The sequence below is a fragment of the Pseudomonas sp. S1(2024) genome, assembly GCF_046557535.1.
Genome location: NZ_JBKGFP010000073.1, coordinates 1 through 54,847, shown reverse-complemented (window position 1 = coordinate 54,847; position 54,847 = coordinate 1). Strand labels below are relative to the sequence as shown.

The window sequence follows — 54,847 nt, the reverse complement described above, 5'->3', positions numbered from 1 at the left end:
GCAATCCCCAGAGAATCCAACATAATTCGGAAGCCGTGGGTGGCACCGGGGGGAGCGGGCTTGCCGGCGATAGGGCCGCATGGCGGCCCCCTGTCAGCATCAGCGCCCGACCTCCTGCTTGAAGCGCAAGCGCCAGCCATGCAGTAACGGTTCGGTATAGCCACTGGGCTGCTGCCGCCCCTTGAACACCAGCTCCCGCGCAGCGCGGAAGGCATGCGATGCCTCGAAACCGGCGGCCATCGGCCGGTACGCCGGGTCCCCGGCATTCTGCTGGTCGACCACGCCGGCCATGCGTTGCAAGGTCGCCTCGACCTGCTCGGCATCGACCACCCCGTGGTGCAGCCAGTTGGCAATGTGCTGCGCGGAAATCCGCAGGGTCGCGCGGTCTTCCATCAGGCCCACATCATGGATATCCGGCACCTTGGAACAGCCGACCCCTTGCTCGACCCAGCGCACCACGTAACCGAGGATACCCTGGCAGTTGTTGTCCAGCTCGGCCTGGATTTCGGCTGCGCTCCAGGGCCGCTCGGGGCTGACCGGGACACTGAGCAGGTCATGCAGCAACTCGGCGCGCTGGGCATTCAGGTCAACCTGTTCCAGCGTTTGCTGCACGGCCGCCACATCCACCTGGTGGTAGTGCAGCGCATGCAGTGTCGCGGCTGTGGGCGAGGGCACCCAGGCCGTGTTGGCGCCGGCCCTGGGCTGGGCGACTTTCTGTTCCAGCATGGCCGCCATCAGGTCGGGCATGGCCCACATGCCCTTGCCGATCTGCGCCTTGCCGCGCAGGCCACAGGCCAGCCCCACCAGTACGTTGCTGCGCTCGTAGGCCTGGATCCAGGCACTGCCTTTCATGTCGCCCTTGCGCAGCATGGCGCCGGCTTCCATGGCCGTGTGCATCTCGTCACCGGTGCGGTCGAGGAAGCCGGTATTGATGAACACCACCCGTGACGCGGCGCTGGCGATGCAGGCTTTGAGGTTGACGCTGGTACGCCGCTCCTCGTCCATGATGCCCATCTTCAGCGTGTGTGCGGGCAGGCCCAACAGGGCTTCGACGCGGCCGAACAGCTGGTCGGCAAAGGCCACCTCGGCCGGCCCGTGCATCTTCGGCTTGACGATGTACAGGCTGCCCTCGCGGGAATTGCCACGGCGCTTGAGGTCATGCAGGCCGATCAGGCTGGTGACCACGGCATCGAGGATGCCTTCCGGGATTTCCCGGCCATCGCGGTCGTGGATGGCCGGGTTGGTCATCAGGTGGCCGACGTTGCGGATGAACAGCAGCGAGCGGCCTGGCAGGGTCAGTGGCTGGTCGTCTGCGCCGTGGTAGTGGCGGTCTTCGGCCAGGGTGCGTTCGAAGGTCTTGCCGCCCTTGCTGACCTGTTCGCTGAGGTCGCCCTTCATCAGGCCGAGCCAGTTGCGGTAGACGTTGACCTTGTCGTCGGCATCCACGGCGGCTACCGAGTCTTCGCAGTCGATGATGGTGGTGAGCGCGGCCTCCAGCAGGATGTCCTTGACCCCGGCCGGGTCCTGCTGGCCGATGGCGTTGGCCGGGTCGACCTGGATTTCGAAATGCAGCTGGTGATGCTGCAACAGGATCGCTGTTGGCGCGTTCGGCTCACCTTGGTAGCCACGCAGTTGCGCGGGGTGCCTGAGGCCGACCTGGCGGCCATCGGCCAGGGTTACCTGCAGCGTGCCCTGGCTGATCGCGTAGGCCTTGGCGTCGTTGTGCGACGCACCGTCGAGAGGGGCCGCGGTGTCGAGAAACTGCCGGCCATAGGCGATCACCTTGGCGCCGCGTTGCGGGTTGTAACCCTGGCCACGTTCGGCGTCCTCGGTTTCGGCGATGGCATCGGTGCCATACAGGGCATCGTACAGCGAGCCCCAGCGGGCGTTGGCGGCGTTGAGGGCGTAGCGGGCGTTGCTCAGTGGCACCACCAGTTGCGGGCCGGCCTGCACGGCGATCTCGCGGTCGACGTTGCGGGTGCTGACCTGCACGCTTGCCGGGGGCTCTACAAGGTAGCCGATGCCTTGCAGGAAATGCTGGTAGGCGGCCATGTCACGGATCGGGCCGGGGTGCTGGCGGTGCCAGTTGTCGAGTTCTGTCTGCAGGCGCTCGCGTTCGGCGAGCAGGGCGCGGTTTTGTGGTGCGAGGTCGTGGACCAGGGTGCTGAAGCCTTGCCAGAAGGTGCGGGCTTCGATGCCGGTGCCGGGGAGGGCTTCATCTTCGATGAAGCGCTGCAGGGTGGGGGCGATCTGGAGTGGATGGTTTGGCATTGTCTGTTCGCTCGATGTTCAGGCTTCTGGAAAGTTTTTGCTTGTGCCGGCCTCTTCGCGGGCTTGCCCGCTCCCACAGGTACTGCACAGGTCCCAGGTCTTGTGAAGGCCCTGTGGGAGCGGGCAAGCCCGCGAAGAGGCCGGCACAGGATTCAGAGGGCAGCCGCCCCGGCCTTGGCCACCTGGGCATCCTGCTCGGCCTTGACCCCGGACACGCCGATCGCCCCCACCACCTGGCCATCCACCCGCAGCGGTACGCCACCTTCCAGGCTGGTCAGCAGCGGCGCGGTAACGAAAGCAGTACGGCCACCATTGACCATTTCCTCGTAATCTCGCGTCTCCTTGCGCCCCAGTGCGGCAGTGCGGGCCTTTTCCATCGCGATGTAGGCGCTGGCCGGCGCGCAGCCGTCCAGGCGCTCCAGGGCCAGCGGGTGGCCGCCGTCGTCGACCACGGCAATGGTCACGTTCCATTGTTGTGCCTGGGCTTCCTGGCGGGCGGCGGTCAGCACTTTGGCGACTTCGGCCTGGCCGATAACGGACTTGCTATGCATGGTGGTTCTCCGGGTTCAAGGCTGCTTCGACGATTTCGATCCAGTGCCGCACCGGTGTGCGCCCGGCCCCGTCGAGGTGGGCCTGGCAGCCGATGTTGGCGGTGGCGATGACTTGCGGTTTGCCGCTTTCCAGGGCGTTGAGGCGGTTGTCGCGCAGTTGTAGCGACAGCTCGGGTTGGGTCAGCGAATAGGTGCCGGCCGAGCCGCAGCACAGGTGGCCGTCCGGTACCGGGGTCAAGGTGAAGCCAAGGCGTGTCAGCAATGTCTCCACCGCACCCCCCAGCTTCAGCGCGTGCTGCAGGGTGCATGGGCAATGGAAGGCCAGGCGCTGTTCGACGCACACGCCCAGTTGCTCGACCGGCTCGTCGCGCAGCACCTCCACCAGGTCGCGGGACAGGGCGCTGACCCGTGCGGCCTTGGCGGCGTAGCGCGGGTCCTTTTCCAGCAGGTGGCCGTAATCGCGCACGAACGCGCCGCAGCCGCTGGCGGTTTGCACGATGGCCTCGGCGCCGGCTTCGATGGCAGGCCACCAGGCATCGATATTGCGCCGCGCCCGTTGCAGGCCTTGTTCCTGGGCATTGAGGTGGTAGTCCACCGCGCCACAGCAGCCGGCCTGCCGGATTGGCACCACGCTGATGCCCAGGCGGTCCAGCAGGCGTGCGGCGGCGGCATTGGTGTTGGGCGACAGGGCCGGTTGCACGCAGCCTTCCAGCATCAGCACCCGCCGCGCATGGCGCGGTGCGGGGCGTTGGCCGGGGGCGGTGACCCGCGCCGGCAGCTTGCGCTTGAGCGTGGCCGGTAGCAGTGGGCGCAGGGCCTGGCCACTGCGGGTCAGGGCCTTGAACAGCGCCGGGCGTGGCACCACTGCACGCAGGCCCTGGCGCAGCAGGCGCTGGCCGAGCGGGCGTGGCACCTGCTGTTCGACCACGGCGCGGCCAATGTCCAGCAGGTCGTGGTACTTCACCCCGGAAGGGCAGGTGGTTTCACAGTTGCGGCAGGTCAGGCAGCGATCCAGGTGCAACTGGGTGCTGGCGGTGATCGGCGCGCCTTCGAGCATCTGCTTGATCAGGTAGATGCGCCCGCGTGGGCCGTCCAGTTCATCGCCCAGCAGCTGGTAGGTGGGGCACGTGGCGGTACAGAAGCCACAGTGCACGCAGGAGCGCAGGATGCTTTCGGCCTCGTCGGCGCGGGCCAGGCGTCGGGCGGTTTCGCTCAGGTTGGTTTGCATGGTCTGGCCTCACAGGTCCGGGTACAGGCGGCCAGGGTTGAACACACCCTGGGGGTCGAGTTGCTGCTTGAGCGCTCGGTGGTAGCGCATCAGCGCGGCGGGCAGCGGTGGGCTGCTGGCAGCGCCAGGGACATGGCAGGTGGCGTGGCCACCGACCTTGGCGACCTGCTCGCGGATGTGCTGCGCCGGTGCCGTGGACTTGAGCCAGCGCTGCGCGCCACCCCAGTCGATCAGCTGCTGGCCGGGCAGGTCCAGCTCGCCGGTGGTATTGGGCACGGACAAGCGCCACAGCGGCGCGGGGCCGGCAAAGAAAGCCAGGCGCTGCTCGCGCAGGTCGCTCCAGAAGCTGCTGTCCAGTGCCTCGCCGCCCAGGCGCTGGCGTGCCGACTGCACCGAGCCTTCGCCGCCTTCCAGGCGCAGGTACAGCGCGTCACCGTCATGGCAGGCCGCACTGATCGGCAGCGGCTGCTGGCCCCATTCGGCCAGCTCCGCCAGCGCCTGGTGGCGGCCCATCGGCAGGCGCAGGCTGAGGCACTGGCGCGGGCGTGGCAGCACTTTCAGCGACACCTCGGTCAGCAGCCCGAGGCAGCCGAAGCTGCCCGCCATCAGCCGCGACACGTCGTAGCCGGCAACGTTCTTCATCACTTCGCCACCAAAGCGCAACAGCTTGCCGTGGCCGGTGATCACCCGCGTGCCCAGCACATAGTCGCGCACCGACCCGGCCCACGGCCGCCTTGGGCCGGACAGCCCGGCCGCGACCATGCCACCCAGGGTGGCGTCGGGGCCCAGGTGCGGTGGTTCGCAGGGCAGCATCTGGCCAGCCTCGTGCAGCGCTGCCTCGATCTCGCGCAGCGGCGTGCCGGCGCGGGCAGTGAGCACCAGCTCGGTCGGGTCGTAGCTGACGATGCCGCGGTGGCTGCGGGTGTCGAGTACCTCGCCGGCCACCGGGCAGCCGAGCATGGCCTTGCTGTTGCCACCCTGGATACGCAGCGGCGTGGCCTGGTTCAGCGCCTGGTTGACCTGCTCCAGCAGGGCCTGGCTGATGTCGCGGTCCATGCTCATCAGAAACGCTCCAGTTCGGGAAAGGGCAGTTGCCCATGGTGCACGTGCATGGCGCCGAATTCGGCGCAGCGGTGCAGGGTGGGGATGTTCTTGCCGGGGTTGAGCAGGCCTTGCGGGTCGAAGGCAGCCTTGATCGCATGGAACAGGGTGATTTCGTCGCTGTTGAACTGTGCGCACATCTGGTTGATCTTCTCGCGCCCCACGCCGTGCTCGCCGGTGATGCTGCCGCCCACGGCCACGCACAGCTCGAGGATTTTGCCGCCGATGGCTTCGGCACGTTCCAGCTCGCCTGGCAGGTTGGCATCGAACAGGATCAGCGGGTGCATGTTGCCGTCGCCGGCATGGAACACGTTGGCCACGCGCAGGCCGTATTCGGTGGACAGGTCGCTGATGCCCTTGAGCACCCGTGGCAGTTCGCGGCGCGGGATGGTGCCGTCCATGCAGTAGTAGTCCGGGGAGATGCGCCCCACCGCCGGGAAGGCGTTCTTGCGCCCGGCCCAGAAGCGCACGCGCTCGGCCTCGTCGCAGGCCAGCCGCACATCACGTGCACCGGCCTGGGCCAGCACGGCGGCGACCCGTTCGCAGTCATCGTGCACATCGGCTTCGACGCCATCCAGTTCGCACAGCAGGATGGCCGCAGCGTCAACCGGGTAGCCGGCGTGGATGAAGTCCTCCGCAGCGCGGATCGCCAGGTTGTCCATCATCTCCAGGCCGCCGGGGATGATCCCGGCAGCGATGATCTCGGCCACTGCCCGGCCGGCGTCCTCGACGCTGTCGAAGCTGGCCAGCAGCACTCGCGCCACCTGGGGCTTGGGCAGCAGCTTGACGGTGACTTCGGTGACGATGCCGAGCATGCCTTCAGAGCCGGTGAACAGTGCAAGCAGGTCGAAACCGGGGCTGTCCAGGGCATCGCTGCCGAGGGTCAGGCGTTCGCCCTCGACCGTGAGGATTTCCACCTTGAGCAGGTTGTGCACGGTCAGGCCGTACTTCAGGCAGTGCACGCCACCGGCATTCTCCGCGACATTGCCGCCGATGGAGCAGGCTATCTGCGAGGACGGGTCCGGCGCATAGTACAGGCCGTGGGGCGCGGCCGCCTGGGAGATGGCCAGGTTGCGCACGCCGGGATGCACACGGGCGAAGCGGCCCTGCGGGTTGACTTCGAGAATGCGGTTGAACCGCGCCATCACGAGCAGGATGCCTTTGGCCAGCGGCAGTGCGCCACCCGACAGGCCGGTACCGGCGCCGCGTGCCACCACCGGCACGCCACGCTGGTGGCAAAGCCTGAGCAGCGCCTGCACCTGCTCCAGGCGCTCGGGCAGCACCACCAGCAGCGGCACCGTGCGGTAGGCTGAGAGGCCGTCGCATTCATAGGGCTTGAGGTCTTCCTCGCGGTGCAGGATCTCGAGGTCCGGCAGGGCAGCGCGCAGCGCTTGCAGCAGCGCCCCCCGGTCCACGTCAGGCAGCGCGCCATCGACGCGTTCGTCGTAAAGGATATTCATCGGCTCACTCGGCAACGGTTTTTGTTGTTGTTGGCAATGCGCTCACCCTTGCAGCCTGCGCGTGGCAGCCGCCGCGGTCGAGCACGGGGTGAACTGGTCCTACCAGTTTTTGCGACGGGTACTGGTTATTGACGGCTTTGCCCGGCTAGATTGAAGCAGGTGGTCGAAGTGGTCCTACCAGCAGGAGGGTACGCAGTGGGTACTGAAGGCAAGGCCAAGGTCGCCGACCAGGTGGCCGAACGGGTCGAGCGGCTGATCGTCGAAGGCGTGCTCAAGGTGGGCCAGGCCCTGCCGTCGGAGCGGCGCCTGGTGGACAAGCTGGGCTGCTCGCGCTCGGCGCTGCGGGAAGGCCTGCGCATCCTGCGCGGGCGCGGCATCATCGACACCGAGCAGGGGCGCGGCTCGTTCGTCGCCGACCTCACGGGCCATGCGGGTGCCACGCCGTTGATGCACCTGTTCGGCTCGCAGCCGCGCACGCTGTTCGACCTGCTGGAAGTGCGGGCGTTGCTGGAAGCCGAATCGGCGCGCCTGGCGGCACTGCGCGCCACCGAGGTCGACCGTTTGCTGATCCGCCGGCGCTATGAAGAGATGCTGGCTGCGCACGAAGCCCCCGAAGCGATGGATGCCCGTGAACATGCCCGCCGCGACCATGCCTTTCACCGGGCGATCAGCGAGGCTTCGCACAACCCGGTGCTGGTGCATACCTTGCAATCGCTCAGTGACCTGACCTTGAGCACGGTGTTCGCCTCGGTCAACAACCTGTATTGCCGGCCGGCGCAGAAGCGCCAGATCGACCGCCAGCATGCGCGGTTGTATCACGCGGTGATGGAGCAGTTGCCCGAGCAGGCGCAGCGCGCGGCGCGCGAGCATATCAACGGGATCCGCGACAGTTTGCGGGAGATCGAGCAGGAAGAGCAGCGGCTGGTAAGGGCTACCATGCGCATGGATGGCTGGGGTTGAGGTGTTGCCTGTGCCGGCCCTTTCGCGAGTAAACCCGCTCCTACAGGAGGCTGCGCTGGGTTTGAAGTCGGTGCGGTGCCTGTGGGAGCGGGTTTACCCGCGAAGAGGCCGGTGAAGGATTAGCTCAATCAATGATCGGCTATGCGGTCATCCTGCGAGAGGAGGGCCCGGGCCAGCTCTTCATCATTGGCCTGCAGGCCTGGGTTGTCCTTGCGGGCCTGTTCCAGCGCCGACTCCACATAGGCGCCACGGATTGCACCACCGCTGGCGACGTAGGCCGAAAGCTCGTCACGCGCCGGGATGATCCGTTTGTCGTCCTTGAAGGTCGAGTAAAGCGAAGCGGAAACACCGGCCGAGGTTGCGACGTCGCCTGCGTCGACGTCAGCCAGGGCAGCACCGGCAGGCAGCAGGAGCAGCAGCGCAGGGGCGAGGAGTAGGTGGCGCATGGTGTGTTCTCCAGTAGCGTGAAGCCCAAGTAATTGAACCACTCAGTGATTAAGAAAGCGCAGGTGGGGTGGTAGTTCCCTTCGTATCGGAAACAGGCATTGACCCTGTCGAGCCAGGCGTGATCTGCTCGGGCTGCCGGCCCAATCATTTCAATGGATGAAGGTTCTCCCCATGCCCGACTACAAGCTGCATTGCTTCGCCGAATCCGGTAACGCCTACAAGGCCGCCCTGATGCTTGAACTCACAGGCCAGGACTGGCAGCCGGTGTTCGTCGATTTCTTCAATGGCCAGACTCGCGAACAAGCCTGGCGCGACGACGTGAACGAACAGGGCGAGGTGCCGGTGCTGGAACACGCCGGCAAATCCTTTACCCAGTCTGCGCTGATCCTCGACTACCTCGCGGAGAAAACCGGGCAGTTCGGCCCCCGCGACGAAGACGAAAAGCGCGAGATCTGGCGCTGGATGCTGTTCGATAACCATAAGTTCACCAGCTACTACGCGGCGCTGCGTTTTCTTTTCTGCCTGAAGAAAACCGGTGAAACGGATGTGACCCGGTTCCTGCGTGAACGTGCCATGGCGGCCTACCGTATCGTCGACGCGCACCTGGCGAAGACACCGTTCATGGTCGGTGGCCGGCTGACGATCGCTGACCTGTCGCTGGCCGGGTATGTGTTCATGCCGGAGGACACTGGCATTGCGTTGGCGCAGTTCACCCACATCGAGGCATGGAAAGCGCGAATCCAGGCGTTGCCAGGGTGGAAGCACCCGTATGAACTGATGCCCCGCGCGGCATCCTGAGCAATCCGGCTCGCCAGGCCATGGTGCAGTGGGCCTTTGGCGAGCCAGCCATTCTGATGGCCGGTCGGTGACAAGCGCAGCGGCGTGGCTACGCTCAGAAATCAAGAAACATCCCGAAATATTTGGCCGGCAGGCCCTGAAGGATCTCGTTCAACCGCTGCAGATGGAAGGCCGCGCTGGTTAGCAAGTCGCCCCATGGGGGGCCGGAAATAACAGGGTGCGTCGTGCAACCCGGTGCTACTCCAAGCGGAGACATCATGATGCTCAGGAAATGCTTGTTGGCTTTGGCTATCGGTACAGTGTTGTCGGCTTCGGCCGTGTTGGTGCCAGACTCCATTGACGGTACCTCCAGCGCGTATGCGAAGGATGGTGGCGGTGGCGGTGGCGGTGGCCATGGTGGCGGAGGTGGTGGTAGTGGTGGTGGCGGTGGCCATGGTGGCGGCGGTGGTAGTGGCGGCGGCGGTGGCCATGGCGGTGGAGGTGGCGGTAGCGGCGGTGGTGGCTCGGGTGGTGGCCACGGCGGCAGTGGCAGCGGGCACAGTGGCGATGGTGGTGGGCATGATGGCCGCGGGCGCAATGGTGCTGATGATGGTGCCGACCACGAGGCCAACCACGAAGCCAATCATGAGGCGAATCACGATGTGGGCGAGCCGCACGGTGTAGGGCATGGCGCCGACGATGGGGCTGACCATGACGTTGGGGATGATCGCGGAGGCGATCGGAGCTAGCAATTTGGGTGTCTGTGTCGGCCTCTTCGCGGGCACGCTGCGAGGCGCTACCCCACCTGCATACTGCGGCTTCAGATGTCCCTGCTCATCCAGCAGATAGGCATCCATCACCTCCCGCACAACCGGCCCTGCCACCCGCCCGCCGGCTTCGCCGTTCTCGATCATAACCGCCACCACCACACTCGGGTGATCAGCCGGGGCAAAGCCTACGAACAGGGCGTTGTCGCGGTGCCGCTCCAGGGTTTTGTTGCGGTTGTAGCGTTCGCCCTGCTTGATCGCCACCACCTGCGCGGTGCCGCTCTTGCCGGCAATCCGGTATTGCGCACCGGCCGCGGCAGCGCGGGCGATGCCGCGCGGGTCGTGCATGACCATCTGCATGCCCTGGCTGACCTGGTCCCAGGCGTGCCTGTCGTGCAGCACGATATTGGGCATCGGGTTGGGGTCTACCGGCGCATCGCCACCCACGGTCATGGCCAGGTGCGGGCGGTGCCACACGCCCTTGCTCGCCAGCAGGCTGGTGGCCTGGGCCAGCTGCAGCGGGGTGACCTGCATGTAGCCCTGGCCGATGCCCAGGATCAGCGTCTCGCCCGGGAACCAGGCCTGGCGCCGGGTGGCGCGCTTCCACTCGGCCGATGGCATCAGCCCGGACGCTTCCTCGAACATGTCCAGCGACACCTTCTGGCCCAGGCCGAACTCGGCCATGTAGTCGTGCAGGCGGTCGATGCCCAGCTTGTGCGCCAGGTCGTAGAAGTAGGTGTCGTTGGACCGCATGATGGCGGTGTACATATCCACCCAGCCATCGCCGCTGCGGTTCCAATTGCGGTACTTGTGGTCGTAGTTTGGCAGCTCGTAGTAGCCCGGGTCGAACACCCGGCTGCCCGGGGTGATCACGCCGCTGTCGAGGCCGGCGATGGCCACCTCCGGCTTCACCGTCGAACCGGGGGCATACAGGCCGCGCAGCACGCGGTTGAACAGCGGGCGGTCGATGGAATCGCGCAGGGCGGCGTACTGTTTGAAGCTGATGCCTTTGACGAACAGGTTGGGGTCGAAGCTGGGGTTGCTGACCATCGCCAGCACGTCGCCATTGGCCGGGTCGAGCACCACCACCGAGCCACGGCGGTCACCCAGGGCCTTTTCCGCGGCCAGTTGCAGGTGGGCATCCAGGGTCAGGACGATGTCCTGGCCCGGGGTCGGGGCCTTGTGGTTGAGCACACGCATCACCCGGCCCTGGGCGTTGGTCTCGACCTCCTCGTAGCCCACGTGGCCATGCAGCTGGCTTTCGTAGAAGTGCTCGATGCCGGTCTTGCCGACCGACTGGGTGCCCCGGTACTCGGTGCTGTCGAGGGTCTTGGCCTCTTTCTCGTTGATGCGCCCCACATAGCCCACCGAGTGGGCGAAATGCTCGGCCAGCGGGTACTCGCGGATGAACTGTGGTTCCACTTCCAGGCCTGGCAGGCGGAACTGGTTCACCGCCACCAGGGCGATCTGCTCCTCGCTCAGGCCGACCATCAGGGTCACCGGCTCGAACGGCTTGCGGCCACGGCGCAGGTCCTTGTCGAACTGCTTGCGGTCGTCCTCGGTCAGGCTCAGCACCTGGGCCAGGGTATCGAGCACCTTGGCCGTGTCGCCGCCGGCCCGCTCGCGGGTCATGGTCAGGTCGAAGCTGGGCTTGTTGTCGGCCAGCACCACGCCGTTGCGGTCGTAGATCAGCCCGCGCTCGGGGGCGATGGGCAGCACGTGCACGCGGTTGTTTTCCGATACGGCGGTCTGCTGGTCGTGTTGTAGCACCTGCAGCACATAGAGCCGGCCCACCAGGACGGCGACCAGGCTGAAGACCAGGGCGGCGCAGGCCAGAAGCCGGCGGTTGACCAGGTGCTTTTCCTTTTCGTGGTCCTTGAGGGGTATGGGTTGTGGCATCGGTGACTCTGTCCTGACGGGTAGCAGTGCCTGTAGGAGCAGCCTTGTGCTGCGAAGAGGACGGTAGCACCGTAGTAGTTCAGCAGGCCACGACGGCCCATTCGCAGCACAAGGCTGCTCCTACAGGTGGCGCGGTGGTTGTACGCGCGCGATCGGGCCGCGGATGCTACGCAACCTGTACCGCACCCTCAAGGCAAGTGCCGGCTGGCGGTAGGCTGGTATTGGCTGTGTGCCCCGTGATCAGGGCGCTTGCCAGCAAAATGAAGATTTGTTCATGGCGGCGGAGTGGTGATGGAACTTGTTGATGGAACGATGCAAGTTGAGTCCATGAGCACGCCCATGTCGCCATGAACCTGCTATTCCTAAGAAGACACTTGAACCCACCAAGGCCCGTCGATGCTGGTCATCGAAAACCTCCACAAATCATTCCCCACTCCCCAAGGCCCGCTTCCGGTGCTGCAGGGTGTCGACCTGCGCCTGGCGCGCGGCAGCAGCCTGGCGCTGATGGGCGAGTCGGGTAGCGGAAAGAGTACGTTGCTGCACCTGGTGGCCGGCCTTGACCGTGCCGACAGTGGCCGCATCCTGATCGACGACACCCCGCTCGACAGCCGTTCCGAGGCGTCGCTGGCGTTGTGGCGGCGGGAGGGCATCGGCCTGGTGTTCCAGCAATACAACCTGATCAGCAGCCTGGACGTGGGGGCCAATCTTTCGTTCCAGGCCCGGCTGGCCGGTCGGCATGATCCCGATTGGCTGGCCTACCTGGCGCAGCGCCTGGGTTTGGCGGATTTGCTGGCGCGTTACCCGGAGCAATTGTCTGGCGGCCAGCAACAGCGGGTCGCCATCGGCCGCGCCCTGGCCGGGCGCCCGGCCTGGTTGCTGGCCGACGAACCCACCGGCAGCCTCGATGAAACCAGCAGCGATGAGGTGTTGAGCCTGCTGTTGCAATTGGTCGCCGAGGCTGGCAGTGGGGTGCTGATGGTGACGCACAGCCCGCGGCTGGCGGCGCGCTTGCAGCAGCGTTGTTACCTGCAGGCCGGCCGCGTGCGGCCCGAGCAGGGCGGATGAGGCTGCTATCGCTGGCCCTGCTCGCGCTGCTCAGCCACTGGCGGCGCCATCGCGTGCAGTTTTTCAGCATCTTCACCGGCCTGTGGCTGGCCACGGCGCTGTGGACCGGCGTGCAGGCGCTGAACAGCCAGGCACGCAGCGACTATGCCCGCGCCAGCGCGGTGCTGGCCGGGCCGTTGCAGGCGCAACTGGTGCCGCGCCGTGGCGAGCGCTTCGACCAGGCACTGTACGTGCAGTTGCGCAGGCTGGGCTGGGTGGTGACGCCGGTACTGGAGGGGCGCTTGCGCTTTGCTGGTGAGCCGGCGCGCAGCGTACGGTTGATCGGCATCGAGCCGTTGAGCCTGCCGCCGGCCAGCAGCATCGCCGGTGTGCAGCCCGGAACGTTCGATCTGCAGGCCTTTGTCGGCATGCCCGGGCAAGCCTGGGTCGGGCCAGACACCTTGCGCCAGCTGCATGCTGGCCCCGGGGCCTCAGCACGCGACAGCGAAGGGCAGCTGCTGCCGCCGTTGGTTCTGCAGCCAGCGCTGGCCCCGGGGGTGATCGTGGTGGATATCGGCCATGCCCAGGCGTTGCTGCATGCACCCGGGCAGTTGTCGCGCCTGCTGGTGGCTGCTACGCCGGGGCCGTTGCCGGCGGACATCGCGCCTTACCTTGAGCTGCAACCCCGTCAGGACGATGGCGGCTTGCAGCGGCTGACCGACAGCTTCCACCTGAACCTGACCGCCCTTGGCTTGCTGGCGTTTGTCGTCGGCCTGTTCATTGCCCATGCCGCAATCGGTTTGGCACTGGAACAGCGGCGCGGCCTGATTCGCAACCTGCGTGCCTGTGGCATCAGCCTGCAAACCCTGCTGTGCGCCTTGGTGCTGGAGCTGGGGCTGTTCGCGGTGCTGGGCGGTCTGGCCGGCGTGGCCAGTGGTTACGGGCTGGCCGCGTGGCTGCTGCCCGATGTGGCCGCCAGCTTGCGCGGGCTGTATGGCGCCCAGGTCGCCGGGGCGCTGAGCCTGCCCGCAGGGTGGTGGCTGATGGGCGTGCTGGTGAGCGTGCTGGGGGCGCTGTTGGCGGGTTTGGGCAGTGTACTGCGTGCGGCGCGGTTGCCGTTGCTGGCGCTGGCGCAACCTCAGGCATGGCGGTTGGCCCAGGGGCCTTGGTTGCGGCGCCAGGCCCTGGTGGCCGGCCTGTTGCTTTTGCTGGCCCTGGGCTGTGGCGTGCTGGGCGACAGCCTGCCCAGCGCGTTCGGCCTGCTGGCAGGCTTGCTGCTGGCGGCGGCGCTGCTGCTGCCGGCCTTGCTCGACCGGGTGCTGGCCTGGCTGGCGCGCCATTGCCGGCGGCCTTTGTCGCAATGGTTCGTCGCCGACAGCCGCCAGCAATTGCCGGCCCTGAGCCTGGCGTTGATGGCACTGCTGCTGGCGCTGGCCGCCAGTGTCGGCGTGGGCAGCATGACCGAGGGCTTTCGCAAGACCTTTGTCGGCTGGCTTGACCTGCGCCTGTCCGCCGACCTGTATGTCACCCCAAGGGACACCGCCCAGGGCTTGCAGATAGCCGAGTGGCTTGGGCAGCAACCTTCGGTGAGTGTGGTGTTGCCCGGCTGGCGTGTGGAAACACAGCTGCAGGGCTGGCCGGTGCAGCTCCAGGGCATCGTCGATCATCCCGTCTATCGCACTCGCTGGCCATTGCTGGCGCAGCAAAAGCAGGCCTGGCAACAACTGGCCGCCGGGCAGGCCGTGATGCTCAGTGAACAGTTGGCCAGGCGACTGAAGCTGCAGCTGGGTGATCGCCTGAGGCTGCCCGCAGACACTTCGCCAGCCCTGAGCGTTGTGGGCATCTATGCCGATTACGGCAACCCCAAAGGGCACATGCTGGTCAATGCCGGCTGGCTGCGCGGGCATTGGCCACAGGCAACCCTGACCGGGTTGAGTGTCGATCTGGTGGGCGATCAAGCGTCGGCGCTCGAGGCTGCATTGCAACAGCGCTTCGCCCTGGACGACAGCCGTGTGGTCGAGCAGGCGCGTCTCAAACGCTGGTCGACCGACGTGTTCAACCGCACCTTCGCCGCCACCGCCGCGCTCAACAGCCTTACCCTTGGCGTGGCAGGCGTGGCGCTGTTCATCAACCTGCTGACCTTGGGCCACACCCGCCTGGGCCAGCTGGCGCCGCTGTGGGCACTGGGTGTGCGGCGTACGCATCTGGTGTGGCTGAGCCTCGGGCAGACACTGCTGCTGAGCAGCCTTACCGTGCTGCTGGCGATCCCGCTGGGCATCCTGCTGGCCTGGTGCCTGGTCGCGGTGGTGAACGTGCAGGCATTCGGCTGGCGTTTGCCGCTCTACGTGTTCCCTGCGCAACTGCTGCACCTGGCGGTGCTGGGCATGCTTACCAGCCTGTTGGCCAGCGCGTGGCCCTTGTGGCAGCTGGCGCGTCGCCAGCCGCGCGAACTGTTGAGGCCGTTTGCCGATGAAGCGTAGCGCCTGGCTGTTGCTGTGTGGGTTGCTGGGCGGCTGTGACCAGCCCGCCGAGCAAAGCTATGCCGGGCTCGGGCAGCAGGCGGGTGAATTCAGCCAGGTACGGCGCGGCCATCGCCTGGAATTTCCGCGTGACCATGGGGCCCACGATGGCTTTCGCATCGAATGGTGGTATGTCACCGCCAACCTCCAGGACTTCCAGGGGCGGGACTGGGGCGCGCAGTGGACGCTGTTTCGCTCGGCCCTGCGCCCAGGCCCCGAGACTGCCGGCTGGAACAGCCCGAACCTGTGGATGGGGCATGCGGCGCTGACCGGTCCCGGGGGGCATCGGTCTGGCGAAACCTTGGCGCGCGGGGGTATCGGCCAGGCTGGCGTGCAAGCCCAGCCGTTCCGGGCGTGGATCAATGACTGGTCGTTGCAGGGCAGCAGTGGCATCGAGCATCTGCAAATGGTCGCCGGTGGTGACGGCTTTCGCTACGACCTGCAACTGCACAGCGATCGGCCCTTGGTGCTGCACGGGGACCAGGGCTACAGCGAGAAGTCCGGCAAGGGGCAGGCTTCGTACTATTACAGTCAGCCGTTCTATCGGGTGAGTGGGGAGGTGCAGCGTGACGGCCAGTGCATTGCCGTCACCGGCCAGGCCTGGCTGGACCGGGAATGGAGCAGCCAGCCGCTGGCTGCCGGGCAGACGGGTTGGGACTGGTTTTCCCTGCACCTGGACAGTGGCGCCAGGCTGATGCTGTTTCAGGTGCGCGAGGTGCAGGGGGAGGCGTATCGCGCCGGGACCTGGGTCGGCCCGCAGGGTGAAGTGGTGGTGCTGCAGGGTGCGCAGATCCAGCTGCAGGCGCTGGCCTGGGCTCGGCAGAAGAACGGCAAGCAGGTGCCGACGCGATGGCGGGTGCAGGTGCCGGAGCATGGCGTGGATGTGCAGGTCGAGGCTGTGGAATCGCAGGCCTGGATGGAGACACGGTTCCCGTACTGGGAGGGGCCGGTGCGCTTGACCGGGAGTGCGGGTGGGCGTGGGTATCTGGAGATGACCGGCTATTAGCAATCCTGGGGTTTCTGAGTTTTTCTGGGGCTGCTTTGCAGCCCTTTCGCGACACAAGGCCGCTCCTACAGGGAATCGCGCCAACTTTTAGAATTTGAGCAAGACAGTTGCTCGCACAGGTACTGCACAAGGCTTGAGGTCGATGCAGTCGAGGTGGGAGCTGGCTTGCCGGCGATGGGCCGCAACGCGGCCCCAGGTTTTCAATCTTTGATCAACCCTCGCAACACCGCTCGCGCTTCTTCAGTGCGCAAGCATTCGATGAACAACCGGGCCTCCCGCGCCACTGTCGCCTCAAGCTCGGCCCGCTGGCCGTCCTTGAGCAGCCGCTTGCTGATGCGCAGCGCCGCCTGCGGGTAACCTTGCAGCTGCCGCGCCAGGCGCCGGGCAGCTGCAAGGCACTGTTCACCGTCTTCATGCAGTTCATTGGCCAGCCCCCAGGCCACCATCCGTTCACCGTCGAGCAACTCGTTTGCCAGCAGCAGGCGAGCCGCCCGGGCATGGCCAAGCAAACGCGGCAGCAGCAGGCTGGAACCAAACTCCGGGCACACGCCCAACGGCGCGAAAGGGATGCGCAACTTGGTCGTACGGCTGACCAGCACCTGGTCGCAATGCAACAGCAAGGTGGCACCGATGCCGATCGCCGCGCCACTGACCGCGGCAATCAGTGGTTTGTCCAGGCCCATCACCACCCGCATCAGGCGGAACACTGGGCTGTCCAGGTCGGCAGGCGGGTTGTCGAGGAAGTCGCGCAAGTCATTGCCGGCGGTAAAGCACTGCGGCCCACCGGTGATGATGATGGCTTCGACATCAGGGTCTTCACCTGCCGCCAGCAGCAGGTCGCCCAGCTGTTGGTACATGGCGGTGTTCAAGGCATTGAGCTTGTCGGGGCGGTTGAAGGACAGGGTCAGCAGGCCCTGGTCCAGGTCACGTGTGATCAGGTCGTTCATGGCAGCCGCTTTTGTTGTTGTGGGCATGGGTGCCAAGGGTTTATCACGCAGTCCGGCTTGTTGTACAGTCGTTCAGTCCAGCCCCTAGCCCGAGAGCCGCCGATGAACCAGGAAGCCCGCTACCACCGCATGCTGCCGGAATTGCGCAAAGCCAACCTGGTCGAGGCGACCTTGGTATGCCTCAAGCGCCATGGCTTTCAGGGTGCGTCGATCCGCAAGATTTCAGCAGAAGCCGGGGTTTCGGTCGGATTGATCAGCCATCACTATGCCGGCAAGGATGAGCTGGTGGCCGAAGCCTACATGGCAGTCACCGGTCGGGTGATGGGCCTGCTGCGCGAGGCCATGGCCCAGGCCGCGCCCAATGCTCGCGAGCGGCTGTCGGCGTTCTTCCGTGCCTCGTTCTGCGCCGAGCTGCTCGACCCGCAGTTGCTCGACGCCTGGCTGGCGTTCTGGGGCGCGGTGAAGACCGCCGATGCGATCAACCAGGTGCATGACCATTCCTATGGCGAATACCGCAATGAACTGAGCGGGCTGCTGGCCACGCTGGCCGGGGAGGAGGGCTGGCAGGGCTTCGATGCCGACCTGGCGGCCATCAGCCTGAGCGCCTTGCTCGATGGCCTGTGGCTGGAGTCGGGGCTCAACCCCGGTACCTTCACCCCCGAGCAGGGCGTGCTGATCTGCGAGGCCTGGGTCGATGGCCTGCAGGCCGGTGGCCGGCGTCGCTTCAGCCCGCCGGAGGGCTGTTGATCGCCTGTTCAGTAACGAGTACGCTGCTGTCGCGAGTGTGTAGAACAAACCAATAAAAAAAAGAGACGACACGCAATGACGCCTCGGGTATTGATCGTCGATGACGATCCGCTTATTCGTGACTTGCTGCAGGCCTATCTGTCTCAGGAAGGCTATGACGTGCACTGCGCCGACACCGCGGAAAAGGCCGAAGCCCTGCTCGGCAGCCAGGATGTCGACCTGGTGCTGCTGGACATCCGCCTGCCCGGCAAGGACGGCCTCACCCTGACCCGTGAGCTGCGGGTACGTTCGGAGGTCGGCATCATCCTCATCACCGGCCGCAACGACGACATCGACCGCATTGTCGGCCTGGAATGCGGCGCCGACGACTACGTGATCAAACCGCTCAACCCCCGCGAACTGGTATCCCGCGCCAAGAACCTGGTCCGCCGTGTGCGCCATGCCCGCGAGGTGCACCCGACGCCGGCCTGCGCGCAATCGCTGAAGCAGTTCGCCGACTGGGCGCTGGACACCGACCGCCGGCGCCTGATCGACGCCCGTGGCGGGCAGACCCTGCTGACCCATGGCGAGTTCCAGTTGCTCAGCGTGTTCCTGCGCAACAGCGGCCACACCCTCAGCCGCGACCAGTTGATGGACCAGATCCGCAACCGCGAGTGGGTGCCCAACGACCGCTCCATCGACGTGCTGGTCGGCCGCCTGCGGCGCAAGCTGCACGACGACCCGGCCGAGCCCCAGCTGATCATCACCATCCACGGCACCGGCTACCTGTTCACCGCCAGCGTGGCGGCATGACCCGCAGCGCCTGGGTGCTGGCCTTGGCATTGTTCGCCGTGCAAGCCAGTGCAAGGCAGCCGGTGCGCTATTGCGACTACCCGGTGTACCCGCCGATTTCCTGGAGTGACGGCCACCAGGTGCGTGGCCTGGCCCCCACCGTGGTGCGAGAGCTGTTCGCTCGCATGGGCTACGAAGTGCAGACCGTGGTGCTGGGCAACTGGAAGCGCTGCCTGATGGACGCCGCCGCCGGGCGGGTGGACGTGGTGCTGGCCTACAACAGCGACCAGCGTGACCAACGCATGCGCTTTTCCACGGTGCCGGTGGTGCGTGAGGAAGTGGCGGTGTTCTACAACCGCCTGCGGCCAGTGCAGTTCCAGCGCCTGGAGGACCTGGCCAGCTACCGTGGCGGCCTGCTGTACGGCGAAAGCTACGGCGCCGATTTCGACCGCTTCGTCGCCCGCCACCAGAACATCGAACGGGTGTCGTCCAGCCAGCAGAACTTCGGCAAGCTGATCCGTGGGCGCATCGACTACGTGATCCAGGAGCGGCGCACCGGCCAGCTGTTCATCGAAAACCTGCCCGGGGCGCAGGACATCCGCGTATTGCCCACGGCCCTGAGCGTGGACTACCTGCGCGTCGCGGTATCACGGCAATCGCCCTTGAGCCAGCATATGGACGAAATCGACGCGCAGTTGCTGCGCATGAACCAGGCGGGCGAGATCGAGCGCTGGCTGGAGCAGAGCGAAGTGATCTACCGCGACATGGTCAACCTGCCGGCGGACTCCCGATGATCCGCCTGCGCACCGATGGCTTGCTGCGCCGCCTGCTGCTGTTCATCCTGCTGTTCAGCCTGTGCTTTACCGTGCTGGCCAGCTCGGTGCAGCTGTATTTCGAGTACCGCCGCGAGATGCGCGATATCGAGGCGCGCATGGCGCTGATCCGCGCCGGTTACCTGGCCAGCCTGGAGCGCAGCCTGTGGGACCTGGACGAGGCACAGCTGGATACACAACTGCGCGGCCTGGTGGACTTTTCCGATGTCGCCCGGGTGCGTCTGGTCAGTGACGATGTCCAGATGTTGCGCGGCCTCGCCGAGCCCAAGGGGCCGCTGCGCATCGAACGCTTCGCCCTTGATTACCAGCCGCCCTCGGGGCCGGCCAGGCATCTGGGCGAGCTGGAAGTGAGCATCGACCTGGGCGCGGTGCACCGACGGCTGTATGCCACTGGCCTTGCCAGCCTGCTGTGGATGGGCGTGTTCCTGTGTGGCCTGGCGGTGGCGCTGTCGGGGCTGTTCTACCGCCTGGTCACCCGCCACCTGCAAGTGATGGCCGAGTTCGCCCGGCGTATTGGCGCCGGCCAATGGCAGGAACCATTGCGCCTGGGGCGCCGCCCGTCGACGCGCCCGGACGAGATCGACACCGTGGCCAATGCCCTGGATGACATGCGCCGCGCCATCCTCAGTGACATCGAGCGCCGCGAGCGCGACCGCCTGGCGTTGCAGGACAAGCGCGACGAACTGCAGGCCATGGTCGAGCGGCGTACCGCCAGCCTGGCCCGGACCAAGGACGAGGCCGAAGCCGCCAACCTGGCCAAGTCACGCTTCCTGGCGACCATGAGCCATGAGCTGCGTACACCACTCAACGGCATTCTCGGCATGGCCGAGCTGCTGCGCGGCGGCCGGCTGGAGGCGGCCGACCGCCAGCGCGTCGAGGCCTTGTACAAGGCCGGCGAGGGGTTGCTGGCGATTCTCAACGAGGTGCTGTATTTCGCCCGGCTCGAGGAGGGCGAGAGCCGCGCCGAGCTGGTCGGTTTTTCGCTACGCCAGTTGTGCCAGGAAGTGCTGGCGCTGCTCGAACCCATGGCCCGGGACAATGGCGACACCCTGCAGCTGGATATCGACGAGCAATTGGCCGATTACCAGTACGGTGCCGAACAGTACCTGCGCCAGGTGCTCAGCAACCTGCTGGCCAATGCCATCAAGTTCACCGAACAGGGGCAAGTGCGGCTTGCGGTGCAGGTACTGGCCAGTGACCAGGGCTCGCAGCGCCTGCGGGTGTCGGTTAGCGACAATGGCATCGGCATCGAGCCGGCTGTGCAGGCCAGGGTCTTCGACCGCTTCGTCCAGGCCAGCGAGGCGGTGGCCCGGCGCTACGGCGGCACCGGCCTGGGCCTGGCGATCTGCAAGCACCTGGTGGAAAAACTGGGGGGCTGTATTGGCCTGGACAGCGTGCAGGGGCAGGGCAGTCGCTTCTGGTTCGAACTCGACATGGCCCGCGGGCAGCCAGTGCAGGCCAACTCACCAGCCCCTTCGCCCCTGGCCAGCCTGGATATCCTGGTAGTCGAGGACGTGGCATTGAACCGCGAGGTAGCCGGTGGGTTGCTGCTGCGCGATGGCCACCGGGTGAGCTTTGCCGAGGACGCCGGGCAAGCCCTGCAGGCCTGCGCACAGCGGCGCTTCGACCTGATCCTGCTCGACGTGCACCTACCCGGCATGAGCGGGGTGGAGCTGTGCCGGCAACTGCGTGCCACCCCCGGGCCGAACCGCCACAGCCGGATCCTGGCACTGACGGCTGGCGTGCAGCCTGGGCAAGTGCCGGGTTATCTGGACGCCGGCATGCAGGGGGTGCTGGCCAAGCCCCTGCGGCTGGACAACCTGCGCCAGGCGCTGGCCGAAGCGGCGCCCGCTGAAGTGGCTGGTGTCGACGCGACAATGGACTGGTCATTGCTGGACACCCACCGCTCGCTGCTGGGTGAACAGAAGCTGCAAGGCCTGTTGAAGGTATTGCGCCAGTCGCTGGAGCATCACGCCACGGCGTTGGCCGAGGCGCTGCCGGCCCAGGATTTTACCGAAGTGCTGCACCTGGCCCACCGCCTGGCCGGCAGTTGCGACTCCCTGGGTTTTTCTGGCCTGGCTGCGTTGTTGCGGCGCCTTGAGGACGCTGCCCGGCAGCATGACGAACAGGCATTGAAAGCGCTCGGCGCGCCGCTGGCCACCGAGCTTGCCCAGGCCCGCGCCACCCTGGAACAGCTGATCCAGAGCTGACGTACAAAAAACTTACGACTTTTTACATCTTCGATCCGTTCGTACAACGGCACCTTACATCCGTTTCCAATAATCCATGGCAACCGTGTTGCACGCGGTCCATGAGGCTTATTGGAGACAAGAATAATGACATGCCGTAGCGCTCAGCCCCTCCTTCCCAACACACCGCGCGGCACCCCCGCGCGGCCTGGCACCAGCCGCAAAGGCGAGGTGCGCCATGACTGACAACCGCGAAAAGATCCAGCTCACCCGCGCGCTGAAAAGCCGGCACATCTTCATGCTGTCGCTGGGCGGGGTGATCGGCACCGGGCTGTTCATGGGCTCGGGCGTGACCATCAACCAGGGCGGCCCGATAGGCGCGATCCTGGCCTACCTGGTCGCGGGTTTGCTGATGTATCTGGTGATGGTCTGCCTGGGCGAGCTGTCGGTGCAGATGCCGGTGTCCGGTTCGTTCCAGGCCCACGCCACCAAGTTCATCGGCCCGGCCACCGGCTTCATGATCGGCTGGGTGTACTGGATGAGCTGGGCCACCACCGTGGGCCTGGAGTTCACCGCCGCCGGCATGCTGATGACCCGCTGGTTCCCCGAGGTGCCGATCTGGTATTGGTCGGCGCTGTTCGTGGTCGTGCTGTTCGGCCTCAACGCCCTGGCCACCCGTGCCTTCGGCGAGGCGGAGTACTGGTTCTCGGGGATCAAGGTGGCGACCATCCTCGGCTTCATCATCATCGGCCTGCTGGTGATCTTCGGCGCCATCCCGCTGAGCAGCGGGGCGCCAGCACCGATGCTGGACAACCTGGTGGGCGAGTCGCTGTTCCCCCATGGCCTGTCGGCGGTGTTCGCGGTGATGATGACCGTGGTCTATGCCTTCCAGGGCTGCGAAATCATGGGGGTGGCGGCCGGCGAGACCGAGCACCCGGAAAAGAGCATCCCGCGGGCCGTGCGCAACGTGGTGTTCCGCGTGCTGATCTTCTACGTGCTGGCGATTGCCGTGCTCTCGGCCATCGTGCCGTTCGAGCAGGCCGGGCTGATGGAAAGCCCGTTTGTGCAGGTGTTCGACATGGTGGGTATTCCCTTTGCCGCCGACCTGATGAACTTCGTCATCCTCACCGCCATCCTCTCGGTGGGCAACTCCGGGCTGTATGCCTCCACGCGCATCCTCTGGGCCATGTCGAAGAGCGGCATGGCGCCGAAAAGCCTGTCGCCGCTGAGCAAGCGTGGCGTGCCGTTGCGGGCGCTCAGCATCACCCTGTGCTTCGCGCTGATCTCGCTGATGACCAGTTTCATTGCCGCCGACACCCTGTTCATGGTGTTGATGGCGGTGAGTGGCATGTCCGGCACCGTGACCTGGATCGTCATCGCCCTGGCGCAGTACCGCTTCCGCAAGGTCTACCTGCGTGAAGGTGGGCAACTGCAGGACCTGAAGTACAAGGCGCCGCTGTACCCGCTGGTGCCGCTGCTGTGCATCACCCTGTGCAGCTCGCTGTTCGTGTTCCTGGCGCTGGATGAAACCCAGCGGCCGTCGTTGTACTGGGGCTTTGGCTTCATTGCCCTGTGCTACGCGGCGTACTTCTTCGTCAACCGCCGTCGGCAGGGGGCTTTCGAGCCGAGCGTGCCAGGGGTTTGATTCGGGTGTTGGGCTGAAGATTGCCGGGGCCGCTTTGCGGCCCATCGCGACACAAGGCCGCTCCTACAAGAGATCGCGCGAGGCCGGTCCTATGCGCGATTCCCCTGTAGGAGCGGCCTTGTGTCGCGATGGGGCGCAAAGCGCCCCCAGCAATCCGTCAGTTGTACAAAGTTGTAACAACCACCTCCTATCTCAACCCTGACCCAACGAATAAGACTAATAAAAACAACGACATATATAGTTTTCAAGCGTTGTTACAGCCCCATCCCAACCCAATTGCCGCCTTGTTGAACACTCGTTTAGTATCTCCCTCATCAAGCCCTCTCAAACCATCACAACAACACCGAGGCCCCCCATGACCACCCCGTCGTCGTCACTGTTGAGCAAGGTCGAAGCCGGCGTTGCCTGGATCACCCTCAACCGCCCCGAGCAGCGCAATGCGCTGGACATCCCCACCCTCAAGCAACTGCACGCCCTGCTGGAAACTTGCAACAGCGACCCGGCCGTGCGCGTGGTGGTGCTGACCGGCAGCGGGCGAAGCTTCTGCGCCGGTGCCGACCTGGCCGAATGGGCCGCGGCCGAGGCCCAGGGCACCCTGGAAAGCTACGGCTGGACCGAAACCGCCCACGCCCTGATGTTGCGCCTGCACAGCCTCGACAAGCCCACCATCGCTGCTATCAACGGCACCGCCGTGGGCGGTGGCATGGACCTCAGCCTGTGCTGCGACCTGCGCATCGCCGCGGCCTCGGCGCGCTTCAAGGCCGGCTACACCAGCATGGGCTACAGCCCCGATGCCGGTGCCAGCTGGCATCTGCCACGGCTGATCGGCAGCGAGCAGGCCAAGCGCCTGTTGTTCCTCGATGAGCTGTGGGGTGCCGAACGTGCCCTGGCGGCCGGGCTGGTCAGCGAAGTCTGTGCCGACGAGCAACTGCCCGCCGTGGCCGCCGAGCTGGCCGGGCGCCTGGCCAACGGCCCCACCTTCGCCTACGCGCAGACCAAGCGGCTGATCCGCGATGGCGCGCGGCGCACCCTGGCCGAGCAGCTGGAGGCCGAGCGCCAGGCCGGCCTGCTGTGCGGCCGCAGCCAGGACGGTGCCGAGGCGCTGCAAGCCTCGGTGGAACGCCGCGCCCCCCGTTTCACTGGCCAGTAACCCGATAACCGACCCTCACCAGGACCTTCGCAGATGAATTTCCAACTGACCCAAGAACAAGAAATGTTGGTGGAAGCGGTACGCAGTTTTGTCGCCAAGGAGCTGCTGCCCCATGAGGAGGCAGTGGACCGCGCCGATGCCGTATCGCCCGAGCTGGCTGCGCAGATCCGCGGCAAGGCGATCGCCGCCGGGTTCTATGCCTTCAACATGCCCGAGGAGGTCGGCGGCGGTGGCCTGGACTATCTGTCCCAGGCGCTTATCGAGCGCGAACTGTCCAAGGTGTCCTGGGCCCTGCACGTGTTCGTCGCGCGGCCATCGAAAATCCTCATGGCCTGCAAGGACGAGCAGATCAACGACTACCTGTTGCCCTGCGTGCAGGGCGAGAAGATCGACTGCTTCGCCCTCACCGAGCCGGGCGCCGGCTCCGATGCCAACGCCATCAAGACCCGTGCCGTGCGCCAGGGTGACGACTTCGTCATCAACGGCAGCAAGCACTTCATCAGCCATGCCGGCCACGCCGATTTCGCCATCGTCTTCGCCGTCACCGACACCTACGAGCACAACGGGCGCAAGCGCAACGCGGTAACGGCCTTCCTGGTCGACCGGGGCACGCCGGGCATGACCATCCGCCGTGGCCCCAAGTGCGTGAGCAACCGTGGCTACCACACCTACGAGCTGTTCTTCGACGACTGCCGGGTGCCGGCCAGCAAGGTACTGGGCGAGGTCGGCAAAGGCTGGGAGGTGGCCAACGCCTGGCTCACCGCCGGCCGGGTGATGGTCGCCGCCAACTGCGTGGGCCAGGCCCAGCGTGCCCTCGACCTGTCGCTGCAATGGGCCGCCGACCGCAAGCAGTTCGGCCAGGCGATCGGCAGCTACCAGGGCGTGTCGTTCAAGCTCGCCGACATGGCCACGCAGATTCGCGCTGCGGAAATGCTCACCCTGCACACCGCCTGGAAGATGGACCAGGGCAGCATGACCGACGGCGAGGCCGGCATGGCCAAGCTGTTCGCCAGCGAGGTGCTGGGCAAGGTTGCCGACGAAGCCGTACAGATCTTCGGTGGCATGGGCCTGATGGATGAAGGGCCGGTAGAGCGCATCTGGCGCAACGCACGCATCGAGCGCATCTGGGAAGGCACCTCGGAAATCCAGCGGCACATCATCGCCCGCGAACTGCTGCGCCCGCTGCTGCGCTGAGCGCCAGGAGAACACCCATGTCGCATTCGATTCGTGACAACCTCAAGCGCCTGCTGGCACCCCGGCACCTGGCCTTCGTCGGCGGGCGCAGCATGGCACGGGCGCTCAAGCGCTGCGCCGAAGGTGGCTTTGGTGGCGAGCTGTGGCTGGTCAACCCGCAGCATGACAGCCTCGAAGGCATTCCCTGTGTGGCACGGGTGGCCGACTTGCCCCATGCCCCGGATGCGGTGTTCATCGCCACCAACCGCGAGCTGACCTTGCAGTGTGTTGCCGAGCTGGCCGCACGCGGCGCCGGTGGCGCCATCTGCTATGCCTCGGGCTTTGCCGAAAGCGGCGAAGAGGGCCGCCAGCTGCAGCAGCGCCTGCTCACCGCCGCCGGCAACATGGCCTTGCTCGGCCCCAACTGCTACGGCCTGCTCGACTACCTGCACGGCGCTGCCCTGTGGCCGGTGGCCCATGGTGGCCAGCAGGTGGAGAAGGGCGTGGCGATCCTCACCCAGAGCGGCAACTTCGCCTACAACCTGTCGATGAGCGACCGCTCGCTGCCGGTGGCCTACATGGCCTCGGTCGGCAACCAGGCGCAACTGGGCGTGGCCGAGCTGATGGACGTGCTGCTCGACGACCAACGGGTAACCGCCATCGGCCTGCACCTGGAAGGCCTGAAGAACGTGCCGGGCTTCGCCCGTGCCGCCTGCAAGGCATTGCAGCAGGGCACGCCGATCATTGCGTTGAAGACCGGCGTGTCGCAGATCGGCGCCGAACTGGCGCTCAGCCACACCAGCTCGCTGTCCGGCTCCGATGCCTTGTACGACAGCCTGTTCCAGCGCCTGGGCGTGATCCGCGTCAGTGGCCCGGTGAGCTTCGTTGAAACCCTCAAGGCCGCCGCCTGTGGGCGCCTACCGGTGAATGGCGAGCTGATCGCCCTGGCCTGCTCGGGTGGCGATGCCGGTTTGATCGCCGACTATGCCGAGCGCAACCAGCTGGTCCTGCCGAAGCTCGCACAAGGGCAGGTGACGCAGTTGGCCGAGGTGCTGCCGGCCTATGCCAACCTGGTCAACCCGCTGGACTTCACCACGGCCATCTGGGGTGATGCAGCGGCCTTGCAACGCATGCTCGACAGCACCCTGAGCGGCGCAGCCGACACGGCCATGCTGGTGCTGGACTACCCGGCGGCGTTCACCGGCGAACGCAAGGAATGCGACCTGCTGTTGGCGCTGTACTGCGATGCATTGGAACGCCACGGCAAGATCGGCTTCGTCACCTCGGCATTCCCGGAGCTGTTGCCCGCCTGCGCGCGCGAGCGTTTGCACGCGCGTGGCATCGCCGCCCTGCAGGGTGTGGAGGATGGCCTGGCAGCCTGGGGGCGCATCGTCGCCTACCAGCGCAACCGCCAGCGGCTGCTGGAACAGGGTGAGGCCACGCGGGTGCCGCTGTGCCCGCAGGCCCTTGGCGGCGAGAGCCACCTGCTGGACGAATGGCAATCCAAACAAGCCCTGCGTGCCTTCGGCCTGCCGGTACCGGCTGGGGTGCTGAGCACACCCGAGCGCGCCGTGGCAGATGCCGCCCGCGTCGGCTACCCGCTGGTATTGAAGGCGGTCAGCGCGCAACTGCCGCACAAGACCGAGGCCGGTGCAGTGGCGCTGAACCTGCGCGATGCCGCCGCCCTCGAGGTTGCGCTGGTGCAGATGCGCCAGCGCATCGCCGCCTACGCCCCGCAGGTAGCGTTCGAACAGGTGCTGCTCGAACCGATGGCCGAGCCGCCGCTGGCCGAACTGATCGTCGGCATCAAGCGCGAGCACGACTTCGCCCTGGCCCTGGTGATCGGTGCCGGTGGCGTGCTGGTCGAGCTGCTCAAGGACAGCGTCAGCCTGTTGCTGCCGACCACCGACGATGCCATCCGCAGCGCGCTGCTCGGCCTACGCAGTGCCAGCCTGCTGCAAGGCTTCCGTGGCCGCCCGGCCGCCGACCTCGATGCACTGGTTGCGGCTATCCGCGCGGTGGCCGACTACGCCTGCGAGAACGCCGGGCAACTGCTGGAGCTGGATGTGAACCCATTGATGGTCGGTGCCCACGGCACCACCGCGGTCGACGCGCTGATCCGCCTCGGCCAGGCGCAAGGAGAACGACATGAATAAGCACACCCCGACCGCCGGCCAGGCGTTGGTGCGCCTGCTGGCCAACTACGGCGTGGAGACGGTATTCGGCATCCCCGGCGTGCACACCCTGGAGCTGTACCGCGGCCTGCCGGGCAGCGGCATCCGCCATGTGCTGACCCGCCACGAGCAGGGCGCCGGCTTCATGGCCGACGGCTATGCACGGGTAAGCGGCAAACCGGGGGTGTGCTTCGTCATCACCGGCCCGGGCGTGACCAATGCCGCCACCGCCATCGGCCAGGCCTACGCCGACTCCATCCCGATGCTGGTGATTTCCAGCGTCAACCACACTGCCAGCCTGGGCAAGGGCTGGGGCTGCCTGCACGAAACCCAGGACCAGCGCGCCATGACCGCGCCAATTACCGCGTTCTCCGCCGTGGCCCTGCGCGGCGACGACCTGCCCGAGCTGATCGCTCGTGCCTGGGCCGTGTTCGACAGCGAACGGCCGCGCCCGGTGCACATCTCGGTGCCGCTGGACGTACTGGCCGCGCCGGTCAGCCGTGACTGGAGCAATGAGGTAGTGCGCCGCCCCGTGCGCGGCCAGCCTTGCCGCGACATCCTCGACCAGGCCGCCATGAAACTGGCCGCCGCCAAGCGCCCGATGATCATTGCCGGTGGTGGGGCATTGCACGCGGCCGAACAGCTGCAGCAGTTGAGCACTCGGCTGGCAGCGCCATTGTTCACCAGCGTGGCCGGCAAGGGCCTGCTGCCAGCGGACGCGCCACTGAATGCCGGCGCCAGCCTGTGCGTCGAGCCCGGCTGGCAGCTGATCAGCCAGGCCGACGTGGTGCTGGCAGTGGGTACCGAAATGGCCGACACCGACTTCTGGCGCGAGCGCCTGCCGATCAGCGGCGAGCTGCTGCGCGTGGACATCGACCCGCGCAAGTTCAACGACTTCTACCCCTGTGCCATCGCCCTGCACGGTGATGCCCGGCAAACCCTGGCCGGCCTGCTCGAGCACCTGCCAGCGCTGGACCGTGACCCGGCCCAGGCCAGCGAAGCCGTGGCCAACCTGCGCCAGGCCATTCGCAGCGGGCATGCGCCACTGCAGGCCGTGCACCAGGCGATTCTCGACCGCATTGCCGCCGTGCTGCCCGACGATGCCTTCGTCAGCAGCGACATGACCCAGTTGGCCTACACCGGCAACTACGCCTTCGCCAGCCGGGCGCCGCGCAGCTGGCTGCACCCCACCGGCTACGGCACCCTTGGCTATGGCCTGCCGGCTGGCATCGGCGGCATGTTCGCCAGCGACCATCGCCCAGGCCTGGTGCTGGTGGGCGACGGCGGCTTCCTCTACACCGCCCAGGAGCTGGCCACGGCAGTCGAAGAACTGGACCGGCCACTGGTCGTGCTGTTATGGAACAATGACGCCCTCGGCCAGATCCGCGACGACATGCTCGGCCTGGACATCGAGCCGGTCGGTGTACTGCCACGCAACCCGGACTTCATCGGCCTGGCCCGCGCTTTCGGTTGCGCGGTGCGCCAGCCGCGTGACCTGGACGCGTTGCAGGCCGATCTGGCCAGCGGTTTCGCCACCCCCGGCGTCACCTTCATCGAACTCAAACACACCTGCGTCTGCTAAGCGGCAGACACCACTAACAACAAGAGAAATCACCATGCAATTTAGCCGTACCCTCCTGGCTGCATCCCTCGCTCTGCTGATCACTGGCCAGGCCCCGCTGTACGCCGCACCGCCCCTGTCGATGGACAACGGCACCACCGCCCTGACCGCGCAGAACAGCAACGCCTGGGTCGAAATCAGTGCCGGCGCACTGCAACACAACATCCGTACCTTGCAGGCCGAGTTGGGCGGCAAGTCCAAGCTGTGCGCCGTGCTCAAGGCCGACGCCTATGGCCACGGTATCGGCCTGGTGATGCCGTCGATCATCGCCCAGGGCGTGCCCTGCGTGGCGGTGGCCAGCAACGAGGAGGCACGCGTGGTCCGCGCCAGTGGCTTCACCGGGCAACTGGTGCGGGTACGCCTGGCCAGCCTCGGCGAAGTGGAAGATGCCTTGCAGTACGACATGGAAGAGCTGGTTGGCAGCGCCGAGTTCGCCCGCCAGCTCGATGCCATCGCCGAACGCCACGGCAAGACCCTGCGCATTCACATGGCGCTCAATTCCAGCGGCATGAGCCGCAACGGCGTGGAAATGACCACCTGGTCCGGCCGGGGTGAAGCGCTGCAGATCACTGACCAGAAGCACCTCCAGCTGGTCGCGCTGATGACTCACTTCGCCGTGGAAGACAAGGACGATGTGCGCAAAGGCCTGGCAGCGTTCAACGAACAGACCGACTGGCTGATCAAGCACGCGAAGCTTGATCGCAGCAAGCTCACCCTGCATGCCGCCAACTCCTTCGCTACGCTGGAAGTGCCGGAAGCGCACCTGGACATGGTGCGTACCGGTGGCGCGCTGTTCGGCGACACCGTGCCGACGCGCACCGAATACCAACGTGTCATGCAGTTCAAGTCGCACGTGGCGGCGGTGCACAGCTACCCGGCAGGCAACACCGTCGGCTACGACCGCACCTTCACCCTGGCGCGTGATTCGCGCCTGGCCAACATCACCGTGGGTTACTCCGATGGCTACCGCCGGGTGTTCACCAACAAGGGCCATGTGCTGATCAACGGCCACCGAGTGCCAGTGGTGGGCAAGGTGTCGATGAACACCTTGATGGTCGATGTCACCGACTTCCCCGATGTGAAGGGGGGCAACGAAGTGGTGCTGTTCGGCAAACAGGCCGGGGGGGAGATCACCCAGGCCGAGATAGAAGAAATCAACGGCGCGTTGCTCGCCGACCTCTACACCGTATGGGGCAGTTCCAACCCGAAGATTCTGGTCGACTGAACTGCCAATGAAGGGAGATTGCCATGCGCTACGCCAAGCTCACTCAACACATCGCCGGCGACGGGGCTGCGGCCTGGGACATCCACTATCGCGCCCTGGCGCTGCAGGCCGAGGGTAGGGATATCCTGCTGCTTTCGGTGGGTGACCCGGACTTCGACACCCCCGCGCCGATCGTCGAGGCGGCCATCGACAGCCTGCGTTCGGGCCACACCCATTACGCCGATGTGCGCGGCAAGCTGGCGCTGCGCCAGGCCATCGCCAACCGCCACCGCCAGCGCAGCGGCCAGGCCGTCGATGCCGACCAGGTGACGGTGCTGGCGGGGGCCCAGTGCGCGCTGTACTGCGTGGCCCAGTGCGTGCTCGACCCGGGTGACGAGGTAATTGTCGCCGAGCCCATGTACGTGACCTACGAGGCGGTGTTCGGGGCTTGTGGCGCCAAGGTGGTACCGGTGCCGGTCAAACCGGAGAACGGCTTTCGCGTGTGCCCGCGTGACGTGGCCGCGCGCATCACCCCGCGCACCCGCGCCCTGGCCCTGAACAGCCCGCACAACCCCTCGGGGGCGAGCCTGCCGCGCGCCACCTGGGAGGCGCTGGCCGAGCTGTGCATCGCTCACGATCTGTGGTTGATCTCTGACGAGGTGTATAGCGAGCTGTTGTACGACGGCGAGCATGTCAGCCCTGGCAGCCTGCCGGGCATGGCCGAGCGCACCGCCACCCTCAACAGCCTGTCGAAGTCGCATGCCATGACCGGTTGGCGGGTGGGCTGGGTGGTCGGTTCGACCGAGCTTGCCACCCATCTGGAAAACCTCGCCCTGTGCATGCTGTACGGTTCGCCGGACTTCATCCAGGACGCCGCCGTGGTGGCACTGGAGCAGCAGCTGCCGGAACTGGATGTCATGCGCGAAGCCTATCGCCAGCGTCGCGACCTGGTGTGCGAGCAGTTGGCCGACTGCCCGGGCATCAAGGTGCTCAAGCCCGATGGCGGCATGTTCGTGATGGTCGATATACGCGAGACCGGCCTCAGCGCCCAGGCCTTCGCCGATCGCCTGCTCGACAGCCAGGGTGTGTCGGTGCTCGCTGGCGAAGCCTTCGGCCCCAGCGCTGCCGGGCATATCCGCCTGGGCCTGGTATTGGGTGACGAGGCCTTGGCCGACGCTTGCCGGCGCATCGCCCGCTGCGCCGCCGCACTGATGCAGGGGCAGGCCAATGCGTGAATATGCGCGGCTGTACATCGACGGCGCCTGGCAGGTACCGAGCGGGCAGGGCATGGCCGAGGTGATCGACCCGGCCACCGAACAGGCCATCGGCCGGGTGCCGCTGGGCGCCGAGGCCGATGTCGAACGGGCGGTCATGGCCGCGCGACGGGCCTTCGATGGCTGGTCGCGCACGCCGTCCAGCGTACGTGCCGGTTATATAACGGCGCTGGCTGCACAGCTGAAAAGCCGCGCGGCGGAAATGGCCTCGGTCATCACCGACGAGTTGGGCATGCCGGTGCAGTGGTGCCAGGCGGTACAGGTGGAGGGCCCGATTGCCGGGCTGGAGCAGTACGCCGAACTGGCCGGGCTGATGGATGAGGTGCGCGAAGTCGGCAACTCGCTGGTGTACCGCGAAGCCGTTGGCGTGTGCGCGTTCATCAACCCGTGGAACTACCCGCTGCACCAGATGATCGGCAAGCTGGCGCCGGCCCTGGCCGCCGGCTGCACGGTGGTGGTCAAGCCCAGCCAGGAAACACCGCTGCATGCATTCCTGCTGGCCGAGATGATCGAGGCCATCGGCCTGCCGGCCGGGGTGTTCAACCTGGTCAGCGGGCCGGGGGCCAAGGTTGGCGAGGCCCTGGCCCGGCACCCGCAGGTGGACATGGTGTCGTTTACCGGCTCCACCGGCGCCGAGGTGCGCGTGGCCCAGGCGGCCGCGCCGACGGTGAAGCGGGTGTGCCTGGAGCTGGGCGGCAAGTCGCCGCTGCTGATCACCGCCGACGCCGACCTGCACGCGGCGGTGCGCCATGGCGTGCAGGACGTGATGATCAACTCGGGGCAGACCTGCACGGCCCTGACCCGCATGCTGCTGCCGGCCAGCCGCTACGCCGAGGCGCTGGAGATTGCCGAGGCCGAGACCCGTTCGCTGGTCATGGGCGACCCGCGTGACCCGGCCAGCTTCCTCGGGCCGATGTGTTCGGCAGGCCAGCGGCGCACCGTGCTCGACTACATTCGCCTGGGCCAGGAAGAGGGCGCGCGCCTGCTGTGCGGCGGTGATATGCCGGCCGGCTTCGAGCGCGGCTTCTACGTGGCGCCGACCTTGTTCGCCGATGTCGACAACCGCATGCGCATCGCCCAGGAGGAAATCTTCGGCCCGGTGCTGTGCCTGATCCCCTATGCCGACGAGGCCCAGGCGCTGGCCCTGGCCAACGATTCGCCGTTCGGCCTGTCCAGCGCGGTGTGGGCCGGCAGCCGCGAGCACGGCCTGGCCCTGGCGCGGCAGATACGCGCCGGGCAGTGCTTCATCAACGGTGGCGGGTTCAACTACCAGGCACCGTTCGGTGGCTACAAGCAGTCGGGCAATGGGCGCGAGTGGGGCGAGGAGGGCCTGGCGGAGTTCGTCGAGGTGAAAGCGGTGCAGTGCTGAGCCACAGCTGGAAGACAACCTGTTTTGTGTGAGGAGAATGTTTGTGAATGTACTGATCGTCCACGCTCACCCCGAGCCGCAATCGTTCACTGCTGCCCTGCGTGACCAGGCCGTGGAAACCTTCCGTGCCCAGGGCCACCAGGTGCAGGTCAGCGACCTGTACGCCATGGGCTGGAACCCGGTGGCCAGTGCCGATGACTTCAGCCAGCGCGAGAACCCCGAGTACCTGGTGTATGCCCTGGAGCAGCGCCAGGGGGTGAAGCGTGGTGCCATTGCCGCGGATATCCGGCAGGAGCTGGACAAGCTGCTGTGGGCCGACTTGCTGGTGCTGAACTTCCCGATCTTCTGGTTCTCGGCGCCGGCCATGCTCAAGGGCTGGATCGACCGCGTGCTGGTGTCGGGGGTGTGCTATGGCGGCAAGCGCTTCTACGACCAGGGCGGTTTGGCGGGCAAGAAAGCGCTGGTGACCGTGACCCTGGGCGGGCGTGAGCACATGTTTGGCGACGGGGCGATTCATGGGCCGCTGGAAGACATGCTGCGGCCGATCTTGCGCGGCACGCTGGCCTACGTGGGGTTCGAGGTGTTACCGCCGTTCGTGGCCTGGCATGTGCCGTACATCAGTGACGAGGCGCGGCAGGCGTTCTTGCAGCAGTACCGGCAGCGCCTGGAGCAGCTCTCGGACGACCAGCCACTGGTGTTCCCGCGCCTGGAGCAGTTTGATGAGGCGCTTTACCCGCTGGCGTGATTGACTGTTCTGGCCCAATCGCCGGCAAAAAAAGCGACCACCCACACATTCGGGGTATGTCCCCCTTCGGCAAATCCCTCGATAGTGACTGTTCTGTCCCACCCACAGACAACCCATCCCCCACAGGAAACCCACAGGGCTTCAGGACTGTGGAGGACCTGTGGGAGCTGGCTTGCCGGCGATTGGGCATGTGGCCTTCATACAAAATTCACCGGCAAAAAAAGCGACCACCCACACATTCGGGGTATGTCCCCCTTCGGCAAATCCCTCGATAGTGCCCCCATCGGCTCGATCCCGAGCACTCACACGATGGAGTTGCCATGCGCAAGGTACTGAAGGTGATTGGCGGTCTGCTGCTGGCGTCTGGCGCCAGCCTGGCCCAGGCGGCAGAGGTGGACAGCGGTAACACGTTGCGGTTGTACAACTGGACCGACTATATCGGCGAAACCACCCTGGCCGATTTCGAGAAGGCCACCGGCATCAAGGTCATCTACGACACCTTCGACGGCTACGAAACGGTGCAGACCAAACTGCTCACCGGCCGCTCCGGCTACGACCTGGTCATGCTCAACGCTTCCCTGGTCCCCCCGCTGATCAGCGCCGGGGTGTTCCAGGCGCTGGACAAGCGGCAACTGCCCAGTTGGCACAACCTCGACCAGCAGGTGGTGAACAACCTGCAAGGCTACGACCCCGGCCTGAAATACTCGGCGCCCTATACCTGGGGCAGCTCGGGGGTAACCTACAACGTCGACAAGATCACCGCGCGCATGCCCGATGCCCCCATCGGCTCGCTGGCCATGCTGTTCGACCCCAGGATCGTCTCGCGGTTCGCCGACTGTGGCGTCACCCTGATGGACGCGCCGACCGAAGTCATCCCGCTGGCCCTGCAGTACCTGGGCAAGGACCCACGCAGCGCATCACCGGCCGACCTCAAGGCGGCCGAACAACTGCTGCTGGGCATTCGCCCGTACATTCGCAAGTTCGATTCGGTCAACTACCTCACCAGTCTGCCCAACGGCGATGTCTGCCTGGCCCTGACCTGGTCCGGCGACTACGCCACCGCCCAGGCCCGCGCGGTGGAAGCGAAGAAGGACATCAAGCTGTCGTTCTTCATCCCCCAGGAAGGCTCGCTGATCTGGTTCGACAACCTGTACATCCCCAAGGATGCGCCGCACGCGGCCAATGCCCACCGCTTCATCGAGTTCCTGCTGCAGCCGCAGACCATGGCCAAGGTCACCGACTACATCCACTACGCCAACAGTAACGCCGCCGCCACGGCGCTGGTGCGCGACGAGATCCGCCAGGACCCGGCCATCTACCCCGACGCGCAAACCCGCGAGCGCCTGTTCGCGCAGAAAACCCAGAGCCCGAAGGACATGCGCGCCATCACCCGGGTCTGGAGCACGGTCAAGACCGGTTTCTGAACACTGCCCAACGATCACTGCCAAGGAGCTGCCCATGGCCACCCCAAGCAAAGCATTCGCCATTGCCCACGACCCGCTGGTGGAAGCCGACAAGGCCCACTACATGCACGGCTACCACGTGTTCGACGAGCACCGCGAGCAAGGCGCGCTGAACATCGTTGCCGGCGAGGGCGCCTACATCCGCGATACCCACGGCAACCGCTTCCTCGATGCCGTCGGCGGCATGTGGTGCACCAACATTGGCCTGGGCCGCGAGGAAATGGCCCTGGCCATTGCCGACCAGGTACGCCAACTGGCCTATTCCAACCCGTTCTCCGACATGGCCAACGGCGTGGCCATCGAGCTGTGCCAGAAGCTTGCGCAGCTGGCGCCGGGTGACCTGAACCATGTGTTCCTCACCACTGGCGGCTCGACCGCGGTCGACACTGCCTACCGGCTGATCCAGTACTACCAGAACTGCCGTGGCAAGCCGCACAAGAAGCACATCATCGCCCGCTACAACGCTTACCACGGCTCCACCACGCTGACCATGTCGCTCGGCAACAAGGCCGCTGACCGGGTGCCGGAGTTCGATTATCACCACGACCTGATCCACCATGTGTCCAACCCCAACCCGTACCGCGCCCCGCACGACATGGACGAGGCCGAGTTCCTCGACTTCCTGGTGGCCGAGTTCGAGGACAAGATTCTCTCGCTGGGGGCCGACAACGTGGCGGCGTTCTTCGCCGAGCCGATCATGGGCTCGGGCGGGGTGATCATTCCGCCCACGGGCTACTTCCAGCGCATGTGGCAGCTGTGCCAGACCTACGACATCCTGTTCGTCGCCGACGAAGTGGTGACCTCGTTCGGGCGCCTGGGCACCTTCTTCGCCAGCGAGGAACTGTTCGGCGTAACCCCCGACATCATCACTACCGCCAAGGGCCTGACCTCGGCCTACCTGCCGCTGGGGGCGTGCATCTTCTCCGAGCGCATCTGGCAGGTGATCGCCGAGCCGGGCAAGGGCCGCTGCTTCACCCACGGCTTCACCTACAGTGGCCACCCGGTGTGCTGCACCGCGGCGCTGAAGAACATCGAGATCATCGAGCGCGAGCATTTGCTGGAGCACGTCAAGGACGTTGGCGGCTACCTGGAGCAGCGCCTGCAAAGCCTGCGCGAGCTGCCGCTGGTGGGGGATGTGCGCTGCATGAAGCTGATGGCCTGTGTCGAGTTCGTTGCCGACAAGGCCAGCAAGGCGCTGTTTGCGGACGAGGTGAACATTGGCGAACGCATCCACAGCAAGGCCCAGGCGAAAGGCCTGCTGGTGCGGCCGATCATGCACCTGAACGTGATGTCGCCGCCGTTGATCGTCACCCATGCGCAAGTGGACGAGATTGTCGAAACCCTGCGCCAGTGCATCATCGAAACCGCGCGCGAACTCACGGCGCTTGGCCTGTACCAGGGCCGATGAACCTGGCGCAAAGGGCTGTGCGCGGGCGTGCCTGGCAGGCTAGACTGCCGGGCATGACCCAGGCCTCTCCCGACACTCCGCTTACCCTTTCACTGGGCGCGCTGCAGCAATGGCATGCGGCGCTGCAGCGCGCACTGGCCCACAGCGAAACGCCCGAGGCGCTGGCGCATGTGGCGGCCGCCATCGGCCAGTTGGTGCAGGTGGAATCGATGATGATCAGCCTCGAGTGCCAGGGGCGGGCACCGCAATTGCTGTACCAGCAAGGCATCCCCGACCTGCACCGCGCCGCCGTGCTGGAGCGCTACTTCGCTGCCGGCTACCTGCTCGACCCGTTCTGCCTGGCCGTGCAGAGCGGCCTGGCCGAGGGCTTTTACCACCTGCAGGAAATCGCCCCGGACAACTTCTTCGACAGCGACTACTACAAGGCCTATTACCTGGGGACCGGTTGCAGTGAAGACAGCTACTACATCGTCGACCTCAGCGCTGGCCGCAAGTTGTCGCTGAGCCTGTTCCAGGGCTGCAGCGGTACGCGGCTGAGTACGGGGCAGATCGACCTGCTGCGTGCGCTGGAGCCGATGGTACACGAGCTGCTGGGGCGCTACGCCCGGCACCATCTGGAGCCCGGCCCCGCTTCGGCGGAGCGTGGTAGCCTGCAGGCGGCGTTCGACAGTTTCGGCTGCCAGGTGCTGACCGACCGTGAGCGGGAGGTGGCGCACATGATCTTGCGTGGGCATTCGGTGAAGTCCACCGCGCTGGAGCTGGGCATCTCGCCGGAAACCGTACGCATGCACCGCAAGAACCTGTACCTGAAGCTGGAGATCAACTCGCAGTCGGAGTTGTTTGCGCGGTTTATCGACTGGCTGCACGGTGATTGCCTGGAAATCTAGAGGCTAACGCGGTCCTCTGTGGGAGCGGGCGTGCCCGCGAACACGGGCGAAGCCCGTGCCATCCCCCGCGTCGCCTGCTTCGCGGGCATGCCCGCTCCCACAGGTAAAGTGGGAACTGAAAGCCAGCTCAGTACCTATGGGAGCTCCAGAAATCCTCAGCCCCTCCCTTTGGCCAGATAGGCCGCAAACTCCGCCTCCGGCACCATGCTGCCACCGGTCCCCCAGACCAAATGCGTGGCCCTTTGCATGCGACCGGCCGACAGGCCCATGCGCGCCAGGTACTCAGGCGCTCCAAGCACCCTGACCATGCCCGGCATCCCCGCCAGCGCCGAAGGCTCCAGCCGCGCATTCTCCTGGTCATGGGCCAATACCAACAGCCGGTACAGCGCCTCGTCGCTGACTGTGTAATAGCCATCGAGCAAACGCTGCATCGCCTTGCCGACAAAGCCGGAAGGGCGGCCCACCGCCAGGCCGTCGGCGGCGGTCAGGTTGTCGATGCCGAAATCCTGCACGCTGGTGGCGTCATGCAAACCGCTATACACCCCCAGGAACATGCACGGTGAGTGGGTGGGCTCGGCGAAGATGCAGTGCACATGGTCGCCCCAGATCAGTTTCAGGCCGAACGCCACGCCACCGGGGCCACCGCCGACCCCACAGGGCAGGTAGACGAACAAGGGGTGCTCGGCATCTACCTTGATGCCCGCGGCTTCGAACTGGGCAGCCAGCCGCTCGGCCGCCACTGCATAGCCGAGGAACAGGTGTGGCGAGTTCTCGTCGTCGACGAAGTAGCAGCCCGGGTCCGCCGCCGCCTGCTGGCGCCCTTGCTCCACCGCCACGCTGTAGTCGCTTTCGTACTCGACCACGTTCACGCCATGGGCGCGCAGCTTGTCCTTCTTCCACTGGCGGGCATCGGCCGACATGTGCACGGTGGCCTGGAAGCCAAGCCTGGCGCTCATGATGCCGATCGACAGGCCGAGGTTGCCGGTCGAGCCGACCGCAACCTTGTACTGGCTGAAGAATTGCCGGGCCTGGTCGCTGGCCAGTTCCCGGTAATCGCTGTCGATGCTGATCAGGCCGGCTGCCAGGGCAAGGTCTTCGGCATGCTTGAGCACTTCATGAATACCGCCGCGGGCCTTGATCGAGCCAGAGATCGGTAGCTCGCTGTCGGCCTTGAGCCAAAGTGAACCGCTGGCAGGCAGGCCCGCTGCCTGCAGCAAGGTGGCGTGCAGGGTGGGCAGCGGGCGCAGTGGCGACTCGATGATGCCGCCGGTGGCAGCGGTATCCGGGAACACGCTGGCCAGGTAGGGGGCAAAGCGTGCCAGGCGGGCACTGGCAGCACTGACATCGGCGGCGCTCAAACCGACGTCGGCCAGGGCCTGGGCGGCCGGGGCAATGTGCGGGTTGAACCAACGGGTTTCGCGCAGGGCCACCAGGTCTTCGATCAGGGGGTGGGAGCTGCACCATGCTTGCAGTGTCTTGCCGTGAATCATGCTGGTTTTTCCTGTTGGTTGGTGATGACCGGGGGGGCGATATCAGGCCGTTCCTGCGGATTGGCGGGAACCCTGTGGGAGCGGGCGTGCCCGCGAAACAGGCGATACGGTAGCTGGCACGGGCTTCGCCCGTGTTCGCGGGCACGCCCGCTCCCACAGGGTCCGCGCAAGCTTCAGGCTGTTGATCCTGCAGGAGCGCGCCCTCATTCGGCCTGTTGTGCAATCAATGTCAGGCAGCGCTGCACGATCGGGCTCACATCGCCCTTGCGTCGGCTGAGGATGATCGGGCTGACGGCGCCGCTGTCGAGCAGGCTTACATATTCGATATCGGTGCGGTGCTGCTGTTGCACCGACGCCGGCACCAGGGTCACGCCCACGCCGACGGCCACCAGACCGATGGCGGTCTGCAGTTCGTTGGCCCATTGGCTGACGCGGATGCTCATGCCGTGGTGGGCGAACAGTGCCAGCACATGGTCGGCATAGCTGGGCCGCGGGTTGGCCGGGTAGAGGATGAACGCCTCGCCAGCCAGCTGGGCAAGTGTAAGCGGGCTGCTCGCCAGCGGGTGACCCTTGGGCAATACCGCCACCAGCGGGTCCTCGCACAGCACTTGCTGGTGAATGGCCGGGTCATCGATGCGAATGCGCCCGAAGGCGATGTCGATGCGCCCGCTTTTCAGCGCCTCCACCTGCTGCAGCGTGGTCATCTCGTTGAGGCCCAGTTCCAGCTCGCTGTCCTGGCGCAGCTCGCGGATCAGCTCCGGCAGCACCTTGTACAGGGTCGACGGGGCGAAGCCGATCCCCAGCCACTGGCGCTGGCCCTGGCCGATGCGACGGGTGTTGTCGCTGATGTTCTGCAGCTGCTGCAGCACGGTACAGCTCTGTTCGTAGAAGAAGCGACCCGCCTCCGTCAGCCGCAGCGGGCGCTCGCGCACTACCAGCAAGGTACCGAGCTGGTCCTCGAGTTGGCTGATCTGCCGGCTCAGCGGCGGCTGGGCAATGTGCAGCAGCTCGGCGGCGCGAGTGAAGTTCAGGGTTTCGGCCAGGACCTTGAAGTAACGCAAGTGGCGCAGCTCCATCAGACCTCCAGGGTATGGTGGGAGATTCATTCGATATTGGACGGCTATCAGGGTCTCGCGCAATCCTTGAACAAGCAAGTAAATGCACCACTCGGGCCTGCGGCTGGCAGCCCGAAACAACGGGACCTGGCAACAATGACAAGCGTGCTGATTGAACGTATCGAGGCAATTATCGTCGACCTGCCGACCATTCGCCCGCACAAGCTGGCGATGCACACCATGCAGCAGCAGACCCTTGTGGTATTGCGTGTTCGCTGCAGTGATGGCGTGGAAGGCATCGGCGAGGCCACCACCATCGGCGGCCTGGCCTATGGCTACGAAAGCCCGGAGGGCATCAAGGCCAACATCGATGCGCACCTGGCGCCGGCGCTGGTTGGCTTGCCGGCTGACAACATCAACGCCGCCATGCTCAAGCTGGACAAGCTGGCCAAAGGCAATACCTTTGCCAAGTCGGGTATCGAAAGCGCCTTGCTCGATGCCCAGGGCAAACGCCTGGGCCTGCCGGTCAGCGAACTGCTGGGTGGCCGCGTGCGCGACAGCCTGGAAGTGGCCTGGACCTTGGCCAGCGGCGATACCGCCCGCGACATCGCCGAAGCCCAGCACATGCTGGAGATTCGTCGGCATCGGGTGTTCAAGCTGAAGATCGGCGCCAACCCGTTGGCCCAGGACCTCAAGCACGTGGTGGCGATCAAGCGCGAGCTGGGCGACAGCGCCAGCGTGCGGGTCGACGTCAACCAGTACTGGGACGAATCCCAGGCCATCCGTGCCTGCCAGGTGCTTGGCGAAAACGGCATCGACCTGATCGAGCAACCGATTTCGCGTATCAACCGCAGCGGCCAGGTGCGCCTGAACCAGCGCAGCCCGGCACCGATCATGGCCGACGAGTCGATCGAAAGCGTCGAGGACGCCTTCAGCCTGGCTGCCGACGGCGCGGCCAGCATCTTCGCCCTGAAAATAGCCAAGAACGGCGGCCCGCGTGCCGTACTGCGTACCGCGCAAATCGCCGAGGCTGCCGGCATCGCCTTGTATGGCGGGACCATGCTCGAAGGCTCGATCGGCACCCTGGCTTCGGCTCATGCCTTCCTGACCCTGCGCCAGCTCACCTGGGGCACCGAGCTGTTCGGGCCGCTGCTGCTGACCGAAGAAATCGTCAACGAGCCGCCACAATACCGCGACTTCCAGCTGCACATTCCACGTACCCCAGGCCTGGGCCTGAACCTGGACGAACAGCGCCTGGCGCGCTTCGCCCGCCGCTGAGTCACGCTGACTGAAAGAACACACAACCTTCTAAAAGTTGGCGCGATCCCTGTGGGAGCGGCTTTAGACGCGAAGCAGGCGACGCGGTGGATGGCACGGGCTTCGCCCGTGTTCGCGGGCTCGCCCGCTCCCACAGTGTTCGCGCCAAATCAGAGAAAGGAGATACCAGCATGCTGTTCCACGTGAAGATGACCGTGAAACTGCCGGTCGACATGGACCCGGCCAAGGCCGCCCGGCTCAAGGCCGACGAAAAGGAACTGGCCCAGCGTCTGCAGCGCGAAGGCACTTGGCGCCACCTGTGGCGCATTGCCGGGCACTACGCCAACTACAGCGTGTTCGATGTACCCAGCGTCGAGGCGCTGCACGACACCCTGATGCAGCTGCCGCTGTTCCCGTACATGGACATCGAAGTCGACGGCCTGTGCCGGCACCCCTCGTCGATCCACAGCGACGACCGCTGAGTCGCACCTGTCTACCTGACAAGAACAAGATGAGGCAAGCACGATGACCGTGAAAGTTTCCCACACTGCCGATGTTCAGGCGTTCTTCAAGGAAGTGGCCGGCCTGGGCCATGCCGAAGGCAACCCACGCTTCAAACAGATCATCCTGCGTGTGCTGCAGGACACTGCACGCCTGGTTCCATCGTGCCGTCGGGGTACGGTTGCGACCCGCAGGGGCCAACCCAGGAATGCCTGGACTTGCTCGGCCGTCACGGCCAGCGCCCGGCGCACGTGCACTTCTTCACCTCTGCGCCCGGGCACCGGCACCTGACCACACAGATAAACCTGGCCGGCGACAAGTACTTGTGGGATGACTTTGCCTATGCCACCCGTGACGGGCTGGTCGGCGAGCTGCGCTTTGTCGAGGATGCTGCGGCAGCGCGTGCTCGCGGCGTAGAGGGTGAGCGCTTTGCCGAGCTGGCGTTCGACTTCCATCTGCAGGCGGCCAAGGCGCCAGACGCCGAGGCACGCAGCCACCGCCCGCGCGCGTTGCAAAACAGTTGAGCCCTGAAGGTATCCCTGTGGGAGCGGGCGTGCCCGCGAAGCAGGCACCGCGGTGTATGGCACCGGCTTTGCCGGTGTTCGCGGGCATGCCCGCTCCCACAGGGGCTCCTATCAATCGATGACTGGTTTTTGCCTGGGCCTTTCCGTGCGGGGAGGGCCTGGGCTTTTTGCTGCCAGGGGCGGTTGATCTAGAATCCGCCTTTTTACCCGAGCCCCTCACCATGCTGCCCATCGAACTGTTGGCAACCACTGCCGACCAGGCCCCGCTGATTCGCAACCTCTATCAGTTCTACGCCTACGAGTCCTCGGACTGGGAGCAGGAAGACGTCGAAGTGGACGGCCGCTTCTATATCCATGACGAGCACCTGCAACGTTACTGGGGGGCCGATGGCTGGGGCGCGTACCTGGTGCTGGCAGACGGTTTCATCGCCGGTTTCGTGCTGGTCGAACGCAGCGAGCTGCCGGGCATCGACGCGTTCGAACTGGCTGACCTGTTCATCCTGAAAAAGTACCGCCGACAGGGCATCGGCCGGGCGGTGGCATTGCAACTGCTGGGCGGCGAGGGCGACTGGCTGATGCGCTGTTACGCACAGGACATGCCTGCCGTGGCCTTCTGCAATGCCGTGCTGGCCGAGCTGTCGCGCCCGGCGCAGCCCATAGCCCTGGATGACGAACCGGGCTTGCTCAATTTCCTGGTCACGGGCGCCCGTCATTGAGGGGGTTGCCAGCCTTCGTTCGCTAATTGAAGGGATCGTGGATTTTTGTGAGCTACTTCACAAAGTCGTCGTCGAAGGCATAATGCCACCAATCCTTTTCATGCCTTTCGAAGGCCCAGGTAAAAGTCATGTCGCTAGTCGCAAGCCCCGACATCATGTACCGGCTGTTGATCCAGAGCGTGGTGGACTATGCCTTCTACCTGCTCACCCCCGAAGGTATCGTCGCCAACTGGAACCCCGGCGCCCAGCGCGCCAAGGGCTACCTGGCCGAGGAAATCGTCGGCAAGCACTACTCGTTGTTCTACACCGATGCCGAGCGCGCCGCCGGGCTGCCGGCGCTGAACCTTGAGCAGGCCCGCAGCACCGGGCGCTTCGAAGAGATCGGTTCGCGCCTGCGCAAGGACGGCACGGTCTTCCATGCCCATGTGGTGATCGACGCGGTGTACGACGATGCCGGGCAACTGGTGGGTTTTGCCAAGGTCACCCGCGACATTTCCGAGCGTCACCGGCAAGAGCTGGAACTGCTGCAGGCCAAGGAGCTGGCCGAGCAGTACAGCCAGGAAATGGCCAAGCTGTCGCAGTTCCTTGATTCGGTGATTGCCAACATCCCCGCCAGCGTCATTGTCCAGGACCTGGAGAGCCAGCGCATCCTGCTGGCCAACCAGCAGGCCGAACGCCTGTTCGGCGGGCCGCAGCGCAGCATGATCGGGCAGTTGCCCGGCGAGTGCCTGGCACCGGGCGTTGCCGGTTACCTGGAACAACAACTGGCCCGTGGCGCCCGCAGCACCAAGGGGCATGCTGCCGAAACCCGGGTCGACACGGCCTGTGGCCCGCGCACCCTGCGCAGCCGCACCTTGCTCAGCCAGAACCGTGAAGGCCAGGCCGACTATGTGTTGTTCGTTGCCGAAGATGCCACCGAAGAGCTGGCCGCCCACGCGCAGATCCACCACATGGCGCACCACGATGCGTTGACCGGGCTGCCCAACCGCACCCTGTTCAACGAACGCCTGCGCCAGGCCCTGGTGCGTGACAGCGAGCACGCCAAGCTGACCGCTGCACTGTGCCTGGACCTGGACAACTTCAAGAACATCAACGATTCGCTGGGCCACGCCTTTGGCGACAAGCTGCTGCGCGCGCTGGGCAAGCGCCTGCGCCGCGAACTGCGCGAGCACGACACCCTGGCCCGCCTGGGCGGCGACGAGTTTGCGGTGGTGCTGACCGGCCTGGAAGGCCGGGAGGCCGCATGCAACACTGCGCAGCGCCTGATCAACGCGATCTGCCCACCGTTCCAGATCGAGGGGCACCAGTTCACGGTGGGGGTGAGCATCGGCATTGCCATTGCGCCGGAAGACAGCGACCAGGCCGAGCAACTGCTGGGCTACGCCGACATGGCGCTGTACGAGGCCAAGCGCAATGGTCGCAACCGCTACGAGTGCTTCAGCGTCGAACTGGACGTCGCCGCCCGCCAGCGCCGCCTGGTGGAAACCGACCTGCGCACTGCGCTGCACCTGGGCCAGTTGCAGCTGCACTACCAGCCGGTGGTCGACCAGCAGACCAGCAGCGTTACCGGCTACGAGGCGTTGCTGCGCTGGGAGCACCCGACCCGTGGCATGGTCATGCCCATGGACTTCATCCCCATCGCCGAGGAAACCGGGCTGATCCACGAACTGGGCACCCGGGCGCTGAACCTGGCCTGCCAGGAGGCGGCCAGCTGGGACAGCGAGCAGACGGTGTCGGTCAACCTGTCGGCGGTGCAGTTCAAGAATGCCAACCTGGTGCACACCGTGGCCCTGGCGCTGGCCGACTCCGGCCTGCCGCCACAGCGGTTGGAACTGGAGGTCACCGAGTCGGTGCTGCTGGGCAACAGCGAGGAAAACGTGCGTACCCTGCGTGCACTGAAGGACCTGGGCGTGTCCATTTCGCTGGACGATTTCGGCACCGGGTACTCCTCGCTGGGTTACCTGCGTTCGTTCCCGTTCGACCGGATCAAGATCGACAAGTCGTTCGTGCATGACATGTGCGACAGCCGCGAGGCGATGTCGATCATTCGCGCCATTACCGACCTGTCCAACAGCCTGATGATCAAGACCACGGCCGAGGGGGTTGAGTCGGAGGAGCAGATGCGCCGGTTGGTGGCGGAGGGTTGCTCGCACTTCCAGGGTTACCTGTATGGGCGACCGGCACCGGCGAACGAGCGGTTGAAGCAGGTCGTGACGCCGGCGTAGTGCCCGTCGGCCTGCCGCGGTCTCCTGTAGGAGCGGCCTTGTGTCGCGACAGGGCCGCAAAGCGGCCCCGGCGATATCAGCGGCGCAGCTGAAAATGTGGGGCCGCTGCGCGCCCCTTCGCGACACAAGGCCGCTCCTACAGGTTCCAGTCCGGCGCAAACGGCGGGCTCACCACCCTCTGGTCCTTCGGCAACCCGGCGATCGCCGCGCGGTCCTCGTCATCCAGTTGCACGTTCGACGCCGCCAGGTTGGCCAGCTGGTTCTCGCGGCTGCCGGCCTTGGGGATCACCGCCACGCCGTCCTGGTCCAGCAACCACTTCAGCGCCACCTGGCTGGGCAGTACGCCATGCTTGCGGGCGATCGCCTGGATCACCGGCTGAGCCGCCGCCTGCCCACGGGCCAGCGGGGTGTAGGCGGTGAGCAGCAGGTCGTGGCGGCGGGCATAGTCCAGCAGCGGTTGCTGGCCGAGCAGCACGTGGTATTCCACCTGGATCGCCGACAATGGCGCGCCCAGGGTTTCCACCACCTGGCGCAGCAGCCCCAGCGGGAAGTTGGCCACGCCGATGCTGCGCGCCTTGCCCTCGTCACGCAGGGCCACCAGGGTTTCGATGCTGCGGGCCAGGTCCCAGTCCTGGCTGGGCCAGTGGATGTGGAACAGGTCGACCTGCTCGGTACCCAGGGCGCGCAGGCTGTCCTCCAGTGACTGGCGCATGGCCTTGGGCGCCAGGCGATCCCACCATACCTTGGTGGTCAGGTGAATCTGCTCGCGCGGTACATCGCTTTCGCGCAGTGCCTGGCCGACGGCGGCTTCGTTGTCATAGGCAGTGGCAGTGTCTATGTGCCGGTAACCCAATTCAAGCGCCTGGCGCACGGCCTGGGTGCACTCGCTGCCGGTCATTGGCCAGGTGCCCAGGCCGATCGCGGGCAGGGCCAGGCCGTTACGGGTGGTGAGCCTTTGCATGTAAATTCCTTGTAGGGTGTGCAGGGTTCGCATTCGATGGTCGACGATCAGCACGGTACGGGCCATGCGCGTGGGGCGGAAAGTGGTCGATCAGCGAACAGAAATTGCAGTCGGCCTTGGCTGGCGGCGATTGAACTTCCTTATTCTTCGGCATCTCTTCTAAAATCCGAGCTGTTGCATCCGCCAGGCAACGCCTGCGCGGCCTTCACTGGGCGCCGCATCCAGCCGCGCCGTCATCGAGAGTGCCATGAGTTCCAGCACACCGCTGTCCGGAGTCAATCAACCCCTGCGCGGCATCGCCCTGGTGGTGGTGGCGACGTTCCTGTTCGCCAGTCACGATGCCCTGTCCAAATTCCTGGGCGGCCTGTACCCGATCATCATGGTGGTGTGGGCGCGGTATGTGGTGCACACGCTGCTGATGGCCGGCATCTTCCTGCCCAAGGCCGGCCTCAACGTGCTGCGCACTCGCCGCCCTCTGTTGCAGACGTTACGCGCCCTGAGCCTGCTGAGTACCAGCCTGCTGTTCACCACCGGCCTGCAGTACCTGCCACTGGCCGAGGCCACGGCGGTCAACTTCCTTGCCCCGGTGCTGGTCACCGCGCTGTCGGCGCCACTGCTGAAGGAGCGGGTGACGGTGGGGCAGTGGGTGGCGGTGGTGATGGGCTTCATCGGCGTGCTGGTGGTGGTGCACCCGGGCGGGGCGATGTTCACCCCGGCCATCCTGTATCCGTTTGGTTCGGCGCTGGGCTTCTGCTTCTATCAGTTGCTGACGCGCATCCTGGCCGCGCACGACAGCCCGACCACCAGCAATTTCTATGCGGGGTTGTGCAACACACTGGCGATGAGTGCGTTGGTGCCGTTCTTCTGGGAGATGCCGCGTTGGGACCATGCGCTGCTGATGCTGGCGCTGGGGGGCTTTGGCATGACGGCGCACCTGCTGCTGACCCAGGCCTTCCGCCATGCGGCACCTGCCTTGCTGGCGCCATTCAGCTATTGCCAGATCGTGTTCGCCGGGTTGCTTGGGTTGGTTGTCTACAGCCAGGTGCCGGATACCCTGAGCCTGGTGGGCATCTCGGTGATCTGCCTCAGCGGGCTGGGGGCGGCGTGGATGCAGCGGGGTAAGTGACAACCTGTCGTGGCCTCCTCGCGGGTGAACCCACGAAGGGGCCCTCAAACGCGACCCTTCAACAACGCCTGCAATGAATCGTCAAAGTCGCGCAAGGCATCCGCCTGCACCGCCCGCTCATCCTCGACCACCCTCGCCACATCGCCCAGGCTTTTGCTGGCCCGCCCCTCAGCGCGGCCGATATAGGTCAGCTGGTCATCGAAAAAGCGCGCTACTACCCGGCTTTCGATATCCGCACTGGCCAAACGGCTTTCGGTGTCCAGCAGCACGATCACGTCCGGGTGGTCGCCCAGCAGTGTGTCCAGGTCATCATAGAAAGTCACTTCGGCAAACTGCTGCGCCAGTGACCGCGCCAGCCAGTCATACGCCTGGCTTTCGCTGCCCAGGGTCGCAACAGGGACACGTTGGCCATGGGCCGGTGCGCCTGCCTGGGTGCGATGGCTGCCGAGGTATTCGAGGGTCGCTTCGGCATCACGCCCCAGCAGTACCGCCACCCGTTGGCCAGGGGCCAGGGCGACACTGGAAATGGCCGTGGCCGAATAGAAGTGCCCGTAAGGCTGCGTGTCGGTAGCTGCCGGGCTGGCACAACCGCCAAGGGCGGCCAACAAGGCGAGCAGGGCAGCGATCATGCCGGTTTTCATGGGAAGCCTCATCAATCGGTGAATGCCGCCATCTTCCGCCCGGGCTGGCCGCAGGGGAACTTGATGGCATTCATGGTGGCTATCGATGAGGTCGATGCATCACTGCGTGGCCATGAACTGCAGGATGCGCTCGCGCAGCCAGCGCTCGGCCGGGTCATTGTCCTGGGCACCGCTCCAGACCATCGACAGTTCGGCCTCGGTGATGTCGAACGGCGCCGGGTCGGCGCGCAGGCTGCCGTCGTCGGCCAGGGCGCAGGCGGCATAGTCTGGCACCGTGGCGATCAGCTCGGTGTTGCGCAGCAGGGCGCGCAGGCTGCCGAATTGCGGCACCGCCAGCACCACCTTGCGGCAGCGGCCGATGCGTGCCAGGTCAAGGTCGATATTGCCGCTCATGTCACCGGAGAACGACACCATCACATGCGGGCGGGCGCAGTATTCGTCGAGGGTCAGCGGGCCCGGGCGGTCATCGGCGCGCAGCACCCGCACGCCGATGTTGCGCAGCTTGCGGCGCTTGGCGGTGGCCGGCAGGTCCGTGGTGTAGCTCACGCCCACCGAAATTTCGCCGCTGGCCAGCAGCCCCGGCATCAGCAGGAAGTTGGCCCGGCGCACCACCACACTGATATTCGGGGCCTCTTCGCGCAGCGCCTGCAGCAGGGCCGGGAACAGGCCGAATTCGGCATCGTCCGACAGGCCCAGGCGGAACACGTTGCAGCTGTTGACCGGGTCGAACTCGCGGGCGCGGCTGATGGCGGCGGAAATCACATCCATGGCCGGCCCCAGCTCGGCGAAGATCTGCATGGCCCGTGGCGTGGGCTCCATGGCCCGGCCGTTGCGGATCAGCAGCGGGTCGTCGAACAGCTCACGCAGGCGGGCGAGGGCGGCGCTGACGGTGGACTGGGTGATGAACAGCTTTTCGCCGACCCGGGTCAGGTTGCGTTCGATCATCAGGGCTTCGAACAGTACCAGCAGGTTCATGTCGACGCGGCGCAGGTCGTTGCGATTCATGAGGGTACGGGTTCCGGGTTGGAAGGGTTGGCGTTGTATTGGAGCATGCGGACAGCTTGGTTGCCTTGTATGGATGTGCCGGCCTGTTCGCGGGCACGAACCTGACAGAGCCAAGCTATCACCCCTCAATAGGCACTCTATTAGAACTCTGCCCAAGCTCGGCTAGTCTTTCCCCTGGCCCCGCGAATTCTGCCAGCGGGCGGCATGTCAGCACCTGTGTGCAAGACCACGCCAACCCCGTCATGACAGCTTCGCAAGCCCCGTGTAGACCTGATGAGGGGTAGCACGAGCCCACGCGCTCGGCTGAAAGAACACCTGGCATAGACCGGAAATCTGGATAACCGACCCAAAGGTACCCGCAGATGTCGAACGAATCGAAATGCCCGTTCCATCAAACCGCAGGTGGCGGCACCACCAACCGTGACTGGTGGCCTGACCAGCTCAACCTGAGAATTCTTCATCAACATTCCTCCAAATCCGACCCGATGGACCCGGATTTCGATTATGCCAAGGCGTTCAAGAGCCTCGACTTCCAGGCGCTGAAGAAAGACCTGACCGCCTTGATGACCGACTCCCAGGACTGGTGGCCCGCCGACTTCGGCCACTACGGCCCGCTGTTCATTCGCATGGCCTGGCACAGCGCCGGTACCTACCGTATTGGCGATGGCCGGGGTGGTGCAGGCTCTGGCCAGCAGCGCTTCGCCCCGCTCAACAGTTGGCCGGACAACGTCAGCCTGGACAAGGCCCGGCGGCTACTGTGGCCGATCAAGCAGAAGTACGGCAACAAGATTTCCTGGGCCGACCTGATCGTGCTCACCGGCAACGTCGCCCTCGAATCCATGGGCTTCAAGACCTTCGGCTTCTCCGGCGGGCGTGCCGATGTGTGGGAGCCGGACGAAGATGTGTACTGGGGCTCGGAAAAGGTCTGGCTGGGCGGTGACACCCGCTACGGCAAGGCCCAGCCGCCCGGCAAGGGCGACCTGGTGGCGGAGCCGGCCAAGCGTCCCGAGGAGCAGGGCCGTACCCTGGAGGGCGAGCGCAACCTGGAAAACCCGCTGGCCGCCGTGCAGATGGGCTTGATCTACGTGAACCCGGAAGGCCCGGAGGGCAACCCCGACCCGGTAGCCTCGGGCAAGGACATCCGTGACACCTTCGGCCGCATGGCCATGAACGATGAAGAAACCGTGGCGCTGATCGCCGGTGGCCACGCCTTTGGCAAGACCCACGGTGCCGGCCCTGCCGACAACGTCGGCCCCGAGCCGGAAGCAGCAGGCCTGGAGCTGCAGGGGTTGGGCTGGGCCAACAAGTTCGGCAGCGGCAAGGGTGGCGATACCATCACCAGCGGCCTGGAAGTGACCTGGACTTCCACCCCCACCCGATGGAGCAACGAATACCTCAACAACCTGTTCAACTTCGACTGGGAACTGACCAAGAGCCCGGCTGGTGCCCACCAGTGGCGGCCGAAGGAGGGCAAGGGGGCAGGCACCGTGCCGGATGCCCATGACCCGGCCAAACGCCACGCGCCTTCCATGCTCACCTCCGACCTGGCGCTGCGTTTCGACCCGATCTACGAGCCGATCGCCCGCCGCTTCAAGGATAACCCTGACCAACTGGCGGACGCCTTCGCCCGCGCCTGGTACAAGCTGATCCACCGCGACATGGGCCCATTGGCGCGCTATCTGGGCCCGGAAATGCCCAACGAAGAGCTGCTGTGGCAAGACCCGCTGCCAAAAGTCGATCACCCGCTGGTAGGCGAGCAGGACATTGCCGCGCTCAAGGCCAAGGTGCTGGCGGCGGGCCTGAGCGTTGGCGAGCTGGTGGCCACTGCCTGGGCAGCGGCGTCGACCTTCCGCGGTTCGGACAAGCGTGGCGGGGCCAATGGTGGCCGCCTGCGCCTGGCGCCGCAGAAGGATTGGGCGGCGAACCAGGGCACAGGCAAGGTGCTGGCGGCGCTGGAGAAAATCCAGGCCGAGTTCAATGCCGGTGGCAAGAAAATCTCCCTGGCCGACCTGATCGTTCTGGCCGGTGGCGCCGCAGTGGAAAAGGCTGCCAAGGACGCCGGGCACAACGTCAGCGTGGCGTTCCGCCCTGGGCGTGTCGATGCCTCCCAGGCGCAGACCGACGTCGAGTCGTTCGCCGTGCTGGAACCGCTGGCCGATGGCTTCCGCAACTTCACCAAGGCCCGCTACAGCGTCAAGGCCGAGAAAATGCTGCTGGACAAGGCCCAATTGCTGACCCTGACCGCGCCGGAACTGACCGTGCTGATCGGCGGCCTGCGCGTGCTCGGCGCCAACCAAGGCGGCAGCCAGCAGGGCGTGTTCACCGACAAGGTCGGTACCCTGAGCAACGACTTCTTCCGCAACTTGCTGGACATGGGCGTTGAGTGGAAGCCGACCTCGGCGGATAACGAAACCTTCGAAGGACGCGATCGCAAGACCGGCCAGGTGAAGTGGACCGGTAGCCGGGTTGACCTGGTGTTCGGCTCCCATGCCCAGTTGCGGGCGTTGAGCGAGGTGTATGGCAGCAGTGACGGCCGGGACAAGTTCGTGCGGGACTTTGTCGCGGCCTGGGAAAAGGTCATGGAGCTGGATCGCTTTGACCTGAAATAGCGTTGTCAGAAATGGGGGCGCTTTGCGCCCCTATCGCGACACAAGGCCGCTCCCACAGGTTCGGCGCCGCATGTGGATTCGGCGCTGGCTTGTAGGAGCGGCCTTGTGTCGCGATAGGGCTGCAAAGCAGCCCCATGCTATCCGGGGGCTGGACCATTTCAAACTTCCTGTGCAAGCTGATGCACGACAGTGATTGCACACAGAAGGTGATCGTTCTTGAACCCCGAATCCATGCTGGCGGCATTGCCAGGCTACGCCATGTCGGCCGAGTCGATCCAGGTGCTGCCCGATGCCAAGGCCTACCGCGCCTGCCTGCTCGAGCGCATCCGCGCCGCAACCCGGCGTATCGTCATCGTTGCGCTGTACCTGCAGGAAGATGAGGCTGGCCAGGAAGTGCTGGACGCCTTGTACCAGGCCAAGGCCGCGCGGCCCGGGCTGGAAATCACCATCGTGGTCGACTGGTTCCGTGCTCGCCGCGGCTTGTTGGGCGCCGGGCGCCAGCCGGGTAACGCCGCCTGGTACCAGGCCCAGCGCCAGCACCATGGGCTGGATATCGTCATCCATGGCGTACCTGTGCAGACCCGCGAGCTGTTTGGCGTGTTGCACCTGAAGGGCAGCATCATCGACGACTGCGTGATTTACACCGGCGCCAGCCTTAACAACGTGTACCTGCACCGTTTCGACCGTTACCGCCTGGACCGCTACCACCTGTTCCAGTCACCAGCGCTGGCCGACGCCATGGTCGGGTTGGTGCGTCGCCTGCTGCACCACACCGCCACACCGCGCCTCGACCTGCCGGCGCCACCCTCCACCCGCAGCCTGCGCGGCGACATCCGGCGCTTGCGCGCGCGGCTGCGGCGCATGGCCTATGAGGCACCGGCCAGCGGGGCGGGGCAGGGCCTGCGGGTTATCCCGCTGTTGGGCGTGGGCCGTGGCAACCCGCTGAACCGTGCAGTGTGCGCCTTGCTGGCGGCGGCACGCACGCAGGTCATCATCAGCACGCCGTATTTCAACCCACCCCGGGTGCTGATGCGCGAACTCGACCATGCCCTGGCGCGTGGCGTGCGGGTGGAACTGATCGTTGGTGATCGCACGGCCAACGACTTCTATATCGCCCCCGGCGAGCCGTTCAGCGCCAGCGGCGCGTTGCCCTACCTGTACGAAGACAACCTGCGTGCCTTCACCCGACGTCGCCACGCTGCGATTGCCAGCGGCCAGCTGCAGGTGCGGATCTGGAACGACCCCGGGCATACCTTTCATGCCAAGGGCGTGTGGGTCGACCAACGCTATTCGTTGCTGACCGGTAACAACCTGAATCCGCGCGGCTTCAATCTGGACCTGGAGAACGGCCTGCTGATCGATGACCCGCAAGGGCAATGGCTGGGGCCTCGGGAAGCAGAGCTGGCCGAGCTGCGCCGGCATGCGCCGAAGATCGGCTCGGCAGAGGAGTTGGGGGCCAAGGCCGAGCCCCCCAAGGATGTGCGCAGGTTCCTGCGGCGGCTGCGCTATAGCCGGCTGGAGCCGCTGATCAAGCGGGTGCTTTAAGGGCGTTTGCGCGCTTTTGCGGAAGCGGCCTTGTGTCGTGTGGCGCAAACGACACGCTGATGTCAATATGACATTTCACCCGCATGGGTATTGGCCAGGGCTGGGCTATCATTTGCAGGCTGGTGGTGTAAGGCTCCTCTGAAAAGTCATCACGAGCGCATACAATCGGGCCTTTTCCTCGTTAACCAGATAGGCCAATCCGTTTATGGCGCTTGATCCACCCACGATGCTGACTATCTCGATCGCCCTGGCTGCCGCGGCTGCGTTGTACCTGGCGATCGAGTGGCGCAGCGTTCGCGAGCCGTCGCTGCTGTTCTGGAGCGCAGGCTTTGCCACCATCACGATTGGTTCCACCCTGGCCTTGCTGCGCGGTATCGGTTTGTTGCTGATCGGCATCTGGTTCGCCAACGGCTTGCTGGTGGTGGCGCACTGGTTCTTCCTGATGGGCGTGTTGCGCTTCACCCAGGTGCGGCTGTCGCGTATCTGGTTATCGGTGGTGCTGGTGTGGTTCGCCTTGCTGCTGTTGCCTGTGGGGCCGCAGTGGTCGAAGGTGATGCTGATGGTCAACTCGTTGCTGGTGGCGCTGTTGACGCTCAAGGCCAGTTGGCTTTTGCGGCCGCATGGCAAGTCGCTGAGTGTTGGTGCCGTGCAGTTGCGCTACGTTTTGCTGGTTCATGGGTTGTTCTATGTGGCCAAGGCGATCATTGCGATCACACCGGGTACGCTGATTGACCTGGCCACCTTCGGTGGGTTGATCATTCAGGTTTCGTTGGTCGAAGGTGCGATGGCGATCATGCTGATTGCCTTGTCGATGACCGGCACCGTGCGTTACCGCCGAGAGGAGCGGATTGCCCGTCTGGCGGCCCGGGATCCGTTGACGGCGCTGTACAACCGGCGCGCACTGGAGGTTCGGGCGGGGCCTTTCTTCAAGGCAGTGGATTCAACGCAGCCCGGGGCCTTGCTACTGATCGACATCGACAACTTCAAGCTGGTCAACGACCTGCACGGGCATGTTGCAGGGGACCGCTTGCTGATTGCCCTGAGCGAGATGATTCGCACGGTGCTGCCCGAGCGCTCGCTGGCGGCGCGGCTGGGCGGTGATGAGTTCGTCATTCTGCTCTGTGGTACGAGCAGCGAACGGGTCATGGAGCTGGGTGGACTGCTGCGCGAGCAGTTTCAGCAGTATGCAAGCAAGACGGTGCCTACGCCGCAGCCGGTCACCTTGAGCATCGGCGCCAACCTGTTCGACCAACCGCCGACGAGCCTGGCGGCCTTGATCGAACAAGGGGACGTGGCGTTGTACCAGTCCAAGCGCGGTGGGCGCGACAGCATCCGCTTCGTCGAACGACCGATGGCCGACCTCAGTTAGTAGCAGTTTTGCCTTTGCGTCTGCCTTTGCTTTTTCTTCTAAGCGCGCGATAGTTCAGGCGCCGCCGATTGCGACTTCAGGAGGCCGAGCGAAGGGACTGCGGAGGGAGGTGACGGGCATGGATGCCCGTCAAGCGCTGAGGCCCCATGGATGGGGCCTGCAGCGCGTACTCCCGGGAGCAGGCCCGTAGCGA

41 protein-coding genes and 2 pseudogenes are annotated in these 54,847 nt (G+C 65.7%); 30 read left to right on the top strand and 13 right to left on the bottom strand.

The features are described 5' to 3' along the window. Positions 1-99: 99 nt before the first annotated feature. The 5 genes from ACLCGK_RS20820 to glcD form a co-directional block, all read right to left on the bottom strand. The gene (locus ACLCGK_RS20820) at positions 100-2,271 is read right to left on the bottom strand and encodes a malate synthase G (protein WP_410952802.1); all 2,172 of its coding nucleotides are present in this window, start codon (positions 2,269-2,271) and stop codon (positions 100-102) included. A gap of 152 nt (positions 2,272-2,423) precedes the next feature. Then, entirely contained in the window at positions 2,424-2,822 is a 399-nt protein-coding gene (locus tag ACLCGK_RS20815) for a heme-binding protein (RefSeq protein ID WP_003260918.1), read from the bottom strand. Further along, entirely contained in the window at positions 2,815-4,050 is a 1,236-nt protein-coding gene (gene glcF, locus ACLCGK_RS20810) for a glycolate oxidase subunit GlcF (RefSeq protein ID WP_410952801.1), read from the bottom strand. Before glcF ends, ACLCGK_RS20815 begins: the two co-directional genes overlap by 8 nt. Positions 4,051-4,059: 9 nt before the next feature. Then, complete coding sequence (gene glcE / locus ACLCGK_RS20805) at positions 4,060-5,112, bottom strand: glycolate oxidase subunit GlcE (RefSeq protein ID WP_410952800.1); 1,053 nt, start codon at positions 5,110-5,112, stop codon at positions 4,060-4,062. Then, on the bottom strand, positions 5,112-6,611 hold the full coding sequence (gene glcD / locus ACLCGK_RS20800; RefSeq protein ID WP_410952799.1) for a glycolate oxidase subunit GlcD: 1,500 nt from the start codon (positions 6,609-6,611) through the stop codon (positions 5,112-5,114). The genes glcE and glcD overlap by 1 nt, the downstream gene beginning before the upstream one ends. A 195-nt stretch (positions 6,612-6,806) precedes the next feature. Between glcD and glcC the strand changes: the two genes are divergently transcribed. Continuing rightward, the gene (gene glcC, locus ACLCGK_RS20795) at positions 6,807-7,571 is read left to right on the top strand and encodes a transcriptional regulator GlcC (protein ID WP_015270791.1); all 765 of its coding nucleotides are present in this window, start codon (positions 6,807-6,809) and stop codon (positions 7,569-7,571) included. Positions 7,572-7,699: 128 nt separating this feature from the next. On the opposite strand, the gene ACLCGK_RS20790 is transcribed toward glcC, so the two are convergent. Beyond that, on the bottom strand, positions 7,700-8,017 hold the full coding sequence (locus ACLCGK_RS20790; protein ID WP_003260922.1) for a DUF2388 domain-containing protein: 318 nt from the start codon (positions 8,015-8,017) through the stop codon (positions 7,700-7,702). A 172-nt stretch (positions 8,018-8,189) separates the two neighbouring features. On the opposite strand from ACLCGK_RS20790, the gene ACLCGK_RS20785 reads away from it, so the two are divergent. Further along, complete coding sequence (locus ACLCGK_RS20785) at positions 8,190-8,816, top strand: glutathione S-transferase family protein (protein WP_015270789.1); 627 nt, start codon at positions 8,190-8,192, stop codon at positions 8,814-8,816. Positions 8,817-9,574: 758 nt separating this feature from the next. Here ACLCGK_RS20785 and mrdA read toward each other — a convergent pair. Further along, positions 9,575-11,461: pseudogene (gene mrdA, locus ACLCGK_RS20780) on the bottom strand (penicillin-binding protein 2); the annotation flags it as partial. Positions 11,462-11,857: 396 nt separating this feature from the next. Here mrdA and ACLCGK_RS20775 point away from each other — a divergent pair. Genes ACLCGK_RS20775 through ACLCGK_RS20765 form a run of 3 tightly spaced genes read left to right on the top strand, consistent with a single transcriptional unit; the run spans position 11,858 to position 16,030 of the window. After that, positions 11,858-12,526: an ABC transporter ATP-binding protein gene (locus tag ACLCGK_RS20775; RefSeq protein ID WP_410952798.1), complete on the top strand. Its 669-nt coding sequence runs from the start codon at positions 11,858-11,860 to the stop codon at positions 12,524-12,526. Continuing rightward, positions 12,523-14,985, top strand: a complete 2,463-nt coding sequence (locus ACLCGK_RS20770) for an ABC transporter permease (protein WP_410952797.1) — start codon at positions 12,523-12,525, stop codon at positions 14,983-14,985. The genes ACLCGK_RS20775 and ACLCGK_RS20770 overlap by 4 nt, the downstream gene beginning before the upstream one ends. Next, positions 14,975-16,030, top strand: a complete 1,056-nt coding sequence (locus ACLCGK_RS20765) for a lipocalin-like domain-containing protein (RefSeq protein ID WP_410952796.1) — start codon at positions 14,975-14,977, stop codon at positions 16,028-16,030. The genes ACLCGK_RS20770 and ACLCGK_RS20765 overlap by 11 nt, the downstream gene beginning before the upstream one ends. A gap of 200 nt (positions 16,031-16,230) precedes the next feature. Here the strand turns inward: ACLCGK_RS20765 and ACLCGK_RS20760 are convergent, their stop codons facing one another. Continuing rightward, the gene (locus ACLCGK_RS20760; protein ID WP_280168017.1) at positions 16,231-16,977 is read right to left on the bottom strand and encodes an enoyl-CoA hydratase; all 747 of its coding nucleotides are present in this window, start codon (positions 16,975-16,977) and stop codon (positions 16,231-16,233) included. A gap of 102 nt (positions 16,978-17,079) precedes the next feature. On the opposite strand from ACLCGK_RS20760, the gene ACLCGK_RS20755 reads away from it, so the two are divergent. The 16 genes from ACLCGK_RS20755 (at position 17,080) to ACLCGK_RS20680 (ending at position 37,630) form a co-directional block, all read left to right on the top strand. Then, positions 17,080-17,724: a TetR family transcriptional regulator C-terminal domain-containing protein gene (locus tag ACLCGK_RS20755; RefSeq protein WP_061551687.1), complete on the top strand. Its 645-nt coding sequence runs from the start codon at positions 17,080-17,082 to the stop codon at positions 17,722-17,724. A 75-nt stretch (positions 17,725-17,799) separates the two neighbouring features. Next, the gene (locus ACLCGK_RS20750; protein WP_013973084.1) at positions 17,800-18,516 is read left to right on the top strand and encodes a response regulator; all 717 of its coding nucleotides are present in this window, start codon (positions 17,800-17,802) and stop codon (positions 18,514-18,516) included. Beyond that, positions 18,513-19,289, top strand: a complete 777-nt coding sequence (locus tag ACLCGK_RS20745; protein WP_410952795.1) for a substrate-binding periplasmic protein — start codon at positions 18,513-18,515, stop codon at positions 19,287-19,289. Before ACLCGK_RS20750 ends, ACLCGK_RS20745 begins: the two co-directional genes overlap by 4 nt. Next, positions 19,286-21,538 (top strand): ATP-binding protein, encoded by a 2,253-nt coding sequence (locus tag ACLCGK_RS20740; RefSeq protein WP_410952794.1) that lies wholly within the window; start codon positions 19,286-19,288, stop codon positions 21,536-21,538. The genes ACLCGK_RS20745 and ACLCGK_RS20740 overlap by 4 nt, the downstream gene beginning before the upstream one ends. A gap of 217 nt (positions 21,539-21,755) precedes the next feature. Then, positions 21,756-23,162 carry an amino acid permease gene (locus tag ACLCGK_RS20735; protein WP_367245567.1) on the top strand — a complete coding sequence of 469 codons (1,407 nt, stop codon included), beginning with the start codon at positions 21,756-21,758 and terminating at the stop codon, positions 23,160-23,162. Between the two features lie 355 nt (positions 23,163-23,517). After that, positions 23,518-24,312, top strand: coding sequence for an enoyl-CoA hydratase/isomerase family protein (locus ACLCGK_RS20730; protein ID WP_015270770.1), 795 nt, complete (start codon positions 23,518-23,520; stop codon positions 24,310-24,312). Between the two features lie 33 nt (positions 24,313-24,345). Beyond that, on the top strand, positions 24,346-25,506 hold the full coding sequence (locus ACLCGK_RS20725) for an acyl-CoA dehydrogenase family protein (protein ID WP_015270769.1): 1,161 nt from the start codon (positions 24,346-24,348) through the stop codon (positions 25,504-25,506). A 17-nt stretch (positions 25,507-25,523) separates the two neighbouring features. Further along, entirely contained in the window at positions 25,524-27,641 is a 2,118-nt protein-coding gene (locus ACLCGK_RS20720) for an acetate--CoA ligase family protein (RefSeq protein ID WP_410952793.1), read from the top strand. Then, positions 27,634-29,241 carry a 5-guanidino-2-oxopentanoate decarboxylase gene (locus ACLCGK_RS20715; RefSeq protein ID WP_061551683.1) on the top strand — a complete coding sequence of 536 codons (1,608 nt, stop codon included), beginning with the start codon at positions 27,634-27,636 and terminating at the stop codon, positions 29,239-29,241. Before ACLCGK_RS20720 ends, ACLCGK_RS20715 begins: the two co-directional genes overlap by 8 nt. A 34-nt stretch (positions 29,242-29,275) precedes the next feature. Beyond that, entirely contained in the window at positions 29,276-30,505 is a 1,230-nt protein-coding gene (alr, locus tag ACLCGK_RS20710) for an alanine racemase (protein WP_013973076.1), read from the top strand. Between the two features lie 23 nt (positions 30,506-30,528). Then, positions 30,529-31,719, top strand: coding sequence for a pyridoxal phosphate-dependent aminotransferase (locus ACLCGK_RS20705; protein WP_410952792.1), 1,191 nt, complete (start codon positions 30,529-30,531; stop codon positions 31,717-31,719). Next, the gene (locus ACLCGK_RS20700) at positions 31,712-33,127 is read left to right on the top strand and encodes an aldehyde dehydrogenase family protein (RefSeq protein WP_410952791.1); all 1,416 of its coding nucleotides are present in this window, start codon (positions 31,712-31,714) and stop codon (positions 33,125-33,127) included. The genes ACLCGK_RS20705 and ACLCGK_RS20700 overlap by 8 nt, the downstream gene beginning before the upstream one ends. A gap of 43 nt (positions 33,128-33,170) precedes the next feature. Continuing rightward, on the top strand, positions 33,171-33,872 hold the full coding sequence (locus ACLCGK_RS20695) for an NAD(P)H-dependent oxidoreductase (protein ID WP_015270763.1): 702 nt from the start codon (positions 33,171-33,173) through the stop codon (positions 33,870-33,872). A 320-nt stretch (positions 33,873-34,192) separates the two neighbouring features. Then, positions 34,193-35,296, top strand: coding sequence for a polyamine ABC transporter substrate-binding protein (locus ACLCGK_RS20690; protein WP_015270762.1), 1,104 nt, complete (start codon positions 34,193-34,195; stop codon positions 35,294-35,296). A 34-nt stretch (positions 35,297-35,330) separates the two neighbouring features. After that, positions 35,331-36,743 carry an aminotransferase gene (locus tag ACLCGK_RS20685; protein ID WP_410952790.1) on the top strand — a complete coding sequence of 471 codons (1,413 nt, stop codon included), beginning with the start codon at positions 35,331-35,333 and terminating at the stop codon, positions 36,741-36,743. Positions 36,744-36,796: 53 nt separating this feature from the next. Next, positions 36,797-37,630 (top strand): helix-turn-helix domain-containing protein, encoded by an 834-nt coding sequence (locus ACLCGK_RS20680; RefSeq protein WP_410952789.1) that lies wholly within the window; start codon positions 36,797-36,799, stop codon positions 37,628-37,630. A gap of 155 nt (positions 37,631-37,785) precedes the next feature. On the opposite strand, the gene ACLCGK_RS20675 is transcribed toward ACLCGK_RS20680, so the two are convergent. Continuing rightward, a complete protein-coding gene (locus ACLCGK_RS20675; protein ID WP_410952788.1) occupies positions 37,786-39,120 on the bottom strand; it encodes a D-serine ammonia-lyase in 1,335 nt (444 codons plus the stop codon). A gap of 203 nt (positions 39,121-39,323) precedes the next feature. Next, positions 39,324-40,196, bottom strand: a complete 873-nt coding sequence (catR, locus tag ACLCGK_RS20670; RefSeq protein WP_397461170.1) for an HTH-type transcriptional regulator CatR — start codon at positions 40,194-40,196, stop codon at positions 39,324-39,326. A gap of 135 nt (positions 40,197-40,331) precedes the next feature. Here catR and ACLCGK_RS20665 point away from each other — a divergent pair, with 135 nt between their 5' ends. From ACLCGK_RS20665 to ACLCGK_RS20645, 5 genes and pseudogenes are all read left to right on the top strand, one after another. Continuing rightward, a complete protein-coding gene (locus ACLCGK_RS20665) occupies positions 40,332-41,453 on the top strand; it encodes a muconate cycloisomerase family protein (protein ID WP_410952787.1) in 1,122 nt (373 codons plus the stop codon). 170 nt (positions 41,454-41,623) lie between these two features. Further along, complete coding sequence (catC, locus tag ACLCGK_RS20660; protein ID WP_013973066.1) at positions 41,624-41,914, top strand: muconolactone Delta-isomerase; 291 nt, start codon at positions 41,624-41,626, stop codon at positions 41,912-41,914. Positions 41,915-42,088: 174 nt separating this feature from the next. Next, positions 42,089-42,457, top strand: a pseudogene (locus ACLCGK_RS20655) (catechol 1,2-dioxygenase); the annotation flags it as partial. Positions 42,458-42,678: 221 nt separating this feature from the next. Then, positions 42,679-43,173 carry a GNAT family N-acetyltransferase gene (locus tag ACLCGK_RS20650; protein ID WP_015270756.1) on the top strand — a complete coding sequence of 165 codons (495 nt, stop codon included), beginning with the start codon at positions 42,679-42,681 and terminating at the stop codon, positions 43,171-43,173. A gap of 128 nt (positions 43,174-43,301) precedes the next feature. After that, a complete protein-coding gene (locus tag ACLCGK_RS20645; RefSeq protein ID WP_039613884.1) occupies positions 43,302-45,398 on the top strand; it encodes a putative bifunctional diguanylate cyclase/phosphodiesterase in 2,097 nt (698 codons plus the stop codon). A gap of 136 nt (positions 45,399-45,534) precedes the next feature. On the opposite strand, the gene ACLCGK_RS20640 is transcribed toward ACLCGK_RS20645, so the two are convergent. Continuing rightward, positions 45,535-46,359 carry an aldo/keto reductase gene (locus tag ACLCGK_RS20640; RefSeq protein ID WP_191472544.1) on the bottom strand — a complete coding sequence of 275 codons (825 nt, stop codon included), beginning with the start codon at positions 46,357-46,359 and terminating at the stop codon, positions 45,535-45,537. Positions 46,360-46,606: 247 nt separating this feature from the next. Here ACLCGK_RS20640 and ACLCGK_RS20635 point away from each other — a divergent pair, with 247 nt between their 5' ends. After that, entirely contained in the window at positions 46,607-47,485 is an 879-nt protein-coding gene (locus ACLCGK_RS20635) for a DMT family transporter (protein ID WP_015270753.1), read from the top strand. A gap of 44 nt (positions 47,486-47,529) precedes the next feature. On the opposite strand, the gene ACLCGK_RS20630 is transcribed toward ACLCGK_RS20635, so the two are convergent. Continuing rightward, positions 47,530-48,126 carry a hypothetical protein gene (locus tag ACLCGK_RS20630; protein ID WP_015270752.1) on the bottom strand — a complete coding sequence of 199 codons (597 nt, stop codon included), beginning with the start codon at positions 48,124-48,126 and terminating at the stop codon, positions 47,530-47,532. A 99-nt stretch (positions 48,127-48,225) separates the two neighbouring features. Beyond that, positions 48,226-49,131, bottom strand: coding sequence for a LysR family transcriptional regulator (locus ACLCGK_RS20625; protein WP_013973059.1), 906 nt, complete (start codon positions 49,129-49,131; stop codon positions 48,226-48,228). Between the two features lie 362 nt (positions 49,132-49,493). Between ACLCGK_RS20625 and katG the strand changes: the two genes are divergently transcribed. From katG to ACLCGK_RS20610, 3 genes are all read left to right on the top strand, one after another. Beyond that, positions 49,494-51,740, top strand: coding sequence for a catalase/peroxidase HPI (gene katG / locus ACLCGK_RS20620; protein WP_410952786.1), 2,247 nt, complete (start codon positions 49,494-49,496; stop codon positions 51,738-51,740). A 216-nt stretch (positions 51,741-51,956) separates the two neighbouring features. Further along, entirely contained in the window at positions 51,957-53,285 is a 1,329-nt protein-coding gene (pssA, locus tag ACLCGK_RS20615) for a CDP-diacylglycerol--serine O-phosphatidyltransferase (RefSeq protein WP_410952785.1), read from the top strand. A 226-nt stretch (positions 53,286-53,511) separates the two neighbouring features. Continuing rightward, positions 53,512-54,654: a GGDEF domain-containing protein gene (locus ACLCGK_RS20610; protein WP_054572596.1), complete on the top strand. Its 1,143-nt coding sequence runs from the start codon at positions 53,512-53,514 to the stop codon at positions 54,652-54,654. The last annotated feature ends 193 nt before the right edge of the window (positions 54,655-54,847 follow it).

Excerpts from the sequence above, each read along its gene's own strand:
- ACLCGK_RS20820 (WP_410952802.1), bottom strand. The coding sequence starts at position 2,271 with ATGCCAAACCATCCACTCCAGATCGCCCCCACCCTGCAGCGCTTCATC.
- ACLCGK_RS20815 (WP_003260918.1), bottom strand. The coding sequence starts at position 2,822 with ATGCATAGCAAGTCCGTTATCGGCCAGGCCGAAGTCGCCAAAGTGCTG.
- glcF (WP_410952801.1), bottom strand. The coding sequence starts at position 4,050 with ATGCAAACCAACCTGAGCGAAACCGCCCGACGCCTGGCCCGCGCCGAC.
- glcE (WP_410952800.1), bottom strand. The coding sequence starts at position 5,112 with ATGAGCATGGACCGCGACATCAGCCAGGCCCTGCTGGAGCAGGTCAAC.
- glcD (WP_410952799.1), bottom strand. The coding sequence starts at position 6,611 with ATGAATATCCTTTACGACGAACGCGTCGATGGCGCGCTGCCTGACGTG.
- ACLCGK_RS20790 (WP_003260922.1), bottom strand. The coding sequence starts at position 8,017 with ATGCGCCACCTACTCCTCGCCCCTGCGCTGCTGCTCCTGCTGCCTGCC.
- ACLCGK_RS20785 (WP_015270789.1), top strand. The coding sequence starts at position 8,190 with ATGCCCGACTACAAGCTGCATTGCTTCGCCGAATCCGGTAACGCCTAC.
- ACLCGK_RS20775 (WP_410952798.1), top strand. The coding sequence starts at position 11,858 with ATGCTGGTCATCGAAAACCTCCACAAATCATTCCCCACTCCCCAAGGC.
- ACLCGK_RS20770 (WP_410952797.1), top strand. The coding sequence starts at position 12,523 with ATGAGGCTGCTATCGCTGGCCCTGCTCGCGCTGCTCAGCCACTGGCGG.
- ACLCGK_RS20765 (WP_410952796.1), top strand. The coding sequence starts at position 14,975 with ATGAAGCGTAGCGCCTGGCTGTTGCTGTGTGGGTTGCTGGGCGGCTGT.
- ACLCGK_RS20760 (WP_280168017.1), bottom strand. The coding sequence starts at position 16,977 with ATGAACGACCTGATCACACGTGACCTGGACCAGGGCCTGCTGACCCTG.
- ACLCGK_RS20755 (WP_061551687.1), top strand. The coding sequence starts at position 17,080 with ATGAACCAGGAAGCCCGCTACCACCGCATGCTGCCGGAATTGCGCAAA.
- ACLCGK_RS20750 (WP_013973084.1), top strand. The coding sequence starts at position 17,800 with ATGACGCCTCGGGTATTGATCGTCGATGACGATCCGCTTATTCGTGAC.
- ACLCGK_RS20745 (WP_410952795.1), top strand. The coding sequence starts at position 18,513 with ATGACCCGCAGCGCCTGGGTGCTGGCCTTGGCATTGTTCGCCGTGCAA.
- ACLCGK_RS20740 (WP_410952794.1), top strand. The coding sequence starts at position 19,286 with ATGATCCGCCTGCGCACCGATGGCTTGCTGCGCCGCCTGCTGCTGTTC.
- ACLCGK_RS20735 (WP_367245567.1), top strand. The coding sequence starts at position 21,756 with ATGACTGACAACCGCGAAAAGATCCAGCTCACCCGCGCGCTGAAAAGC.
- ACLCGK_RS20730 (WP_015270770.1), top strand. The coding sequence starts at position 23,518 with ATGACCACCCCGTCGTCGTCACTGTTGAGCAAGGTCGAAGCCGGCGTT.
- ACLCGK_RS20725 (WP_015270769.1), top strand. The coding sequence starts at position 24,346 with ATGAATTTCCAACTGACCCAAGAACAAGAAATGTTGGTGGAAGCGGTA.
- ACLCGK_RS20720 (WP_410952793.1), top strand. The coding sequence starts at position 25,524 with ATGTCGCATTCGATTCGTGACAACCTCAAGCGCCTGCTGGCACCCCGG.
- ACLCGK_RS20715 (WP_061551683.1), top strand. The coding sequence starts at position 27,634 with ATGAATAAGCACACCCCGACCGCCGGCCAGGCGTTGGTGCGCCTGCTG.
- alr (WP_013973076.1), top strand. The coding sequence starts at position 29,276 with ATGCAATTTAGCCGTACCCTCCTGGCTGCATCCCTCGCTCTGCTGATC.
- ACLCGK_RS20705 (WP_410952792.1), top strand. The coding sequence starts at position 30,529 with ATGCGCTACGCCAAGCTCACTCAACACATCGCCGGCGACGGGGCTGCG.
- ACLCGK_RS20700 (WP_410952791.1), top strand. The coding sequence starts at position 31,712 with ATGCGTGAATATGCGCGGCTGTACATCGACGGCGCCTGGCAGGTACCG.
- ACLCGK_RS20690 (WP_015270762.1), top strand. The coding sequence starts at position 34,193 with ATGCGCAAGGTACTGAAGGTGATTGGCGGTCTGCTGCTGGCGTCTGGC.
- ACLCGK_RS20685 (WP_410952790.1), top strand. The coding sequence starts at position 35,331 with ATGGCCACCCCAAGCAAAGCATTCGCCATTGCCCACGACCCGCTGGTG.
- ACLCGK_RS20680 (WP_410952789.1), top strand. The coding sequence starts at position 36,797 with ATGACCCAGGCCTCTCCCGACACTCCGCTTACCCTTTCACTGGGCGCG.
- ACLCGK_RS20675 (WP_410952788.1), bottom strand. The coding sequence starts at position 39,120 with ATGATTCACGGCAAGACACTGCAAGCATGGTGCAGCTCCCACCCCCTG.
- catR (WP_397461170.1), bottom strand. The coding sequence starts at position 40,196 with ATGGAGCTGCGCCACTTGCGTTACTTCAAGGTCCTGGCCGAAACCCTG.
- ACLCGK_RS20665 (WP_410952787.1), top strand. The coding sequence starts at position 40,332 with ATGACAAGCGTGCTGATTGAACGTATCGAGGCAATTATCGTCGACCTG.
- catC (WP_013973066.1), top strand. The coding sequence starts at position 41,624 with ATGCTGTTCCACGTGAAGATGACCGTGAAACTGCCGGTCGACATGGAC.
- ACLCGK_RS20650 (WP_015270756.1), top strand. The coding sequence starts at position 42,679 with ATGCTGCCCATCGAACTGTTGGCAACCACTGCCGACCAGGCCCCGCTG.
- ACLCGK_RS20645 (WP_039613884.1), top strand. The coding sequence starts at position 43,302 with ATGTCGCTAGTCGCAAGCCCCGACATCATGTACCGGCTGTTGATCCAG.
- ACLCGK_RS20640 (WP_191472544.1), bottom strand. The coding sequence starts at position 46,359 with ATGCAAAGGCTCACCACCCGTAACGGCCTGGCCCTGCCCGCGATCGGC.
- ACLCGK_RS20635 (WP_015270753.1), top strand. The coding sequence starts at position 46,607 with ATGAGTTCCAGCACACCGCTGTCCGGAGTCAATCAACCCCTGCGCGGC.
- ACLCGK_RS20630 (WP_015270752.1), bottom strand. The coding sequence starts at position 48,126 with ATGAAAACCGGCATGATCGCTGCCCTGCTCGCCTTGTTGGCCGCCCTT.
- ACLCGK_RS20625 (WP_013973059.1), bottom strand. The coding sequence starts at position 49,131 with ATGAATCGCAACGACCTGCGCCGCGTCGACATGAACCTGCTGGTACTG.
- katG (WP_410952786.1), top strand. The coding sequence starts at position 49,494 with ATGTCGAACGAATCGAAATGCCCGTTCCATCAAACCGCAGGTGGCGGC.
- ACLCGK_RS20610 (WP_054572596.1), top strand. The coding sequence starts at position 53,512 with ATGCTGACTATCTCGATCGCCCTGGCTGCCGCGGCTGCGTTGTACCTG.